Origin of the sequence: Streptomyces sp. NBC_01471 (assembly GCF_041438865.1) — a bacterium.
Taxonomy (GTDB): Bacteria; Actinomycetota; Actinomycetes; order Streptomycetales; family Streptomycetaceae; genus Streptomyces.
Genome location: NZ_CP109450.1, coordinates 6,676,571 through 6,732,091, shown reverse-complemented (window position 1 = coordinate 6,732,091; position 55,521 = coordinate 6,676,571). Strand labels below are relative to the sequence as shown.

The window sequence follows — 55,521 nt, the reverse complement described above, 5'->3', positions numbered from 1 at the left end:
CGATGACGATCACGACGTTGGGGTCGCGCCAGGTGTGGTCGGCGGCCTTGTCGGAGGTGAGGACGGTGACCTGCTCGCGGGTGGTGCCCAGTTCCTCACAGATGACGAAGGTGCGGTGGACCCCTTCGAGGAGCAGGGCGAGCTCCGCGGGGCCGGCGCCCGGCGCGGTGAGGACGGCGACCTTGGGGTGCGCCCGGCAGACGTTGACCGCGCGCCGGAGTGTCCGCGGGTGGGCGACGACGACCTCGGCGTCGTCCCACGGCATACCGGCACGGGCGAAGGCCGCGGCGACGGAGGAGACGGCGGGGACGACCTCGACCTCCAGGCCGTACTCCGGTGCGCGCAGGGTGCGGACGACCCCGTGGAAGCCGGGGTCGCCGTCGGCGAGCACCACGGCGCTGCCGCGGTGTCCGGCGATCCGGCGGGCGGCGAGGCTCACGCTGCCGAGCCGGATCCGCTCCGCGGCCGGCGGCACTTCGGGGAGTGCGAGGTGGTGGGCGGCCCCGGCCACCAGTGTGGCCGCGGAGAGAGCGGACCTGGCGGCTGCGGTCAGGGGCGAGCCGTCCCAGCCGATCACCGTGACCCGGTCGGCCATCGTCGTCAGTCTCCTGGTGTTGTCGCGCGGCGGGGTGCGGGCGTTCTGCCGGTGTCCGGGCGGCTGTTCCGCCCGGGACATGTGCTGGTGGGGCAGGGACGAACGGGGGCTGCGGGGCGGAACGGCGAGCACCCGCGAGGTTACCCGCTGCGGCCGGTGGCCGACGAGCGGGTCAGTTCCAGTCGTTGAAGGTGCCGTACCCGTTGGCGTCGGCCAGCTGGTCGGCGACCCCTTCCAGGTCCTCGGGGAGCAGGCTCCACACGATGAGGTCGGTGCGGATGTCGGTCCAGCCGCCGTCCGTGCCGTTCTCGGTCCGGGTGCGCGCTATCCAGGCGTTGCGCAGCACGCCCTCGCTGATGCAGCCGATCTTCTGCGCGACCTGCTGCGCCGCGGTGTTGTCCGCCGGGGTGCGCAGTTCGATGCGCTCGAACCGCTGGTCGCGGAAGAGCCACTGCGCGACGGCGAGGACCGACTCGGTGGCGTATCCCTCGCCGCGTGCCCAGGGGGCGGTGATGTAGCGGACCTCGGTGGCCATCGTGCGCCAGTTGGTGGCGCGCAGATGGACGGTGCCGACCAGCCGGTGGGTGAGGAACTCCGTGACGGCGAGGACGATCCCGCGCCCCGCGGTGCGCTCCGCGGGGGCGATCCTGCGTACCCAGCGCTCGCCGTCGATGTGCTGGTAGGGGTGGGGCGCCGTGGTCCAGGCGGTGACCGCCTCGTCGTTCATCATGTCCGCCAGCGGCGGGATGTCCGCCTCCTCGAAGGGGCGCAGCACCAGCCGGTCCGTGCTGATGGAGATGTCCGGGAAGGTGGTCGTCATGCGCTGCTCCATGGCCAGGGACCGACGTAAAGCCACAGCATGCAGCATGGGGACCGGGCGCCGCATGGCCGGGTGGCCGCGGGAGGCCCCGCGTACCACGTGAGGGTACGCGGGGCCCGCGCGGGCAGGAACCGTACGGGCGTCAGGGCTTGACGGCCCCGAACGCCGGGATGACGGCGCCCTGGTACTTGTCGTCGATGTACTTCTTCAACTGCGGGGAGTTGAGGAGCTTCGCCAGCTTCTCGACGCGCGGGTCCTTCTCACTGCCCTTCTTGACGACGAGGAGGTTCGCGTACGGGTTGCCGGCCGCCTTCTCCAGGGCGAGCGCGTCCTTGGCGGGCTTGAGCTTGGCGTCGAGCGCGTAGTTGCCGTTGATGACGGCGGCGTCGACGTCGTCCAGTGCGCGGGGCAGCGTCGCCGCCTCCAGCTCCTTGAACTTCAGGCCCTTGCTGTCCTTGATGTCGGAGAGCGAGGCCTCGCTGCCCACCCCGCTCTTGAGGGTGATCAGCCCGTTGTCCGCGAGGAGCTTGAGCGCGCGGCCCTCGTTGGTGGTGTCGTTGGGCACGGCCACGGTCTGCCCGGACTTGATGGACTTGAGGTCCTTGTCCTTCTTGGAGTACAGCCCCAGCGGCTCCAGGTGCACGCTGACGACGGGGACCAGGTCGGAGTGGTGCTTCTTGTTGTAGTCGTCGAGGTACGGCTTGTGCTGGAAGAAGTTGGCGTCGACCTGGCCGGTCTGGGTGGCCGTGTCGGGCAGGACGTAGTCCGTGAACTCCTTGACCTGGAGCTTGAGTCCGGCCTTGGCCGCCAGGTGGGTCTTCACGTAGTTGAGGATGTCGGCGTGCGGGACGGGCGAGGCCGCGACGACGAGCGGCTTGCTCGTGTCGGCCTTCGCGCCCTCGGGCTTGCTCGACGGGTCGGACGAGGTGCCGCAGGCGGTGAGGCCGATGGCCAGAGCGGCGACGGCGGCTGCGGACGCGGATATCTTGCGGGAGTTACGCACGAAAAGTGCCTCTTTCCGGTGGTTGGGTATGTCGCCCGGACAAGGAGTGCGGGCTGTGAGCGGAGGAGATGTCCTGTACGGAGGTACGCGTTCTATGAGGAGGTGCGCCCCCGGCGCGCCAGCAGGCGTACGGCTCCGTCGCCGATCAGCTGGATGACGGTGACGATCACGACCAGCACGATCACGGTCGCGATCATGAAGTTGTTCTCGAAGCGCTGGTATCCGTAGGTGATCGCCTTGGAGCCGAGCCCCTCACCGCCGACCGCACCGGCCATCGCCGAGTACCCGATGAGCACGATGACGGTGGTGGTGGCCGCGGAGATCAGGGACGGCAGCGCCTGCGGCAGCAGCACCTTCCTGACGATGGTCGGCACGCTGCCGCCCATCGACTGGACCGCCTCGACCAGCCCGTGGTCGACCTCGCGGACGGCCGTTTCCACGAGCCGGGCGAAGAAGGGGATGGCGCCGATCGCGAGCGGGACGATCATCGCGGTCGGGCCGATGAAGGTACCGACGACGAAGGTGGTGAAGGGGATCAGCGCGATCAGCAGGATGATGAAGGGAAGTGAGCGCCCGATGTTCACGATCACACCGACGACCTTGTTCACCGGGCGGTTCTGGAGCAGTCCGCCCTTGTCGGTGAGGACCAGGAGCACCCCGAGCGGCAGTCCGACGAGGACCGTCACGAGGGTGGCCCACAGGACCATGTAAAGGGTGTCGGTGGTGCCCTGGGAGAGCAGCGGCTGCATCTCGGACCAGTTCACTTGGCGTCCTCCTTGGCCAGTGCGGGGTGCTCGGCGCCTGCCACTTCGATCTGGAGGCCCTGTTCCCGGAGGAATCCGATCGGCACGACGTTCTCCTCGAAGGGGCCGGGCAGTTCGATCCGCATCCGGCCGATCTGGTTGCCGCCGACGGTGTCCATCGCGGCGCCCAGGATCGATATGTCGATGTTGTAGGTACGGGAGAGCTGGGAGATCACGGGGCGGCCCGCGCTGTCCCCGTGGAAGGTGACGTCGATGACCGTACGGTCGGTGCCCGGCAGCGGGCCGCCCACCGGAAACAGCTCGCGGGCGAGTTCGGAGCCGGGCGTCGCGAGGAGTTCGCCGACGGTTCCCGACTCGACGACCCTGCCGCTCCTCATCAGCGCGGCCGAGTCGCAGACGGTCTTGACGACGTCCATCTCGTGCGTGATGAGCAGCACGGTGAGCCCGAGCTGCTGGTTGAGGTCGCGCAGCAGCTGCAGGATCGAGCGGGTGGTCTCGGGGTCCAGTGCGGAGGTCGCCTCGTCGGAGAGCAGCACCTTCGGATCGCCGGCCAGTGCGCGGGCGATGCCGACACGCTGCTTCTGGCCGCCGGAGAGCTGCGCCGGGTAGGACTTGGCGCGGTCGGCGAGGCCGACGAGGTCGAGCAGTTCGAGTGCCTTGCGCGCACGGTCCCTGCCGCCGACCCCGAGGATCTCCAGCGGCAGTTCGACGTTGTCCTGCACGGTGCGCGAGGACAGCAGGTTGAAGTGCTGGAAGACCATGCCGATCCGGCTGCGGGCCGCGCGCAGCTCCCGGCCGGCGCGGCTGCCGCGGCCGGCGAGCGCGGTGAGGTCGGTGCCGTCCACGGTCACGGTGCCGGACGTGGGGCGTTCGAGGAGGTTGACGCAGCGGATGAGCGAGGACTTCCCGGCGCCGCTCTGACCGATGACGCCGAACACCTCCCCCTCGCGGACGTGCAGATCGACGCCGTCCAGGGCGGTGACCTCACGGCCGCGCGAGGCATAGACCTTCGTCAGGCCGGTGGTGGTGATCACAGAATTTCCGTCACTGTCGAGTGCGCGGCGCGGTGTCCGCCGGCACGGGGCATTCGTCTGGAAGCGCGGCACGGCCGTAACGGTGGTGACCGGGAGGCTTTCGTGCGCGTGGCCGGGCGGCTGCCGTGTCCGCACGGGTGCGGAGGCGGGCGGCCCGGCTCTCGGTCCCGCTTCGGGGCGCGGGCGGGGACCCTCAGAAGGCGCGCATTCGACACATACAACGAGCACCGGGCGTGCTGATCGCCTCGGTCGCAAGGGTGCGGCTGCTCGTCGTGGTCATGCGGCAAGTAAAGCAGAAGTGAGAACGGCCCGGGCACGCTTGTCCGTATAACGGACGGTCGTGGACGAGCTCCGCGACCGTCGGCCGCCGGTCCGTGGACCGGCTCCGGCCTGCGGCGACACCGCACGGAGCGGAGTGCGGGCGGTCCGGGCGGACGGGCGGACGGGGGTCCGCGCTGTGGCCAAGGCCACGAGCTTGATCGCCGCCGGGCGCCGGGGGCCGCGCGCGGCGGGCGGTCCGCGCCGTAATACCCTCGGCTCCATGCTTGTCGCCCTGACGGTCGCGGTCACTGTGGCCGCGCTCGCCCTCGCCGCCTGGTGCGGTTACGCCGCCTACCGGGACCAGCCCACGAAGGACTGGCACTTCATCGGTATGGCCGTCGTCTCGGTCCTGGCCCTGGCGCAGCTGGTGATCGGCATCGTGCAGCTGGCCCGGGGCGAGCGGCCCGAGCAGGGCAAGGCGATCTTCATCGCCTATCTGATCGGCGCCTTCGCCGCTGTGCCCGCCGCCGGGTTCCTCTCGCTGACCGAGCGGACCCGCTGGGGATCGGTGACGGTCGCCGCGGGCGCGGTGGTCCTGGCCGTGCTGGAAGTCCGGCTCTACGACATCTGGGGAAACTGACGATGACCACAGCTGAGGAGAAGCCCCGGTACGAGCTGGGCACCGGCCCCGGCCGGGTACTCGTCTGGTTCTACGGGGTGTTCACCGTCGCGGCCGCCTCCCGCTCGGTCGTCCAGATGATCATGGACTTCGGCAAGGCGCCGCTGGCCTACTCGCTCTCGGCCCTGGCGGCCCTGGTGTACGGCTTCATCACCTACTCGCTGGTGCGCGGCGGCGAGAAGGCCCGCCGGGCGGCGCTGGTGTGCTGCGCCGCCGAGCTGGTCTTCGTCCTCGTCGTCGGCACCTGGACGCTGGCCGCCCCCGGATCGTTCCCGGACGCCACGGTCTGGTCGGACTACGGGATGGGCTACCTCTTCATCCCGGTGATCCTCCCGGTGCTGGGGATGCTCTGGCTGCGCAGGGCCGCCCGGAACTGACGGCCCCGCGCACGGAGTTCCGGTCGCCCGGCGGCCCTCAGGCGCTCTGCACGTACGCGCGCGCCCCGGCCTCCTTCTCCAGCGTCACCACCGTGACCGCACCGCCGGTGGGCTCGGTCGACACCGCCACGTACCCGTGGCTGCGGTACAGCCGCAGATTGCCCTCGCTCCGGTGGCCGGTGAACAACTGGAAGCGCCTGGCGGCGGCATCCGCCGCGAACTTGGCCTCGATGGCGGTGAGCAGCCGTCCGCCGATGCCGTGCCGCTGCATCCTCGGGTGGACGATCAGCTTGGCTATCCGGGCCGTGCCCGATGCGTCCACCCCGCCGCGCACGGAGGCCACCACCTCGCCGCCCAGCCGTGCCACCAGCCCGTGGCCTTCGGCGAGTTCGGCCCGCAGCGCGTCGAGCGTCTGCGTGAGCGGCTCGATGGAGTAGTCGCCGTAGAGCTCTGCCTCGCTCTGGTAGCACAGGTACTGGAGTTTCAGAATCTGCTCGGCGTCCTGCGCGGTCGCCGCTGAGATGGTCACGCTCATGCCCATGTGCGCATGCCTCCCGCTCACCTGTTCACCGGATGTCTAACGCTCCTTTCCCCACCGGCCCCCGGCCGCAACCTCCGCCGTCAGCATTCTCCGCAGACATCCCAGACATCGGGAACGAACCGGCCCCAGACTCCCCTGTGACATACCCAACTCCCCGGCGATCTCGCGGTAGGTGGGGTCGGCGGGCGAGAGCATCGCGGCGAGCAGCCGGGGGCAGCGCCCCGGTGTCCGGCTCACGGCGGCCCGCACCGCGCGGCGCCGCTCGGCGGCGAGCACCGCGGACTCGGGGCGCGTTTCGGGGTCCGCGTACGGTTCGGCGGCGAACGGTACAGCGGCGTACGGCTCGGCTGCGTACGGCAGTTCCCGTCTGGCCTGCCGCCGCGCCCGGCGCGCCTCGGCCCGCACGGCGGAACGGACCCAGCGCCGCGGCTCGGCGGGGGTCTGCTCCAGCAGCCGCACCCAGACAGCCTGTTCGAGGTCGGCGGGGTCCATTCCGGCCGCGGCTGCTTCTGCTGCCGCCTCGGCCGCGAGCAGCGGGCTCAGTTCGGTGACGAGATCCATGCCGGGCGGGACGCGGCCGCCGCGGGGCTCGGTTGCCCCGGCGGCGGTATCTCACCCGTACGGGAAGGGCGGCGGCGTCAGCGGGCGCGGTGGTCGGCGGCCGCGAGCAGCGCCGTGTCCGCGTTGTCGGAGAAGACCCCGTCGATCCCCGTCGCGAAGTACGCCCGGAACGCACCGAAGGCGTCGCCGTAGGCGTTCGGGTCCGTACCGCGCCGGAAGTCCGCGGGCAGGAAGGTGTTCTCGTTGCGCATCGTGTACGGGTGGAGGAGCAGGCCCCGCGCGTGGGCGTCCCGCACCAGGGTGGTCGGCTCGGTGAGACGGCCGTCGCGGTCCTTCGGGATGACCGAGTCGAGCGTGGGCCCGATGCCCCGGGCGTAGGAGGCGATCCACTTCAGCCCCGCCGGGATCTGCAGGTCGGCCACCGTGCGCGGGTCGCCCGACTGTACGAAGTCCCAGGGCCGGCTCGCCGGATCGGCGAGCAGCACGATGCCCGGGGTGCCGGCGAGCCGGGCGAGGCGCTGGATGGAACCCGGCTCGAAGGACTGGACGAACTGCGGGGAATCGCGTCGGTCCCGGCCGTACTTGCGCAACAGCGCGACCAGGCGCTCCTCAAGGCCGAGGCCGAGCCCGCGGAAGTAGGTGGGGTGTTTGGTCTCGGTGTGGAGCCAGACCGGCCTGCCGCGCTTGCGGCCCTCCAGCTCCGCCCAGCGCAGCACCTCTTCGAAGGTGGGGACCGGCCAGCGGCCGTCATAGAGCGTGTTGTGCTGGCGGTTGGCCGGAATGCGCTCCTTGGCCCGGAGCGTCCTCAGCTCGGCGAGGGTGAAGTCCTCGGTGAACCAGCCGGTGATGGCGGTCCCGTCGACCGACTTCGTGGTCCGGCGGTCCGCGAACCGCGCGTGCGCGGAGACGTCCGTGGTCGCGGTGATGTCGTTCTCGTGGCGGCAGACGAGGTGCCCGTCCCTGGTGGGCACCACGTCCTGCTCGATGATGTCGGCACCGAGGTCGAGAGCGTGCCGGTACGAACCGAGCGTGTGCTCGGGGCGGTAGCCGGCCGTTCCGCGGTGACCGATGACCGTGGGCACGAGCAGGTCCTCGTACGAGCTGCCGCGGCCGCCGCCCGGCCCGCCGTGACCGGGGCCGGGCCCTTCGGCGTTCGCCGTTCCCGGGAGGCCCAGCGCGGCCGTACCCAGCACCGCCGCGCCGAGCAGTGTGCGCCGTCCGGGTCCTGTCTGTCCGCCGTGCGACATGGGCACTCCTCGCTGTGATGTCCCGCACCTGTCAACGCTGAAGGGCCCGATGGTAGGGAGTTGCGCCTAACGTGGAGTGAAACCGCGCAGAACACGGCTCGAACTCGCGTCTGCACCGCGCATCAATGGGGTGAACCCGATGTGCGCCGTGCCACGGCGCGCGAGTACCGTACCGACCTGCACATACTTCACCGTGGCCGCCCGGCCCCGATTCCGGAGGAACCGTTGTCCCGACTGGCGCTCATCAAGGCAGTGCTCGGACCGATCATGCGTCTGATGTTCCGCCCGCGGGTGGAAGGCGTCGAGAACATCCCCGGGACAGGTCCGGTCATCCTCGCCGGCAACCACCTGACGTTCATCGACTCGATGATCATGCCGATCTGCGTGCAGCGGCAGGTCTTCTTCATCGGCAAGGACGAGTACGTCACGGGCAAGGGGCTGAAGGGCCGTCTGATGGCCTGGTTCTTCACCGGTGTCGGGATGATCCCGGTGGACCGCGACGGCGGACGCGGCGGTGTCGCCGCCCTGATGACCGGCCGCCAGATCCTGGAGGACGGCAAGGCGTTCTCGATCTACCCGGAGGGGACCCGCTCCCCCGACGGACGGCTGTACCGCGGCCGTACGGGCATCGCACGGCTGACCCTGATGACGGGCGCACCCGTGGTGCCGTTCGCGATGATCGGTACGGACAAGATCCAGCCGAACGGCTCCGGTCTGCCGCGGCCCGGGAAGGTCACGGTCCGCTTCGGTGAGCCGATGGAGTTCTCGCGCTACGACGGCATGGACCGCGACCGCTACGTGCTGCGCGCGGTCACGGACTCGGTGATGGCCGAGGTCATGCGGCTCTCCGGCCAGGAGTACGTCGACATCTACGCCACGAAGGCGAAGGCCGCCTGACCCGGCACCACTGCATGTACGGCGGAGGGCCACCCGGATCGTCCCGGGTGGCCCTCCGCCGTACGTGCAGTGGCGAGCGGTGGCGTCAGACGTCGAGCTTCTGCCCCCTGAGCAGGAACCACGACGTCACCGCTGTGGCGAACAGGACGACGGAGCCGACTCCGGCCGCCGCCTGGAAACCGTGGGTGAAGGCCTCCTGGGCGGAGGAGAGCAGCGCGGCGCCCTGGTCGTGGGGCAGGGTCTTCGCCGCCTCGACGGCGCCGCCGAGCGACTCGTGGGCCGCTTCCGCCGCGCCCGCGGGAACCCCGTGCGGGATGGAGAAGCCCCGGTAGATGCCGGTGACCACCGAGCCGAGCAGGGCGATCCCCAGTGCCGTACCCAGTTCGTACGCGGTCTCGGACACGGCGGACGCCGCGCCCGCCTGGTCCTTGGGGACGCTGGAGAGAAGGACGTCGGAGGTCACGGTGAAGGCCAGACCCGCTCCGAGACCACCGAAGAACAGGGCCGCCCCCAGCGCCACCACACCGGTCGACGAGCTGACCCACACACAGCCCGCGAGGGCCACCGCGACCGCCGCCAGACCGCCGGCCACCGCGCTGCGCACCGACGCCCGGCGCGCCATGTATCCGGCCATCAGCCCGGTGGCGACCGCTCCCACTGCTGCCGGAAGTTCGATCAGACCGGCGGCCAGCGGGGAACGCCCCTGCACCAGCTGGAGGAACTGCGAGAGGAAGAAGACGAGTCCCGAGAGGCCGAGAATGGTCAGCAGATCGGCCAGGACCGCCCCGGAGAAGCCACGGTGGTGGAAGAGCCGCATGTCGAGCAGCGGCGATTCCAGGGTCAGCTGGCGACGGGCGAACCAGAGCAGGGCCAGCACGCCGACCACGGCGGACGCCAGGGTGTCCCAGTGGATGCCGTTGGCCGCCGCCTCCTTCACCGCGTACACCACTGCCATCACGCCGACCAGCGAGAGGCCCACACTGACCAGGTCCCACGGGCCGGGGTGCGGGTCGCGCGACTCGGGCAGCACCTTCACGCCGACCACCACGAGGACCAGCATCACCGGCAGGTTGATGAGGAAGACCGAGCCCCACCAGAAGTTCTCCAGCAGGAAACCGCCGACCACCGGACCGACCGCGGTACCGGCCGACGCGGCCGCGCCCCAGATCCCGACGGCGAGGCTGCGTTCCTTCGGGTCGTGGAAGATGTTGCGGATCAGCGCCAGGGTGGACGGCATCAGCGTGGCACCCGCGACGCCGAGCAGCGCCCTCGCGGCGATCATCATCTCGGGACTGTTCGCGTAGGCGTTCAGCACGGAGATCCCGCCGAAGGCGACAGCACCGGTGAGCAGCAGCTTCTTACGGCCGATCCGGTCGCCGAGGCTGCCCATGGAGACCAGCAGTCCGGCGATGACGAACGAGTAGATGTCGCCGATCCAGAGCAGCTGGGTGCCCGATGGTTTGAGGTCCTCGCTCAGGAAGGGGGTCGCCAGGCCGAGCACGGTCGCGTCGACGGCGACCAGCAGCACGGCGAGGACGAGCACGGCAAGGGCGAGCCAGCGGCTGGGACTGCGAGTGTCCTCGGAGCCGCTCGTCCGCCGGGTGGTACCGGTCATTGCTCCACGCTCCGTTGTGCGCCGCCGAGCAGCAACTCGGCGATCATGTAAGAGAAGTCATTGGCCGCGACCCGGCCGTCCTGTATTGCCCACGCGCAGGTGCCGATGAGCCCGTAGAGCGCCTCGGTCAGCCATGCGGGGGTGAGGTCGATCCGGAGTTCCCCGGCCTCCTGGCCGCGCCGGAAGAGGGCGGAGACGCGGGCGTCGAGCCGGGCCCAGCCCTCGTTCACCGCTTTGCCCTCGAAGAGTTCGTTCTCGGTGACGAGGAAGGCGAGCAGCCCGGCGGAGGGCCGGACTTCGTCGATGAAGCGCCGCAGTGCGTCCACGGCCGTTCCCTCGTCGGTCCTGGCCGCGTCGAGCGCCGCCTCGAACTCCGCGATGCCGAACTCCTCCAGGGCCCTGACCAGCGCGTCGCGGCCCGCGAAGTGCCGGTGGAGGGTGGCCCGGCCGATCCCGGCCGCCCTGGCGACCTCGTCCATGGTGGCGGTCGCCTTACGGGTGAGCAGGGTGGCCGCGGTGCGCAGCACCTGGTCCCGGTCGACAGTCATGAGACAACCATAACCACAATGAGACAGCTACGTCTCATCCATTTCGCCCAGTAGCATGGCCGCGAGACGCCGGTTCGACGGACTCCGACCGATCAAGGAGCGGTACGTGCGAGACATCGCCGTATTCAGCGGTAGCGCCCACCCCGAGCTGGCCGAGGAGGTCACCGCGCATCTGGGCGTTCCCCTGAGTCCGGTACGGGTCAACCGGTTCGCCAACGACTGCCTGGAGGTACAGCTCCAGGCCAACTGCCGTGAACGGGACGTCTTCCTGATCCAGCCCCTGGTCACCCCGGTGCAGGAGAACCTCGTCGAGCTGCTGCTGATGTGCGACGCGGCCCGTGGCGCGTCGGCCGGCCGGATCACCGTGGTGATGCCGCACTACGCCTACGCCCGTTCGGACAAGAAGGACGCGCCGCGGATCTCCATCGGGGGCCGGCTGGTGGCGGATCTGCTGGTGAACTCCGGGGCGAGCCGGGTGCTGGCGCTGACCCTGCACTCCCCCCAGGTGCACGGGTTCTTCTCGGTCCCGGTCGACCATCTGCACGCGCTGCGCGAGCTGGCCGAACACTTCCGCGGCTACGACGTCTCGCGTACCACGGTCGTCTCGCCGGACCTCGGCAATGCCAAGGAGGCGGCGGCCTTCGCGCGGATGCTGGGCGTACAGGTGGCGGCCGGCGCCAAGCAGCGCTTCGCCGACGACCGGGTGGCCATCAGCTCCGTCATCGGTGAGGTCGCGGGCCGCGACATCATCGTCCTGGACGACGAGATCGCCAAGGGCAGCACCGTACTGGAACTCCTCGACCGGCTCCGCGAGTTGGGAGCGCGGTCGATCCGGGTGGCCTGTACGCACGGGCTGTTCGCCTCGGGTGCGCTCAAGCGGCTTTCGGACCAGCCCGACGTGCTGGAGATCGTCTGCACGAACACCGTGCCGATACCGCCCGGTGAGCACACCGACAAGCTCACGGTCCTCTCCATCGCCCCGGCACTGGCCGAGGCGATGCGGCGGATCCACAACGGCGAATCGGTGAGCGCGCTCTTCGACCCGTCCTGAGAACCCGGGCCCCGGCCCGGCGCCGGGGCCCGGTTCGGGGCCGTCGTCAGCTCCAGGGCAGTTTCGCCCGCTGCTGCCAGTACGCGGCGGGCTCCTCGCGCAGCCCGGCCAGCCGCTCCAGCTGCTCGTCGCCGAGGTCGGCCACCGCCGCGTGCAGATTGGCCGACAGCTGTACGGCGGTGGCCGCCCCGGAGAGCACCACCGTCGCCCAGGGGCGGCGCAGGATCGCGGCCAGCGCGACGGCGTCGGGGGTCGTACCGGTCTCCTCGGCGATGTCGCGCAGCGGTGCCGGCGCTGCGCTGCCGGCCAGACGGCCGTTGGCCACCGCCTCCTTGACGATCACGGAGAGCCCCGCCTCGTGGGCCTCTGCCAGCGCCTCGCCCACCGAGGGGTCCAGCAGGTTGTAGGTGCTCTGCACCGAGCGGAAGAGCGGTGCGCCGTCGACCGTGACCGCGAGCGCCGCCCGGACGGTGTCCGCCTGGGCGGGGCCGCTCGTGGAGAACCCGACCGTCACGCCTTCCGCCGCGAGCGCGGCCAGCCGGGCGTGCAGCCCGGTGTCGGTCAGGGCCGGGCTGTCGGTGGTCAGGGAGTGGATCTGGTAGAGGTCCAGCCGCTCCCCCAGCAGCATGCCGGTCTCGGTGCGCTGCCGGTCGAAGGTGGCGACGCTGTGGTCCTTGACCTCGTGGACCTCGGCGTCGGTGCGCCAGTCCGCGGTGTAGGTGTAGCCCCACTTGCTGCCGATCACGACGTCCTGGACGGCGGGCCTGGCGTGCAGCCACTCGGCGAGGAACGCCTCGGCGCGGCCGTAGGAGCGGGCGACGTCGAAGTAGCGCACGCCCTGCGCGTAGGCGGCGTCCAGGAGTTCATGCGTACGGGCGAGCAGGTTCTCCGGGCTGCGGTCGGCGGGCAGGTCCTGGTCGCGGCCGAGGTTGATGTAGCCCGGCCTGCCTACGGCTGCCAGGCCGAGTCCGATGTGGGCCGTGGGGGTGGTCGCTGCCGTGAGGCGGGCGAAGGGCATCGGGGGCTCCCTGCGCGGGTCGGGGGATGCGGTCCCTGTCACCCCTACCCGCGATCGCGCACGACAGCGCCCGGCACCCGGGTGGAGGTGCCGGGCGCTGTCGGACCCGGTGGCGGTGCGGCTACTTCTTCGCCGCTGCCCAGGCGTGCTGGATGACCAGACTGGCCTTGACCTCGATGAGCTGTACGGCGACCGCCGACGGTGCGGTGCCGCCGCGGCCGCTGCGGGAGGCCAGCGCGCCGGGGACGTCGAGCACCGTACGGACCTCCGGCGTCAGATGCTCGGAGATCTTCGCGAACTGCTCGTCCGTGAGCTGGTCCAGCTCGATGCCGTGGCGCTCGCACTCCTTGACGCACTCACCGGCGACCTCGTGCGCGACCCGGAAGGGAACACCCTGCCTGACCAGCCACTCGGCGATGTCGGTGGCGAGCGAGAAGCCCGCCGGGGCCAGCTCCTCCAGCCGCTCGCGGTGGACGGTCAGCGTCGCCATCATGCCGGTGAAGGCGGGCAGCAGGACCTCCAGCTGGTCGCAGGAGTCGAAGACCGGCTCCTTGTCCTCCTGGAGGTCGCGGTTGTACGCGAGCGGCAGGGCCTTGAGGGTGGCCATCAGCCCCGTCAGATTGCCGATCAGCCGGCCGGACTTGCCGCGCGCCAGCTCCGCGATGTCCGGGTTCTTCTTCTGCGGCATGATCGACGAGCCGGTCGAGAAGGCGTCGTGGAGGGTGACGAAGGAGAACTCCTTCGTGTTCCAGATGATGATCTCCTCGGCGATCCGCGAGAGGTTGATGCCGATCATCGCCGTGATGAAGGCGAACTCGGCGACGAAGTCCCGCGAGGCGGTGCCGTCGATCGAGTTGCCGGCCGAGCCGCGCTCGAAGCCGAGGTCGGCGGCGACCGCTTCGGGGTCGAGCCCCAGCGAGGACCCGGCCAGCGCCCCCGACCCGTACGGCGAGACCGCGGTGCGCTCGTCCCACTGGCGCAGCCGCTCGGCGTCCCGGGACAGCGACTGGACGTGGGCCAGCACGTGGTGGGCGAAGAGCACGGGCTGAGCGTGCTGGAGGTGGGTGCGGCCGGGCATCGCCACGTCCGGGTGCGCCTCGGCGAGGCCGACCAGCGCGTCCTGGAGGTCGGCGATCAGACCGCCGATGGTCCGGGCGTGGTCGCGCAGGTACATCCGGAAGAGGGTCGCGATCTGGTCGTTGCGGGACCGGCCCGCCCGCAGCTTGCCGCCGAGGTCGGGGCCGACCCGCTCCAGGAGTCCGCGCTCCAGCGCGGTGTGGACGTCCTCGTCGGCGACCGTGCCGGTGAACGATCCGTCGGCGACGTCGGCCGCCAGCCGGTCGAGGCCGTCCTGCATCCGGGCCAGTTCGTCCGGCGTGAGCAGCCCGGCCGTGTGCAGCGCGCGGGCATGGGCGCGGGAGCCGGCGATGTCGTACGGTGCGAGCCGCCAGTCGAAGTGGACGGACGCGGACAGCTGGGCCAGCGCCTCGGCAGGACCGTCGGCGAAACGGCCGCCCCAGAGCCGGACGTCACCGGTGTTGCTGCTCACTGAGTTGCTCCTCGAGAGGGTCGGGATGCACGGCTTCCCCCAAGGCCCTGAGGGCCGGGGGGGGACCCCCTCCCCGCCGCGGAGGAGCGGGGAGGGGGACGCCGTACGAGTCGGTTCGGTCGGGTCGGGTCAGGCCAGGTCGCGCTTGGCCGCGATCTTCGCGGAGAGGCCGAAGATCTCGATGAAACCCTGTGCCTTGGACTGGTCGAAAGTATCGCCCGAGTCGTAGGTCGCCAGGTTGAAGTCGTACAGCGACTCACTGGACCTACGGCCGGTGACGGTGGCGCGGCCGCCGTGCAGCGTCATCCGGATGTCGCCCGTGACGTGCTGGTTGGCCTCGTTGATGAAGCCGTCCAGGGCCCGCTTGAGCGGGGAGAACCACAGGCCGTCGTAGACCATCTCGCCCCAGCGCTGCTCGACCTGCCGCTTGTAGCGGGCCAGTTCGCGCTCGACCGTGACGTTCTCCAGCTCCTGGTGGGCGGTGATCAGCGCGATGGCGCCGGGCGCCTCGTAGATCTCCCGGGACTTGATGCCGACGAGCCGGTCCTCGACCATGTCGATGCGGCCGATGCCCTGGGCGCCGGCCCGTTCGTTGAGCTGCTGGATCGCCTGCAGGACGGTGACGGGCCTGCCGTCGATGGCTACCGGGACGCCCTCCTTGAAGGAGATGACGGCCTCGTCGGCTTCGCGTGGCTCCGCCGGGTTCGCGGTGTACTCGTACACGTCCTCGATCGGCGCGTTCCAGATGTCCTCCAGGAACCCGGTCTCGACGGCGCGCCCGAAGACGTTCTGGTCGATGGAGTACGGGGACTTCCTGGACGTCGCGATCGGGAGGTTCTTCGCCTCGCAGAAGGCGATGGCCTTGTCGCGGGTCATCGCGTAGTCACGGACCGGCGCGATGCACGTGAGGTCGGGGCCGAGCGCGGTGATGCCGGCCTCGAAGCGGACCTGGTCGTTGCCCTTGCCGGTGCAGCCGTGGGCGACCGTGGTGGCGCCGTGCTTCCTGGCCGCGGCCACGAGGTGCTTGACGATGGCCGGCCGCGAGAGCGCGGAGACCAGCGGGTAGCGGTCCATGTAGAGCGCGTTGGCCCTGATCGCCGGGAGGCAGTACTCGTCGGCGAACTCGTCCCTGGCGTCGGCGACCTCGGCCTCGACCGCACCGCAGGCGAGGGCGCGCTTGCGGATGACGTCCAGGTCCTCGCCGCCCTGGCCGACGTCCACGGCGACAGCGATGACCTCGGCGCCCGTCTCCTCGGCGATCCAGCCGATGGCGACAGAGGTGTCCAGGCCTCCCGAGTAGGCGAGTACGACGCGCTCGGTCACGGGCTTCTCCTTACGGTGCGATCACTGATGGGCATAACTATGCAATCCTCCGTATGTTTTGTCAAAGCCGCCGGTGGATCCCGCGCCCGAACTGCGGGCCGGCCGGCCCCACCGGGCGAAAGCCCCTGCACCCCGGCGGCCCCGGCCGATAATTCCCGTATGGGAAAGACGTACGCGTGCATAGACGGACGGCTGAGGACCTTCATCGAGGAACAGCGCATCTTCTTCACGGCGACCGCCCCGCTCGACGGTGACGGGACCGTCAACCTCTCCCCCAAGGGAATCAGCGGCTCGTTCGCGGTCATCGACGAGCAGACCGTGGCCTACCTGGATTTCGCCGGGAGCAACGCGGAGACCATCGCCCACCTCAGGGAGAACGGCCGCATCACCCTGATGTGGTGCGCCTTCCAGGGGCCACCCAACATCGTGCGGGTGCACGGCCACGGCGAGCCGGTCTTCCGCGACGACCCGCGGTTCACCGGACTGCTCCGGCACTTCGCCGGGACCGATCACTCCCGGCACGGACTGCGGGCGATCATCGTGGTGACCGCCGAGCTGATCAGGGACACCTGCGGATTCGCGGTGCCCAACATGGCGTACGAGAACGACCGGACGCTGCACGCCCGGCGCTTCGAACGCGAGGACGACAGCAGCCTCGGCGCGTACTTCGAGAAGAAGGAACACATCGCGGCCAGCATCGACGGCCTTCCGGGACTGCCGCTTCCGCTGCCACCCCTGACCGACGCAGGCCAATCGAACGGGCCGGGGCTTCCCGGGAAACACGGGAACCGGTGAGGCGCCCGGAAAAGTTTTTGCTGTGAACCATGGACTGGAGGGGTGTGCTCCGCTTACGTTCTAGACATGCCTGGACAGGTTCATAAGCATCACCGCATCTCACGCATCCTCGCCGAGGAGATCCGCGCCGGTGTGCACGCCGACGGCAGCAAGCTGCCCGGTGAGCACACTCTGCGGGAGCGCTTCGGAGTCAGCCGCACCACCGTGCGGCAGGCGCTCAACGAGCTGGGCGAGCAGGGTCTGATCGCCACCCACGCCGGAATCGGCTCGTTCGTCACCTTCGACGGGACACCGCTGGACAACCGGCTCGGCTGGACCCAGGCCCTCGCCGACCGGGGCACCGAGCTGACCACCGAGGTGCTCCGGTTCGAGACCGTCTCCGATCAGCCGCTCGCCGCCGCACTCGGTCTGGCGACGGCCGGGTTCATCGCGCTGGACCGGGTCAGGCGGCTGCCCGACGGGCACGGCATCTCGCTGGAGCGCAGCCGGGTGCCCGCCGTCGGCGCACTCGCCGGGCTGGCCGAGCGCGGGCTGGAGAACGGTTCGCTGCAGAAGGCGCTCGTCGCGGCGGGCCGGATCGCCGACTCCGCCGAGGCCCGGATCTCGGTCTCCCCCATCGACGAGGCCGAAGCCAACGCACTGCGCCGCTCTCCCGGTGAGGCGTTCCTCCACCAGTCCCAGGTGTTCCGGGCCGCCGACGGCTCCGTCGTGGAGCAGGTCACCAGCCTGCTCGACCCGTCCCGGTTCCAGCTGCACGTCCGCACCACCGGCCGAGGAGGCCACGCATGACCGACCCGCACCTGCTCGACCGCGCCCTCGGCGCCTTCTACGGCCTCGCGCTCGGGGACGCCCTGGGCATGCCCACCCAGGTGATGTCCCGCGAGGACGTCGTACGGGTCTACGGCAGCATCACCGGCTTCGAGCCCGCACAGCACGACAACCCGGTCAGCGCCGGGATGCCCGCGGGCTCGGTCACCGACGACACCGACCAGGCCGTCATCGTGGGCCGGCTGCTCGTGGAGGGCGCCGGGCACATCGACCCGCTCCGCTTCGCCGCCGAGCTGCTCGCCTGGGAGAAGGAGATGAAGGCCAGGGGCTCCTTCGATCTGCTCGGTCCCTCCACCAAGGCGGCGCTCGACGCCGTCGCGGGCGGCGCGGACATCAAGGAGGCGGGCAGGACCGGCACCACCAACGGCGCCGCCATGCGCGTCACCCCCGTCGGTATCGCCTGCGCGGTGGAGCCGCTGCCCCGGTTCCTCGACCGGGTCGTGGAGTCCTGCCAGGTCACGCATGACACGAACGTGGGGATCGCGGGAGCGGCGGCCGTCGCGGCAGCGGTGAGCACCGGAGTCGCGGGAGGTACGCTGGACGACGCCTTCGCGGCGGCGGTCACCGCGGCCCGTGCCGGGTCCGCACGCGGCAACTGGATCGCCGGGGCGGACATCTCCGCCCGGATCTCCTGGGCCCGTGAGCTGGTGCGCGGGCTGGACGAGGCCGAAGCCCTCGACCGTATCGTCGCGCTCATCGGCACCAGCGTGGCCAGCCAGGAGTCCGTCCCCGCGGCCTTCGCCGTCCTCGCGCTGACCGGTGGCGACCCCTGGCGCAGCACCCTGCTCGCCGCCAACCTCGGCGGTGACAGCGACACCATCGGGGCCATCGCGGGCGCCGTCGCAGGGTCCGTGAGCGGGCTGGCGGGGCTGCCCCCCGACGCCGTACGCACGCTCAGGGCCGTCAACGGCCTCGCGCTGGAACCACTGACCGAGCGGCTGCTCGCGCTCCGCTGAGCCCCGGGCTCCCCCGTTTCACTACGCAGCCATTCCCACAACGCACCGTGCAAGGAGGTTCCGTCATGGCCGCTTCAACGAAGAACGATCGCGTCGGCACCGTGGAGACCCGGGGAATCGAACCGGTCCCCGACAGTGAACGCCATGGCCATGCGAGCCAGATGTTCTGGACCTGGTTCGCCGCCAATATCTCGCTCCTCGGGCTGCCCCTCGGTGCGACGCTCGTCGCCTTCCGCGGCCTGAACATCTGGCAGGCGGCGCTGGTCGCCGTCGTGGGTGCGTTCGGCTCGTTCGCGCTGGTCGGCGCGTTGAGCATCGCGGGCCAGAAGGGCGGAGCCCCCGCGCTCACGCTGTCCAGGGCGGTCTTCGGGCAGCGCGGCAACGCGGGTCCGACCCTGATCACCTGGCTGAGCCGGGTGGGCTGGGAGACGATCACGACGACCACCGCCGCGTACGCCCTGCTGGCTCTGCTCGGGGTCGCCTTCGGAGTGCACAAGAACACCGTCCTCACCGTGGTCTGCCTCCTGGTCTTCATCGCCTGCACCCTGCTGATCAGCGGTCTCGGCCACGCCACCATCATGTGGATCAACAAGTGGGCCACGGTGCTCTTCGGCGTGCTGAACCTGGTCGTGATGGGGTTCCTGGTCGCGACCGTCGACTGGTCCAAGGTGCTGCACGCTCCGTCCGGACCCACCAGCGGTGTCATCGCGGGGATCGGGTTCATCGCCGCGGGCACCGGTATCGGCTGGGCCAACGCCGGCGCGGACTACGCCCGCTACCTCCCGCGCTCGGTGCGGGGCTCCCGGCTGATCACCGCCTCCGCCTTCGGCGCCGGTATCCCGCTGGTACTGCTGATCTCGCTCGGCTCGCTGCTCACCGCGGGCGACCCGACCCTCGCCACGGCCTCGGACCCGGTCGCCGCCATCAACGCGATGCTGCCGTCCTGGATGGCGATCCCGTATCTGATCGCGGCGTTCGGCGGACTCCTGATGTCCAACCACCTCTCCACCTACTCGGCCGGCCTCACCATGATCACGCTGGGGCTGAAGGTGCCGCGGGCGGCGGCGGTGCTCGTCGACGTCGTCCTGATGTTCCTCGGCGGCATCTACTTCATGCTGATCGCCGGTGACTTCTACGGGCCCTTCTCCACCTTCCTGACCCTCCTGGCCGTGCCGATCTCGGCGTGGATCGGGGTGATCGCCGTGGACACGCTGCGCGGCCGTACGTACGACGAAACGGCCCTGATGGACACCACCCGCACCAGCGCCTACTGGTACACCGGCGGCTTCCGGCTGCCCGCCGTGCTCGCCTGGGTCGCCGCGATCGTGGCCGGGCTCCTCTTCACCGAGGCGTCCACCGGCAAGAACGACGTCTGGTTCTCCGGCCCGCTGGCCGGGAGCTGGTTCGGCACCAACGGACTGGGCTGGGCCGTCTCCATGGCGGTCGGCGCCGCCGTCCACCTGCTGGCCGGCCGCCGCTCCCCGGTGTCCGCCGCCCCCGAGCCCGCCCTTGAGGAGGCCGTCCGATGAACCCCCGCCCGCCCAACCCCCGTCTGGTACTCGCCGGAAACGTCATCGTCGATCTGGTGATCGAGATCCCCGCACTGCCCGAGCGGGGCGGCGACGTCATCGGCTCGCACGCGTCCCGGACGGCGGGCGGCGGGTTCAACACCCTGGTCGCGGCCCGCAGGCTGGGCACCGACGCGGTGTACGCGGGGCTGCACGGCACGGGCCCGCACGGCGATCTCGTACGGGAGGCGCTGGCCTCGGAGAGCGTACGGACCGTGCTGCCGGTCCGCGAGGACGGCGACACCGGCTTCTGCGTCGCGCTGGTGGACGCCGGGGGCGAGCGGACGTTCGTGACCAGCTTCGGGGTCGACGCCCGGCTGACCGCGGCCGAACTGGCCGTCGTGACAGGGCGGCTCAGGGACGGGGACATGGTCCAGCTGTCCGGGTACGGCCTGGTGATGCCGGTGAACGGCCCGCTGCTCTCCCGCTTCACCGCCGGGCTGCCGGCCGGGGTCACGGTCTGCTTCGACCCGGGCCCCCTCGTCGCCGACATCCCCGGGGAGATCCTCGGCCCGGTCCTGGCGCGGGCCGACTGGCTCAGCTGCAACGCCCGCGAGGGGCGGCTGCTGACCGGTCACGAGGATCCGCGACGGTCCGCCGCCGCGCTGCGGGAGCGGCTCGCATCCGGCGCCGGGGTGCTGGTGCGGGCCGACAAGGACGGCTGCTGGCTGGCCGCGCCCGGCGCGGAGGCGGTCCATGTGCCCGGCTTCCCGGTCGAGGCGGTCGACAGCAACGGCGCGGGCGACGCCCACGTCGGGGCGTTCCTCGCGCTGCTCGGCCTGGGGCTCGACCCGCTGTCTGCGGCGCGCGGCGCCAACGCGTCGGCGGCCTGCGCGGTGACCCGGCGCGGTCCGGCGACCGCACCCGGTATCGCGGAGCTGGTGGAGTTCCTCGGTTCCGACCCGCTCGCGGAGCGGCTGGCCGCACTGCCCGCACGATCGATGTAAAGACCACATAACGAGACGGGATTGCGGCGGAGTGCGCGAGCAGCGTTGCATCACTCAGGTGCAGAACGAACAAGTGATCCAGGAATCCACCGGTCCCGCCGGTATGACCGACCCCGCAGGCGCCACCGACCGGGCGGCCCGCCGCGCGGTCACGGTCTTCCCCGTACTCGTCCTGGTGGCGGGGGCGACAGGTCTCGCCACCCCGGGCACCTTCGCGGGGTGGAGCGTCTCCGTCCCGTATCTGCTGGGCGTGGTCATGTTCTGCATGGGACTGACCATGACCAAGGTGGACTTCCAGGGGGTGGCGAAACGGCCGTGGGCCGTGGGGCTCGGACTGGTCGCGCACTATGTGATCATGCCGGGACTCGGCTGGCTGATCGCCCATGTCCTCGGTCTCTCACCCCAGTTGGCGGCGGGAGTCATCCTGGTGGGCTGCGCGCCGAGCGGTACGGCGTCCAATGTCGTCACCTATCTGGCACGCGGCGACGTGGCGCTCTCGGTGTCGGTGGCCACCGTGTCGACGGTGCTCGCCCCGCTGGTCACCCCGCCGCTGACGCTGCTGCTCGCGGGCGCCTATCTGCCGGTCGACGCGGGCTCGATGATGACCGACATCCTCAAGACGGTGCTGCTGCCGGTGCTGGCCGGTCTGACGGTGCGGTTCCTGGCGGGCCGTTACGTGGACCGGGTGCTGGGCGCGCTGCCCTGGCTCTCCGCCGTCACCGTCGCGGTCATCGTCGCGGTCGTGGTCGGCGGGAGCGCGGCGGCGATCAAGTCGGCGGCGGCGATGGTGCTGCTGGCCGTGGTCCTCCACAACGGCCTCGGGCTGCTGCTCGGTTACGGAGCGGGCAGGGCTGCCGGTCTCGGGAAACCGGGGAGCCGGGCAATGGCCTTCGAGGTGGGCATGCAGAACTCGGGCCTGGCAGCTTCGCTGGCCACCGCCCACTTCAGCCCGCTGGCAGCGCTGCCCGCGGCGATCTTCTCGGTCTGGCACAACGTGTCCGGGGCCCTGGTCGCGGCCTGGATGTCGTACCGGTCCCGGAAGGCGGAGGCGGCCCCGGAGGCGGTTTAGTACCGCCCGGACGGAGCAGCACCGCGGGCGGTGCGCCCGGCCGCCGCGTACGGTCCGGAACATGCGCAGATTCCTGGTGGCAGGTTCGGTTCTGCTGGCCGTCGCGGGTTCCCTCGCGGCCCGGCCCGCCGGTGACCGTCCCCTGCCGGAACGGCTCGCCGACACCGGCGGCGGCTCCCAGCTGATCACCGCGGAGGCCCCGTCGCTGCACTCCACCACCGGCACGCTGAGCTGGTGGGACCTGCGCGGCGGACGGTGGCACAGGACCGGCACGGCCGCGGCCCGCTTCGGCGAGAAGGGGCTGGCCGACGGCGCGACGCGCCGACAGGGCACGGACACCACCCCCACCGGCATCTACGACCTGCCGTACGCCTTCGGGATCAAGGCGGCGCCCGCCGGGACCCGTTACCCCTACCGGGCGGTCAGGGGGAGTTCGTGGTGGTGCGAGGACAACGCGTCCCGTGCGTACAACCGCTGGGTGGACCCGCGTCCCGGGGACTGCCGGGCCAGTGACGCGGAGCGGCTGAGCGGCTATCCGACGCAGTACGCCCGGGCGCTGGTCGTCGGGTTCAACTACGCGCGTCCGGTGCGCGGGCGGGGCGCCGGGATCTTCCTGCACGTCAACGGCAGTGGCGCGACGGCCGGTTGTGTGTCCGTACCGGCGGCCGCGGTCGACCGCCTCCTCACCTGGGCCGAACCGGGGCGCCGTCCGCACATCGCGATCGGCACCCGGTCCGGGCCGACCGCCCTGACCCGTTACTGACGGAACGGGAGGAACCGACGGGACGGACGGCCGGGACCGGCACGCGGTCAGCGTGGGTTCTGCGCCAGTCGCAGCAGATGGTCGGCGAGCGCCTGCCCGCCCGCAGGGTCCCGGCTGATCAGCATCAGCGTGTCGTCCCCGGCGATCGTGCCGAGGATGTCGTGCAGTTCGGCCTGGTCGATGGCCGAGGCGAGGAACTGGGCGGCGCCCGGCGGCGTACGCAGCACCACCAGGTTGGCCGAGGCCTCCGCCGAGATCAGCAGCTCGGACGAGAGCCTGCGCATCCGCTCCTCCTTGGCGGACTCGCCGAGCGGGGCGTGCGGCGTGCGGTAGCCGCCCTCGCTGGGCACCGCGTAGATCAGCTCACCACCGGTGTTGCGGATCTTCACGGCGCCCAGCTCGTCGAGATCGCGGGAGAGCGTCGCCTGGGTGACGCTCAGCCCGTCGTCCGCGAGCAGCCTGGCGAGCTGGCTCTGCGAGCGCACCGGCTGCCGGTTGAGGATGTCCACGATCCGGCGGTGGCGGGCCGTCCGGGTCTGCGGGACGGACGGCCCGCCGTGCTCGGCGTCCTGCGTCTCGTGCTCGGTCTGCTGCGCCTCGGTCATCGTCGCCTCACTCTGCGGATCACTCTTCCCCGTTGGCCTGGTCGAGAACGCCGGGCAGCGCCCGGAGGAACGCGTCCACGTCGTCGTCACCGATGATCAGCGGCGGCATCAGCCGTACGACATCGGGGCCGGTCACGTTCACCAGGAAGCCTGCCTCCTGAGCCGCCTGCTGCACCTGGGGCGCGCGGGACTCGGTGAGCACGATACCCAGCAGCAGTCCGGCGCCGCGGACGTGGCCGACCAGGGGGTGTCCCAGCGCCTCGATCCCGGTGCGCAGCTTCTCGCCCGTGCCCTTCACCCGGTCGAGGATTCCGTCCGTGTGGATCGTGTCCAGCACGGCGAGCCCGGCGGCGCACGCCACCGGGTTGCCGCCGAAGGTGGAGCCGTGCTGACCGGGGTGCAGCAGCTCGGCGGCCGCCCCGAAGGCCACGGCCGCGCCCAGCGGGAGACCGCCGCCGAGACCCTTGGCGAGCGTGACGACATCGGGGTCGACCCCGTCGTGCGCCTGGTGCTCGAACCAGTGGCCGGTGCGCCCGATGCCCGTCTGCACCTCGTCGAGCACCAGCAGCGTGCCGGTGGCGCGGGTGATCTCCCGGGCGGCCCGGAGGTAGTCGGCGGGCGGGACGACGACGCCGTTCTCGCCCTGGATCGGTTCGATGATCACGAAGGCGGTGTTCTCCGTGACGACCGCGCGCAGCGCTTCCGCGTCGCCGTACGGGACGTGGGTGACCACACCGGGCAGCGGCTCGAAGCCGTTCTGCTTGCCGGGCTGCCCGGTGAGCGAGAGCGCGCCCATGGTCCGGCCGTGGAACGCGCCCTGGGTGGCGACCATGTGCGTACGCCCGGTGAGCCGGCCGATCTTGAAGACGGCCTCGTTGGCCTCGGCCCCGGAGTTGGCGAAGTACACCCGGCCGGGGCGGCCGAAGGCCTGGAGCAGCCGTTCGGCGAGCGCGACGGGCGGTTCGGCGATGAAGAGGTTGGAGACATGGCCGAGCGAGGCGATCTGCCGGGAGACGGCCTCGACGACCGCGGGGTGGGCGTGGCCGAGCGCGTTGACGGCGATGCCGCCGACGAAGTCGGTGTACGCGGTGCCTTCGGCGTCCCACACGGTGGCGCCCTCGCCGCGCACCAGGGAGAGCTTCGGCGTGCCGTAGTTGTCCATCAGAGCGCCCTGCCAGCGCTGTGCGAGTTCCTGGTTGCTCATGACTCCCCCTCAGTGGCGCCAGTGGTTTCTGTCCCGGTGTCCGGCACGACCATCGTGCCGATTCCCTCGTCGGTGAAGATCTCCAGCAGAATCGAGTGCTGGACCCGCCCGTCGATGACGCGGGCGGTGGTGACGCCGTTGCGTACGGCGAAGAGGCAGCCCTGCATCTTGGGCACCATGCCGCTGGCCAGCTCCGGGAGGAGCTTCTCCAGCTGCTTCGCGGTGAGCCTGCTGATGACGTCGTCGCTGTTCGGCCAGTCCTCGTAGAGGCCCTCCACGTCGGTGAGGACCATCAGTGTCTCGGCGTTCAGTGCGGCGGCCAGCGCGGCGGCCGCGGTGTCGGCGTTGACGTTGAAGACGTGGTTGTCCTCGGCGCTGCGGGCGATGGAGGAGACGACGGGAATGCGGCCGTCCTCCAGCAGCGCCTCGATCGCGCCGATGTCGATCCCGGTGATCTCGCCGACCCGGCCGATGTCGACCGCCTCGCCGTCGATCTGCGGGAAGTGCTGGACGGCGGTGATCGTGTTCGCGTCCTCGCCGGTCATACCGACCGCGAACGGGCCGTGCTGGTTGAGCAGCCCGACGAGTTCGCGCTGCACCTGGCCCGCGAGCACCATCCGTACGACGTCCATCGCCTCGGGCGTCGTCACCCGCAGCCCGGCCTTGAACTCACTGACCAGGCCGTGCCGGTCGAGCTGTGCGCTGATCTGCGGGCCGCCGCCGTGCACGACGACGGGCCTGAGACCGGCGTGCCGCAGGAAGACGACGTCCTGGGCGAAGGCGGCCTTGAGCTCCTCGTCGACCATGGCGTTGCCGCCGAACTTGATGACGACGGTCTTGCCGTGGTGGCGCGTCAGCCAGGGCAGCGCCTCGATGAGGGTCTGCGCCTTGGGGAGCGCGGTGTGCTTGCGGGCGCTCATGAGCTGTACGCGCTGTTCTCGTGGACGTAGTCGGCGGTCAGGTCGTTGGCCCAGATCACGGCCGACTCGCTGCCCGCCGCCAGGTCGGCGGTGATCTTCACCTCGCGGTACCTCATGTCGACGAGTTCGCGGTCCTCGCCGACGGAGCCCTTCTTGCAGACCCAGACACCGTTGATGGCGACGTTGAGCTCGTCGGGCTCGAAGGCGGCGGATGTGGTGCCGATCGCGGAGAGCACCCGGCCCCAGTTGGGGTCCTCGCCGTGGATGGCGCACTTCAGGAGGTTGTTACGGGCGATGGAGCGGCCCACCTCGACGGCGTCGTCCTCGGTCGCGGCGTTGACGACCTCGATGCGGATGTCCTTGCTGGCGCCCTCGGCGTCGCCGATCAGCTGGCGGGCCAGGTCGGCGCAGACCGTACGGACGGCCTCGGCGAACTCCTCGTCGCCGGGCACCGCTGCGGAGGCACCGGAGGCGAGCAGCAGCACGGTGTCGTTGGTGGACATGCAGCCGTCGGAGTCGACCCGGTCGAAGGTCGTACGGGTGGCGGCCCGGAGCGCCCGGTCCAGGACCGGGCTGTCCAGGTCGGCGTCGGTGGTGAGCACGACGAGCATGGTGGCGAGACCCGGGGCGAGCATGCCCGCGCCCTTGGCCATCCCGCCGACGCTCCAGCCGTCCCCGCCGGCGACGGCGGTCTTGTGGACGGTGTCGGTGGTCTTGATGGCGATGGCGGCCTTCTCGCCGCCGTGCGGGGAGAGTTCGGCGGCGGCCCGCTCGATGCCGGGCAGCAGCTTGTCCATGGGCAGCGGCAGACCGATGAGCCCGGTCGACGCGACCGCGACCTCACCCGCGTTGCCGCCGAGGACCTCGGCGGCCTTCTCGGCGGTGGCGTGGGTGTCCTGGAAGCCCCTGGGTCCGGTGCAGGCGTTGGCGCCACCGGAGTTGAGGACCACGGCTCCGACGGTGCCGCCCTTGAGTACCTGCTCGGACCAGAGGACCGGCGCGGCCTTGACGCGGTTGGAGGTGAAGACGCCCGCGGCGGCCAGCCGGGGCCCGGCGTTGACCACGAGGGCCAGGTCGGGTCCGCCGCTCTCCTTGATTCCGGCGGCGATGCCCGCTGCCGTGAATCCCTTCGCTGCCGTGACGCTCACTGCATCTCCTCGTTCGCCCCGCCGCTGTGGCGGCTCGTGTCACTGCCGGCCGCGCGGCGCGTCGGCGCGGCCCCGGTCTGCTGGCGCCGTCCGGCGGTTGCCCGCCCGACGGCCGTGCGTGCGCCGCTCACGGCGCCACCCCGATGGTGGAAAGCCCTCGGTCCTCGGGGAGTCCGAGCGCGATGTTCATGCTCTGCAGGGCGCCGCCCGCGGTGCCCTTGGTGAGGTTGTCGATGGCGCTGATGGCGACGATCCGGCCGGCGGCGGCGTCGTACGCGACCTGGATCTGCACCGCGTTGGAGCCGTACACGGAACCGGTCGACGGCCACAGCCCCTCCGGCAGCAGCTCCGTGAACGGCTCGTCCGCGAGGGCCTTCTCGTACGCCGCACGGACCGTCCCGGCGCTCACACCGGGCTTCGCCTTCGCGGTGCAGGTGGCCAGGATCCCGCGGGGCATGGGAGCGAGGGTCGGCGTGAAGGAGACCGTGACCGGCTCGCCGGCCGCCGCGCTCAGGTTCTGGATCATCTCGGGCGTGTGCCGGTGTCCCCCGCCGACGCCGTACGGCGACATCGAGCCCATCACCTCGGAGCCGAGCAGGTGCGGCTTGGCCGCCTTGCCGGCGCCGGACGTACCGGAGGCGGCGACGACCACCGCTTCGGGCTCGGCGAGACCGGCCGCGTACGCCGGGAAGAGCGCGAGGGACACCGCTGTCGGGTAGCAGCCCGGTACGGCGATCCGCTTCGCCCCGGAGAGGGCGCTGCGCCCGCGGGGCAGCTCGGGCAGCCCGTACGGCCAGGTCCCCGCGTGCGGGGAGCCGTAGAACCGTTCCCAGTCCCCGGCGTCTTTCAGCCGGAAGTCGGCGCCCATGTCGACGACGAGGACGTCGTCACCGAGCTGCTCGGCGACGGCGGCGGACTGCCCGTGCGGCAGCGCGAGAAAGACGACGTCGTGACCGGCGAGGACGTCCGCGGTGGTCGGCTGGAGCACACGCCCGGCCAGCGGCCGCAGATGCGGCTGCAGGGCGCCGAGCGCCTGGCCCGCGTTGGAGTTGCCGGTGAGCGCACCGATCTCGACATCCGGGTGGCCGAGCAGCAGACGGAGGAGTTCCCCGCCGGCGTATCCGCTTGCTCCTGCCACCGCTGCACGTACCGCCATCGAAATCCTCCTCGTCGAAGGCATGACTATACGCAAGGCTGCACTTTTATGCAAAGGGGGGCTTTTGGCGAAGGGGACACGGCTCTGCTTGACCTTGACACGGTGACAGGGCCTTCACTGCTCACCAAGGAGGTGGTCCAGATGGCGATCACAACACAGGACACCGATGCGGTACGAGCGCTCCGGGGACTGGAGGACGACCGTCCGTCCGTGCGGCTGCGGGCCGCTCTGGCAGCCGGCACGACGCCGGACCCGCGCTTCGTCGACAAGCTCGTCGAACGATGCGCGATCGAGCCCGAGTTCCTCGTCCGCGACATGCTGACCTGGGCGCTCACCCGCCACCCGGTGTTCATGACGCTTCCCGGGCTGCTCCGCGAAGTCCGCTCGGAGCGTGCGCAGGCGCGGAGCCAGGCGCTGCATACGCTGTCCAAGATCGGGGACCGGCAGGCGTGGCCGGCCATCACACGGACGCTCCTCTCGGACGCCGACGACGAGGTGGCGCGGAGCGCCTGGCGGGCCGCGGTCGTGCTCGTACCGGAAGGGGAGGAGTCCGCGCTTGCCACGGTGCTGGCGACGCAGCTCGGGCGCGGCGGGCGGGAGACGCGGCGCAGTCTCAGCCGGGCGCTGGTCGCGCTGGGTGAAGTGGTGCTGCCGGCTCTGCGTGCCGCGACGACGGCCCCCGGCCCGGATGTACGTGCGCACGCGCTCGCCACAGAACGGCTGCTGCGTGACCCGGACGCCGGTTTCGAGTGCGCGGTCGAGGAGGCGAAGCGCGTCGTGGCCCTGGGCGGGTCCGGCCGGGAGGGACGGTAGGACGTGTTGATCGGTGAGGTGGCCCGGCGGTCCGGGGTCAGCGCCCGGATGCTCCGGCATTACGAGTCGCTCGGTCTGGTGCGTCCATCGGGCCGTACCGGCTCCGGCTATCGCGAGTACTCCGGGCAGGACATCCGGCGGATCTTCCACATCGAGAGCCTGCGGTCGCTGGGTCTGTCGCTCCGTGAGATCGGGCGCGCGCTCGACGAGCCCGGCTTCACGCCCTCGGCGCTCGTCGGCGACCTCGTCCGTCAGGCCCGCGAACGCATCGCGGCCGAGACCGAGTTGCTCACGCGGCTGCGCCGGATCGACGCCGCGGAACCCACCGGCTGGGAGGACGTCCTCCAGGTCGTCGCGCTCCTCAAGGCGCTGGGGTCGAAGAGCGCCGACACGCGCCAGCGCGCGGCCCTCTCCTCGGCCGACGAGGTTCCGGTGCCGGTCGAGGCACTGGTCGAGGCGGCCCTGAGCGAGACGGAGCCGAACGTCGCCGGGGCCCTTCGATGGGCGCTGGCCCGATCGGGCGACGGCGGCCCCGCACTCCTGGCGGAGGGTCTCGGCTCACCGGTGGCCGCCGTGCGGGAACGTGCCGTACAGGCCCTCGCCGAGCTGCCCGCCGGTGAGGCCACCGCACACCTGCGGGATGCTCTGGCGAGCCCCGACGCCGTGGTCCGCGGGTACGCCGCTCTGGCGCTCGGGACACGGGGGATGGCCGACGCGGTCCCGACGCTCATGGGCATGATCGTGGAGGGAAGGAACGACACCGATGCGGCCGATGCGCTGAGCGTGCTGGCGAGCGACCCGGCGACGGCGGATCAGATCGCGACCGGGCTCGTCGACCGCCTCGCCCACGGCACTGCCGAAGCATCTGCACGCGGGCGGCTGACCCAGGCGCTGGCGGGCATCCCGGGCACGAGGGCGTCAGGCGCCCTGGTGGAGCTGTCGCACGACGCTGACCGCGCCGTCGCGCTGACCGCGGCGTACCTTCTTCACCTGCGCGACGCACGGTGACGGATCCCTCCCGGTGCGCCGGCTCCGTACGCAGCCCTTACTGAAGAGGCCCTGCTGAGGGCGGAACGGACAGGGATTCAGGCCGCCGGCCCGTGCACGGGTGAGGACGACGGCGCGCCGGTCCATCGGTGCAGGGCGGCTTCGAGGCCGGTGACGGCGGCGGTGTCGGGGGTGTCGGTGGCCCAGACGACCACCCCGTCCGGCCGTACCAGCACCCCGGCCGGCGCCGCGTGGTCGTCGGTCACACTGCGCACTCGCCCGGCCCGGCCCGCGGCGAGGCGGGCGAACGTCCCGTCGGGAGTGCGGTCGAGCAGCAGGAACCCGCCGCCGTGACCGTGGTCGACCAGACGGGAGCCGTCCCTCAGCCAGAGGTCGGGGACGAACCGTCCGATGAGCGGATGGTCTCCGGGCAGGTCGATGTGCTGCGTGACACCGGAGATCTTCTTGACCGCGTAGGTCGTGCCCGCCCGGGTGCTCAGCAGATCGGCGACGACCTCCCGGAGCGCGGCCGACTTGGCGTCCCCGCGCATCACCCCGACCTGGGCCCGCGTCCAGTCCAGCACCCAGGCGCCCAGGGGACGGCGCTCGGCGTCGTAGGTGTCGAGCAGCCCTTCGGGTGCCCACCCGGTGACCACGGCACCGAGCTTCCAGCCGAGGTTCATCGCGTCGCCGACCCCGAGGTTGAGCCCCTGACCGCCGAACGGCGGGTGCACATGCGCGGCGTCGCCTGCCAGCAGCACCCGGCCCGAGCAATAGGCCGCGGCCTGGCGGGCGTTGTCGGTCCAGCAGGTCGCGGCCCCGCGCAGCCCGGTCAGCGTGACGCCGGTGCCCGAGACCCGGCGCAGACTGGTCTGCAGCTCCTCAAGGGTGACCGGCGCCATGGGTGTCCCCCCGCGCGGGCGACGCCGGGCGTGGGGGAGGCCGTCGGGCGGGCCGTCGAACTCCAGGGTGACCACCCGCCCGGGCTGTGGCCCGTAGCGGTACACGCCCTCGGGTGACCACGCCCATCCGTTCACGAGCATCGAGGGGTCGGCGATGTCGGCGACGGCCAGGTATCCGGTGAATTCGGGGTCGGTGCCGGGGAAGCCGATGCCCGCGAGGCGGCGCACGGTGCTGTGCCCGCCGTCGCACCCGACCAGCCACCCGGTCCGCAACGGGCCGGCCGTGGTACCGACGAGCACACCGTCGCCGGTGTCCTCCAGCGCGGTGACCTCCACCCCGCGACGCACCCGTACACCGAGTCGCGCGACGTGCTCGGCGAGCAGGGCCTCCAGCTCACGCTGCGGCACCATCTGCGCTCCGGCGACCGCGGTGTGCGCGGCGAGGTCGGGATCGGACTCGTCCACGAGGTCGGCTGCGAGGACCATTCCGGCGAAATGCCCGGTGAACCGCGCGGTGCGCGGTCGTCCGCCGCCACCGGACGGTTGCTCGTCGGCAACGCGAGCGAACGACCCCACTCGCTCAAGCACCTCTCGCTGCACCTGTTCGGCGGCCGGCAGCAGGCCGCGGCGGTCGAGCGCCTCGGCCGTCGGCACGTTGATCGCCATGGCCTTCGTCGCCTCGTCCGGCTCGGCCCGTCGCTCGAGTACCTGCACCGTCGCCCCGGAGAGCGCCAGCTCGGCGGCGAGCACGAGGCCCACCGGCCCGGCCCCGACCACGGTCACATCCACGTTCGTGCCCACATTCATGTCCACGTTCACGTTCTGGTTCGCATTCATTGTCACGAACACTGTTCTACATACGAACACTGTTCGCGTCAAGCTATGATGACCGGGTGAACCCGAGAGAGCGACGCGCGGCGCGTCACCAGCCGCCGAACCCCGAGGCGCGGACCGGCCCGAGGCCACGGCGCCGCAAGGCCCCGATCACCGTGGAGCAGGTCATCGACACCGCGCTGCACGTCATCGCCACCGAGGGCTACGAGGCACTGACCATGCGCCGGCTGGCCGGCGCGCTCGACACCGGACCTGCCTCGCTCTACGCCCACGTGGTCAACAAGGCCGACCTCGACGAACTGCTCATCGCGCGGCTGTGCGCCGGTCTCCTGCTGCCCGAGCCCGAGCCCGCGGCCTGGCGGGAGCAGATCAGCGGTGTCTGCACCCAGGTGCGCGACCAGTACCTGAAATACCCCGGTATCTCACGTGCCGCGCTGGCGATGGCCCCCACAGACCTGGAGACCGTGCGCGTCAGCGAAGGAATGCTCGCCATCCTGATCGCCGGCGGCGTCGCCCCGCAGGCCGCCGTCTGGGCCGTCGACGCTCTCCTGCTGTACGTGGCCGGCTACTGCCTGGAGATCTCGATCCTGAAGCAGCGCAAGGTCCACGACGAGGGGGACTGGGTCGTCGACACCGGCGAGCTCCGGGACCGACTGGCCGCGCTGCCTGCCGAGACCTTCCCTCACACCACCCGCTACGCGGCGGAGCTCACCGCCGGCGAGGGCCACGACCGGTTCGACTTCACCGTCGCCCTGATGATCGACGGCCTCGCCCACCGCTAGGAGCGTTACCCCACAGGGGGCGGCTCCTTCGAGGTGCCCCCTGCGGCGCGCGGACGGCTGAGTGGTTGCGGGACGAAGGTTGAGTACGAGTACTCATGATCGGGCCGGCCCGCTCGGCACAGGATTGCTTCGAGCCGATCCGATCCACGAGGAGTGCACCATGCGCGAGCCCATTCGTCCCCGTACGGCCTCGGCCGGCAACCGCTACGGCCGCTCCGTGTCGGTTCTTGTGCTGACCGCAGCGTCGATGGCCTTCGCCCTCACGGGCTGCTCACAGGAGGACGCGATCTGCGGCGGCGGTGAGTATCCGGTGCTGAACGTGGGATCCACCGGCAGTGCCTGCGCCTCCAAGGGCCACGAACCGCCGAAGGGCTACACCCGCTACCCGAAGGGCAAGGTGCCCGAACACGTCGGCGACACGTGGGACACCTACTGGCAGAGCCACACCGTCGACAGGAGCGGAAAGATCATCAAGGCGCCGAAGGGCTGAGCCAGGAGCACGGGATCGCCACCTCCGCCCAGCCCCCGCCTCCCGGCCGCAGCCCTCCGCAGGCCGGCCCACGACCATCCGCGGAGACCGCGACGTCCCGGAAGTCCGCCGGCCAGGTCGCCGTCAGGCGCCCACGTAGGCCGCGAGGTGCTCGCCGGTGAGGGTGGAGCGGTCGGCGACCAGATCGGCGGGGGTGCCTTCGAAGACGATCCGGCCGCCGTCGTGGCCCGCGCCGGGGCCGAGGTCGATGATCCAGTCGGCGTGGGCCATCACCGCCTGGTGGTGCTCGACCACGATGACCGACTTGCCCGAGTCCACGAGCCGGTCGAGGAGGCCGAGCAGCTGCTCGACGTCCGCGAGGTGGAGTCCGGCGGTCGGCTCGTCCAGTACGTAGACACCGCCCTTGTCGGCCATGTGCGTGGCCAGCTTGAGCCGCTGCCGCTCGCCGCCGGACAGCGTGGTGAGCGGCTGGCCGAGGCTGAGGTAACCGAGCCCGACATCGACGAGCCGGCCGAGGACGGCGTGCGCCGCCGGAGTGCGTGCCTCGCCCTCGCCGAAGAACTCCTCGGCCCGGGCCACCGACATCGCGAGCACTTCGCTGATGTCACGGCCGCCGAGGTGGTGGTCGAGCACCGACGCCTCGAACCGCTTCCCCTCACACACCTCGCAGGTGGTGGCGACGCCGGCCATCATCGCCAGGTCGGTGTAGATCACGCCCGCACCGTTGCAGTTGGGGCAGGCACCCTCGGAGTTGGCGCTGAACAGCGCCGGCTTCACGCCGTTGGCCTTCGCGAACGCCTTGCGGATCGGGTCGAGCAGTCCGGTGTACGTCGCCGGGTTGCTCCGCCGGGAGCCGCGGATCGCGTCCTGGCCGACCGACACCACCCCCTCGTCGGCGTGGATCGAGCCGTGCACGAGCGAACTCTTGCCGGAGCCCGCGACGCCGGTGACCACGGCCAGTACCCCGAGCGGGATGTCGACGTCGACGTCGCGCAGGTTGTGCGCCGTCGCGCCGCGGATCTCCAGCGTGCCGGTGGGCGTCCGCACCTTCTCCTTGAGCGCGGACCGGTCGCCGAGATGGCGGCCGGTGAGTGTGGAGCCGGCCCGCAGCCCCTCGACGGTGCCCTCGAAGCAGACGGTGCCGCCCTCGGTCCCGGCGCCCGGCCCGAGGTCGACCACATGGTCGGCGATCGCGATCGTCTCCGGCTTGTGCTCCACGACGAGCACCGTGTTGCCGTTGTCCCGCAGCCGCAGCAGCAGGTCGTTCATCCGCTGGATGTCGTGGGGGTGCAGGCCGATGGTGGGCTCGTCGAAGACGTAGGTGACGTCGGTGAGCGACGAGCCGAGATGGCGGATCAGCTTGACGCGCTGCGCCTCGCCGCCCGACAGCGAGCCGGACGGCCGGTCGAGCGAGAGGTAGCCGAGGCCGATCTCCACGAACGAGTCGAGGGTCTGCCGCAGTTTCGCCAGGAGCGGCGCCACCGAGGGGTCGTCGACGCCGCGGACCCACTCGGCCAGGTCGGAGATCTGCATCGCGCACGCGTCGGCGATGCCGGTCCCGCCGATCCGCGAGGACCGGGCCGCCTCGGCGAGCCGCGTGCCGTCGCACTCGGGACAGACGGTGAAGGTGACCGCCCGGTCCACGAACGCCCGGATGTGCGGCTGCATCGCGTCCCGGTCCTTGGAGAGCATCGACTTCTGGACCCGGAGGATCAGTCCCTCGTAGGTCATGTTGATGCCCTCGATCTTCATCCTGGTCGGCTCGCGGTGGAGGAAGTCGTGCAGCTCCTTCTTGGTGTACTTGCGGATCGGCTTGTCCGGGTCGTAGAAGCCCGATCCGCTGTAGAGCCGGTAGTTCCAGCCGCCCTGCTTGTAGCCGGGCACGGTGAGCGCGCCCTCGGAGAGCGACTTGGAGTCGTCGAAGAGCTGGGTGAGGTCGAGGTCGGTGACCGTGCCACGCCCCTCGCACCGCGGGCACATGCCGCCGGTGACGCTGAAGCTGCGCCGCTCCTTCACGGTCTTCCCGCCGCGCTCCATCGTGACCGCGCCCGCTCCGCTGACCGAGGCGACGTTGAAGGAGAAGGCCTGGGGCGACCCGATGTGCGGCTTTCCGAGCCGGCTGAAGAGGATGCGCAGCATCGCGTTGGCGTCGGTGGCGGTGCCGACCGTGGAACGCGGGTCGGAGCCGATGCGCTGCTGGTCGACGATGATCGCGGTGGTGAGCCCGTCGAGTACGTCGGCATCGGGCCGCCCCAGCGTCGGCATGAAGCCCTGGACGAAGGCGCTGTAGGTCTCGTTGATCAGCCGCTGCGACTCCGCGGCGATCGTGCCGAAGACCAGAGAGCTCTTGCCCGAGCCGGAGACGCCGGTGAACACCGTCAGCCGGCGCTTCGGGATCTCGACGCTGATGTCCTTGAGGTTGTTCACCCGTACGCCGTGCACGCGGATCAGGCCGTGGCTGTCGGCAACGTGCGGCGCAGACGGCTGTGCGCCCGTCCTCCTGGCCATGCTTATCGTGTCTCCATCTGTCGGGCGGGGCCGCCTTCACGGTCTCCCCGCCGGGTCACCCGGCTCGGCCGGACCCGCCCCGGCCGGGTCGGGCGGTCATTCTCCTGCGTGGCGGAAGAGGGACACTCACGGGTCCTGGAGGAGGCCGAGGACATTGCCGTCGGGGTCGGTGACCGTGGCCACCAGACGGCCCCCGCCGACGTCGTGCGCGGGCTCCTTCACGACGGCACCCGCGGCGGTCACCTCGGCGAGCTTCGCCTCGATGTCCGGCACCTGCCAGTAGGCCACCGGCGCGGTCATCCCCTGCTGCGCACCGCCCGGAACCAGCCCGATGTGCTGCCCGGCGACCTCGAAGCCGACGTAGTAGGACTCGTCGGCAAGCGGCGGTACGCCGAGGAGAGCGCTGTAGACCGGCTTGGCAGCCGCCAGGTCGGAGACGGGGTGCAGCACGGTTTTGATTCCCTGGTTCGCCGAGTCGGTCATGGTCGCTCCTGAAGTCGTGGGCCGCATTCGCCCGGTGCGTGGATGCTGACGTCCATGCTGGTCACGCTAGTGCGGCTCACCGGGCCGTGCTTCTCGATTCCTGACCGGTTCCCGGGCGGCTCATGATCCCGCCGGGCCGGCCGGTCGCCCCGGCCGGGCCCCGTCACAGCGGGGTGAGCGAGGCTGACACCGTTACTACCGACCGGTAGGGTCGGGGCCCCGAGGAACGGAGCCACCATGGCCCGCACATTCTCAGTGTCCGGCGACATCGTCGTCGACGCCGCACCGTCGGCGGTGTACGACCAGGTCAGCAACCCCGCCCTGATGGGGCGGTGGAGTCCGGAGAACCTGGGCGCGACCCTGCGTGAGACGGGCAGGACGGCGTTCGTCGGCATGGTCTTCGACGGGCACAACAAGCGCGGGGCCTTCCGCTGGACGACGCGCTGCACGGTGACCGCGGCAGACCCCGGCGAGCGGTTCGCCTTCCGGGTGCACGCCATCGGGATCAGGCAGCCGCGGCTGCCGGGGCCCATCGCCACCTGGGAGTACCGCTTCGAGAGCGCCGGTACGGGCACGAAGGTCACCGAGACCTGGACGGACGACCGGCGCGCGTGGCCGGACTTCGCGGCCAACGCCTTCGACCGGATCGCGACCCGCGGGCACGTCTTCGCGGTGTTCCAGCAGAAGAACATCCGGACCACGCTGCGCAATCTCAAGGCGGCCGTGGAGGCACCGGCCGCGTGACCGGGCGGCGGCCGGTCGTGGCGCCGCCCGCCCGGAGCGCCGGGCGGGCGTATGTGATCCGATGGGACCGACTGCCCTGTTGTCCAGCCCTGGAGAGAGGCGTCCGGCATGTCCCAGGAACCGTTCCGCAAGCCTGATCTGACGTCCAGGCCCTTCCGGCTGACGACCGGGCGCACCCTGGCCGCCGCCCCCGGGGTCCTCTATCTGGCCTGGACCGAACAGTTCGACCGGTGGTTCGCGGCCCCCGGTTCGGTACGGATGACGCCCGAGGAGAGCGCGCCGTTCTTCTTCGAGACGGAGTACGCGCCCGAGCCGGGTGGCCCGGTGGCACGGCATCCGCACTACGGCCGGTTCCTGCGACTGGAGCGGGACCGCCTCGTCGAGCTGACCTGGGTCACGGGTGCGGGCGGCGCCGAGGGCGCCGAGACGGTCGTCACCGTCGAACTCGCGCCGGAGGGGGACGGCACGCGCCTTACGCTCACCCATGCGGGCTTCGCCTCCGAGGAAGCCCCGCGACCGCACCGCCGACGCCTGGCCCCTGGTCCTCGAACAGCTCGACCGGCAGACCGCACCGGCGGGCTGAGACCACGCCACGGGACGGGCGGCCGGCTCAGCCGCGGACAGCTGTCTCCAGGCGCAGGCTCCAGCGGCCCGGCAGACCGGTCAGGGTCACCGTGGAGAGCGGCGGCACATCGACATTCCAGTACGTCGACGGCGGCGCCTTGAGCGCGTAGACCAGGGCGGCCCGCACGACGGACGGTTCGGCGACCGCGACGATGGACCCGTCGCACGGAGGCCGGGTCTCCAGCCAGTTCCCTATCCGCGAGATGAAGCCCAGCAGTGATTCGCCGCCGTGCGGGGCCGAGCGTGGGTCGGCGAGCCAGACGTCGACCGCCGCGGGTTCGCGTGCCGTCACCTCCGCCAGGGTGAGCCCGCGCCACCGCCCCATGTCGCAGTCACTCAGAGCGGGTTGGAGCAGCGGAGCGAAGCCGAGCGCATCGCCGGTGGCCCGGCTGCGTGCGGTGGGCGAGCAGTAGCGCAGCTCGGCCGCGGCCAGCGGGACGAGGAAGCCCGCCGAGAGCTGCACCTCGTGCCAGCCTGCGTGGTCGAGTGGCCGGTCGTCGTCGAAGCGCTCGGCGAGCCGGGAGGAACTGCGTGCGGCGGCGACCAGCGTGACGCGAACGCTCATGGCCGCGATCGTGCGACTGAAACCCTGCCGGGTCAAGGGGTGGCGGAGAACCCGCAGCAGCCCGCGCCGCCTCAGCCGAGCGCCTCGTCGCACGCCGTGCGCAGCCTCCGCACCCCTTCGGCGATCTCGCCCTGCCCCGCCACCCCGGCGAAACTCAGCCGCAGGTGCGGAGCGGGCGGTTCGGCGGAGAAGTAGGGGCGGCCCGGCGCGACCGCGACGCCCGCGCGGAGGGCCGCCGAGACCACCGCCGCCTCGTCCGAGCCGTCGGGCAGCCGCAGCCAGAGGTGGTAGCCGCCGCTGGGGACGTACGGGAGGTCCAGCTCGGGGAGACTGCCGCGGAGCGCGGTGGCGAGGGTGTCCCTGCGATCTCTCAACTGCCCTGAAACAGAACGGAGATGACGGTTCCACGCGGGCGATCCGACCAGTTCGACGGTGGCCTCCTGGAGCGGGCGCGGGACGAAGAAGCTGTCGACGACCTGGATCGAGCGCAGCCGTTCGAACACCGGCCCGCGAGCGGCCAGCACCCCCACCCGCAGGCTGGGCGAGGTCGCCTTGGTGAGCGAGCAGACATGCACGACCACACCGTCGTGGTCGTCGGTGGCCAGCGGCCTCGGCAGAGGCCCCGCGTCCTCGTGGACGAGCCTGCGGACGAAGTCGTCCTCGATGACGAACGCCCCCGCCTCCCGGGCGATGCGCAGCACCTCCGGGCGGCGGGCGTCGCTGAGTACCGCGCCGGTCGGATTCTGGAACAGCGGCTGGCAGACGAAGACCCGGGAACCGGTGGCGCGGAACGCGTCGGCGAGCAGTCCGGGGCGTACGCCGTCGGGATCCACCGGGACCGGCACCGGACGCAGCCCTGCCGCGCGGGCGACGGCCAGCATGCCGGGATAGGTCGGGGATTCGACGAGTACGGAGGCGCCGGGCGGAGCGAGCGCGCGCAGGGCCGTACTGAGGGCGCTCTGGCCGCCCGCGGTGACCAGGACGTCGGCCGCGGTGACAGGTCCGCCGATCCCCCGTGCGAACCACTCGCGCAGCTCGGGAATCCCGTCGACGGGGGGCCTCCCCCAGGCACCGGGCCTGCGGCCTGCCCGGGCGAGGGCGGCGGCCATGGCCTGTTCCGGCTGGAGCGAGGCGTGCAGATAGCCGCCGTTGAACTCGATGACGCCCGGCGGCGGCGCGGCGAGTGTGACCAGCACCCCAGACGCGTCCACCGCGCGGGGAGCCGCGTCCGTGGCGCCGTCGGCGCTGAGCGCGATCTCCTGCCAGGAGGTGTCGCCGGGTGCGGGGGTGTCCCTGCGGGGCCGCGCCCGGAACGCTCCGGCGCCCGGACGGGTCACGACGAGCCCCTCGGCGGCGAGCTGGGCGAGCGCCCTGGAAACGGTGACCGGGCTGACCCGGTAGGTCTCGACCATGGCCCGGCTCGACGGCAGCTTTCCATCAACCGGATAGCGGTTGAGCTCCCTTTTAAGGGAGTTCACCAGTTCGGCCACACTGCTACGCTCGTACATGACAGTACAGAGTAGCGCTACCGACCATTCACCGATAGCAGTCGGGGACAGCAGAGGCGACCGCGCCGCAGGCGGGAACGGCCACGCGGGCCGCACCGGGACCCTGCTCGCCGGACTCGGCGTGGTCTCCTTCTCACTGACGTTCCCCGCGACCGCCTGGGGCCTTGAGGGCTTCGGGCCCTGGTCGCTCGTCTCCGTGCGCTGCGTCCTCGCCGCGCTGTTGGCGGGCGGCGCCCTGCTCGCCGCGCGGGCCCCCGTCCCCGAGCGGCGCCACTGGGCCGGTCTCGCCGTGGTGGCCGCCGGGGTGGTCCTGGGCTTCCCGCTGCTGACCACGCTCGCGCTGCAGACCTCGACGACCTCGCACGCCGCTGTGGTGGTGGGGCTGCTGCCGCTCACCACGGCCGCCTTCTCCGCCCTGCGGACCGGGTCACGGCCGTCTCGCTCCTTCTGGGCCGCCGCCGTGGCCGGGGCGGCCGTGGTGATCGCGTTCACCGTGCAGCAGTCCGGCGGCGCGCTGTCCACGGGTGACATGTATCTCTTCGCCGCTCTGCTGATCTGCGCCGCGGGCTACACGGAGGGCGGGCGGCTGGCCCGTGAGATGCCCGGCTGGCGGGTGATCGGCTGGGCACTGGTCCTCTGCCTGCCACTGGCCGTGCCCGCCGGCGCCGTGGCACTGGCGATCGAACCCGTGCACCTCAACGGTCACAGCATCGCCGGAGTGCTCTGGGTGGCGGCGGGTTCCCAGTTCCTCGGGCTGGTGGTCTGGTATCGCGGCATGGCGGAGATCGGCGTGGCCAGGGCCAGCCAGCTCCAGCTCGCACAGCCGCTGCTGACCCTCGTCTGGTCGGTGCTGCTGCTGGGCGAGCACCTTCCGGTGGCCGCTCCGGTCGCCGCTGTCGCGGTCCTCGTGTGCATCGCGGTCACGCAGCGTTCCAGGACGAGATGAGAGGAAATGTCGTGGTTGTGCAGTAAGCGGTTGTTAACCCGGCGCCCCGGCCACCGGCAGGTCGGAGGTAACGTCTGGGGGCCGGGCGGGCGCCGGAACCATACGGGGTACTCGCCCGCGACGATCTGCGAAAGGCTGGATGTGACCGACATCGAACGCGTCGGAGTGGTGGGCTGTGGCCAGATGGGCGCGGGAATCGCGGAGGTCTGCGCCCGCAGCGGCCTTGAGGTGATGGTCGCCGAGACCACTGGCGAGGCTCTGGAAATCGGCCGCACCCGGCTCCAAAACTCTCTCTCGAAGGCCGCCGAGCGCGGCAAGATCACCGAGGAGGAGCGCGACGCGACGCTCGGCCGGCTGAGCTTCACGACCGACCTCGGGGAGTTCGCCGACCGCGACCTCGTCATCGAGGCCGTCGTGGAGAACGAGCAGGTGAAGACGGAGATCTTCCAGGTGCTCGACCAGGTGGTGACCCGGCCGGACGCGATCCTCGCCTCCAACACCTCCTCGATCCCGCTGGTGAAGCTGGCCGTCGCGACCTCCCGGCCCGACCAGGTCATGGGGATCCACTTCTTCAACCCCGCGCCCGTGCAGCAGCTCGTCGAGCTGATCCCGGCGCTGACCACATCCGAGGAGACGGTCAAGCGTTCCGAGGCGCTGGTGCAGGACATACTCGGCAAGCACGCGATCCGGGCGCAGGACCGCTCGGGCTTCGTGGTCAACGCCCTGCTCATCCCGTATCTGCTCTCCGCGATCCGGATGTTCGAGTCCGGCATCGCGAGCCGTGAGGACATCGACAACGGCATGGAGATGGGCTGCGCCCACCCCATGGGCCCCCTGAAGCTCGCCGACCTGATCGGTCTCGACACCGTGGCGTCCGTCGCGGACTCGATGTACGCCGAGTTCAAGGAGCCGCTGTACGCCGCTCCCCCGCTGCTCCAGCGCATGGTCGACGCGGGACGGCTGGGCCGCAAGACCGGCTCGGGTTTCTACCCGTACACCTGAGCTGTCCGTACCGGTGGTCCGGGTGGAGTGTGCGGGCGCGCGGCGGTGGCGCCCCGTCCCGCACACTCCGCCGCGGCCCGGCTCAGAGTGCGGACCGTGCGGTACGGACCGGGTCCGGCCTGCACAGCGTTCTGCTGCGGTCGTTGCGCAGGACGAGCAGCGCCACATCGTCGGTGATACGGCCGCCGGTGTGCCGCAACAGCGCGCCGTGCACCCGCTGGATCACCCGGGCAGGCGCCGCAACGCCTTCGGCGGCCGCGTCGGACAGCGCCTCCTCCAGCCGGAAGAACCGGAGGTCCGAGTCCCGCGCGTCGGTGGCCCCGTCGGTGTGCAGGAACAGCGCGTCACCGGGGAGCAGGCGGCCGCACCAGTGCGCCTCGACGGCCGCCGGCAGCGGGAACGTCCCCAGCGGGGGCAGCGGCTCGCCCCCACGGAGCAGTTCGGCCGCCTTCCCCAGCCGGTAGGGCCACGGGTGCCCGCAGTTGACCGCGGTCATCCCGCCCGCTCCGTCGATCTCCAGAAGCAGTACGGTCACGAACTCCTCGGCCGAGGGATGGCCGGGCTCGGTACCGCCCGCCGCCGGGTGCTCCTGCCGTGAGCGCTCCCGCAGGTGCCGTTCCAGCGCCCGTTCCAGTCTCCTTGCCACGTCCGGAAGTTCGGGCTCGTCGTGCGCGGCCTCGCGGAAGCTGCCCAGGACGGCGGCCACCGCGCCGATGGCCGCCAGCCCGTGACCACGTACGTCACCGATCACCAGCCGCACCCCGTGCACGGTGGCCAGCGCCTCGTAGAGGTCCCCGCCGACCACCGCCCCCGGGGAGGCGGAGAGCTGGCTCGCGGCGACGGTGAGACCGTCGATCCGCGCGGGCAACGGCCTGAGCAGCACCCGCTGGGCGGCGTACGCTATGGCGCGCGCCTGCCTCAACTCCCGCACCGGGCCCAGCCGGACACCTGCGAGCACACAGCCGGCCAGGGAGAGCAGGACGGCGCTGAAGGCCAGCCGGACGGTGATGCTGTCGTCGCCGGCCGGCGAGCGGACCAGCTCCCAGCCGACCACGACGGCCAGCCCGAGCGCGGGGATGCCGAAGACGACCGCGCCCCGCCATCCCCTGGTACGGATCATGCCGCCGCCCCTCATTTCCCGGTCGGTCTTATGATCGGGCGGGTCGATTCTGTAGGCGGTGCGCACCCGTTGGCGTACATCAGCAGTGCTTCTCACCCGAACGAGTGAGGGACGCGCCCGGAGATCCGGACACGCCCCTCAGTGTTCCCGTACGCGGAACAGCGGCTACGCGCCGCGCAGCACCGCCCCGGTGCGCTCCGCGGCGAGCGCGACGGCGGTGTCCCGCGCGGCGGTCGCCTCGTCGACGGTCAGCGTGCGGTCGGCCGCGCGGAAGCGCAGCGCGTACGCCAGGGACTTCTTGCCCTCGCCGATCTGCTCACCGGTGAAGACGTCGAACAGCCGCAGCGATTCGAGGAGTTCACCGGCGCCCTCGCGCAGCGCCGCCTCGACGTCCACGGCCGGTACCCCGGCCGGAACGACGAGGGCGACGTCCTGGGTCGCCACCGGGAAGGAGGAGATCCGGGGCGCGACGAGCGTGGTCGCGGCCCGCTCCAGCACATCGAGCTCCAGCTCCATGGCGCAGCTGCGCTCGGGGAGGTGGAACGCCTTGATCACGCGCGGGTGCAGCTCACCGGCGTGCCCGGCGAGGACTTCCGCGCCGTCCACCATGACGTACAGCCCGGCGCAGCGGCCGGGGTGCCACGGCTCGTTCCGGTCGGCGCGGACGATCAGCTCCACACCGGCCTCGCGGGCGACGGTACGGGCCGCCTCGACGGCGTCCGCCCAGTCGGCCGGGCGGCCCTTGCCCCACCAGCCGGCCTGCTCGCGCGCACCGGCCAGGACGGCCGCGACCCGGCGCGGCTGGCGCGGCAGCGCGGCGGTGATTCCGGCGATCTCCTCGTCGGTGGGCCTGCGGTCGACGGGCAGCCGCGCGGGCACCCGCTCCTCGCCCGTCGGCCGGAAGACCAGACCGGTCTCGAAGAGCGCCAGGTCGTGCGAGCCGCGTCCGGTGTTGCGCCGCAGCGCGCCGAGCAGCCCCGGCAGCAGCGTGGTGCGCAGCGCGGGCTCCTCGTCGGAGAGCGGGTTGACCAGCTTGACCGTGGCGCGGCGCGGGTCGTCGGCGGCCAGCCCGAGCTGGTCGAACGCGGCGTCGCCGGTGAACGGGTAGTTCAGCGCCTCGACGAAACCGGCACCGGCCAGCGCGCGGCCGACCCTGCGGTGCAGCCGCTGCCGCTCGGTGAGCCCGCGGCCCGCCGGGGGCCTCGGCAGCGTCGACGGGAGGTTCTCGTACCCCTCCAGACGGATGACCTCTTCGGCCAGGTCGTTCGGGTAGGCGAGGTCGGGTCGCCAGGACGGCACGGTGACGACGAGATCGTCCTGCCCGTAGACGTCGCAGCCGACCTGCTGGAGGCGGCGTACGACGGTCTCCCGGCCGTACGCGACACCCGCCACCTTGTCCGGGTGGTCGGCGGGCATCTGGAGGGTGCGCGGCGCCGACGGCGCGACGACCTCGGTGACCCCGGCCTCGGCGGTGCCGCCCGCGAGCAGTACCAGGAGGTCGACGGTCCGCTGGGCGGCCGCCGAAGCCGCCTCCGGGTCGACACCCCGCTCGAAGCGCTTGGACGCCTCGGACGCCAGCTTGTGGCGGCGTGCGGTGCGCGAGATGGAGAGCGCGTCGAAGTGCGCGGCCTCGATGACGACGTCGGTCGTGCCGCGGAGCTGTCCGGTCTCCGGGTCGGTGGTGACGTCGGCGATCTCGGTGTTGGCCCCGCCCATCACACCGGCGAGACCGATGGGGCCGCGGTCGTCGGTGATGACCAGGTCACCGGCGTCGAGCACCCGGGCGGCGCCGTCGAGCGTGGTGAACTTCTCGCCGGCCACGGCCCTGCGTACGCCGATCGGCCCGTCGATCCGGGTGCGGTCGTAGGCGTGCAGCGGCTGGCCGAGCTCCAGCATCACGTAGTTGGTGATGTCGACGGCGAGCGAGACCGGCCGCATACCGGCCTTCTGCAGACGGCGCTGGAGCCAGATCGGCGTCCGGGCCTCCAGGTCGAGGCCGGTGACCGTGCGGGCGGTGAAGCGGTCGCAGCCGCGCGGGTCGGCGATCTTCACCGGGTAGCCGAAGGCGTTGGGCGGTGCCACGTCGAGCAGCGCCGGGTCGCTCAGCGGCAGCCCGTAGGCGGTGGCGGTCTCCCGGGCGACCCCGCGGATCGACAGCGCGTAACCGCGGTCGGGGGTGACGGCGATGTCCAGCACCTCGTCGACCAGTTCGAGCAGCGCGATGGCGTCGGTACCCGGCTCATGCCCGGGGGGCAGCACGATGATGCCGTGCGTGCCGTCGTCACCCATGCCCAGCTCGTCGCCGGAGCAGATCATGCCGTGCGAGGTCCTGCCGTACGTCTTGCGCGCGGCGATGGCGAAGTCGCCGGGCAGCACCGCGCCGGGCAGGACGACGACGACCTTGTCGCCGACGGCGAAGTTCCGGGCGCCGCAGACGATCTCCTGCGGCGCACCGGTGCCGTTGGCGGTGCCGACGTCGACCGTGCAGAAGCGGATGGGCTTCTTGAAGCCCTCCAGCTCCTCGATGGTCAGTACCTCTCCGACGACCAGGGGGCCCTTGAGGCCCGCGCCGGTCTGCTCGACGGTCTCGACCTCCAGGCCGACGCCGATCAGCTTGGCCTGTACGTCACGGCCGGTCTCGGTGGCGGGGAGATCGACGTACTCCCGCAGCCAGGAAAGCGGGACCCGCATCAGATCTCCATCCCGAACGGCCGGGTGAACCGGATGTCACCCTCGACCATGTCTCGCATGTCTTCGACGTTGTGGCGGAACATCAGCATCCGTTCGATGCCGAACCCGAAGGCGAATCCGCTGTACTTCTGGGGGTCCACACCGCAGGCGGTGAGCACCTTGGGGTTGACCATCCCGCAGCCGCCCAGCTCGATCCAGCCCTCGCTGGAGCAGGTGCGGCAGGGGCGGTCGGGGTTGCCCACCGAGGCGCCGCGGCAGACGTAGCACTGCATGTCCATCTCGGCGGACGGCTCGGTGAACGGGAAGTAGTTCGGGCGCAGCCGGGTCGTCATGTCCTGGCCGAAGAGTGCCTGCACCATGTGGTCCAGGGTGCCCTTGAGGTCGGCCATGGTGAGGCCCTCGTCCACGGCGAGCAGCTCGATCTGGTGGAAGACCGGCGTGTGGGTGGCGTCCAGCTCGTCGGTGCGGTAGACCCGCCCCGGGCAGACGACGTAGACGGGCGGCTCGCGGTCGAGCAGGGTGCGGGCCTGGACGGGCGAGGTGTGCGTCCGCAGCACGACACCGGACTCGTCGCCCTCCGTGCCCTCGGGGCCCTGGACGAAGAACGTGTCCTGCATCTGCCGGGCCGGGTGGTCGGGCGTGAAGTTGAGGGCGTCGAAGTTGAACCACTCCGCCTCGACCTCGGGGCCCTCGGCGATCTCGTAGCCCATGGCCACGAAGATGTCCGAGACCCGCTCCATGAAGGTGGTCAGCGGGTGGCGGGCGCCGGCCGGGGTGCGGTCGTAGGGCAGTGTGACGTCCACCGCCTCCTCGACCAGGACCCGCTCGTCGCGCTCGGTCTCCAGCTCCGCCTGGCGGGCCGCGAGTGCCTTGTTCACGGCGCCGCGCGCCATGCCCACGCGCTTGCCCGCGTCGGCCTTGGCCTGCGGCGGCAGCGCGCCGATCTCGCGGTTGGCGAGCGCCAGCGGTGAGGTACCGCCGGTGTGGGCCGTCTTGGCGTGTGCGAGCGCGTCGAGGTCGCCCGCAGCGGCGAAGGCGGCGAGCGCCTCGCTCCGCATCCGCTCGATCTCTTCCGGTTTCAGTGCCTCGACCTCAACAGGGTCGTACGACTTGTTCGGTGCCGACATCTCTTCCCGTACTTCCGATTTCTGGCTGAGGCGACCTGCTCGCCGACAGCGACGTCAAGGACGCAAACGTGCCAAAGGTCGATTCTAGAGGCCGCATGGGGTCGAAGAAGCCCGCAGGTCCTCAGGCACACCCGTCGCCCGCCGCCACGCTTGCGCGACGCTTCGCGACATTTCCTATTTCAGGTACGCCGGAGCCCCCACGGGCAGGATAAATCGGAACTCCGCGCCGCCGCCCGCCCCGCGGCCGACGGTGATCGTCCCGCCGTGCGCCTCGACGATGCCCTTGACGATGTACAGGCCGAGCCCGGTGCCGCCGCGTTTGCTGCCCCGCCAGAAGCGGGTGAAGACGCGGCTCATCGACTCCTCGGGGATGCCGGGGCCCTCGTCGGTCACCGTGACGCCCGTCCCCTTCTCGTCGTTCTTCGCGGCGGCTGCCGCCACCTCGATGGTGACGGTTCCCTCACCGTGGCGCACGGCGTTTTCCAGCAGATTGCCGAGGATCTGGTCGATCTTGTCCGGGTCGGCCCAGAGATCGGGCAGCGGCTGTTGGATCCGGACCAGGAACCGGTCGGGGTCCTGGCCGGACGCGGTGTGTGCCTGGATGTGCCGGTCGACGGCCGCGCCGATGTCGACGGGCTGGCGGCGCAGTTCCAGGCGGCCCGAGTCGATGCGCGAAATGTCGAGGAGCTCGGCGATCAGCCGGGTGACCCGGTTGGCGTCGGCGTCGACGGTCTCCAGCATGAGCCGCTTCTGTGCGTCGGTGAAGCGCTCCCACTTCGCGAGCAGGGTCGCGGTGAATCCTTTGACCGAGGTCAGCGGGGAGCGCAGCTCGTGCGCGACGGTGGCTATCAGCTCGGCGTGGCTGCGCTCGGTGCGGCGGCGCGCCTCGGTGCCCCGGAGCGAGACGACCACCCGCCGGACGGGCCCGGTGGGGTGCTCCCGTATGTACCGCGCGGAGACCAGCACCTCGCGCCCGCCCGGCAGCAGCAGATTGCGCTCGGGCTGGCCGTAGCGGATGGCGAGCCCCCCGTACGGGTCGGTCAGGGTCCACCAGCGGCGGCCCTTGAGGTCCTCCAGGGGCAATGCCCGCTCCAGCGGGAGGCCCAGTGCGGCGGCGCGCGGTACGGCGGTGATCCGTGCGGCGGCGGTGTTGAAGCAGACGATCCGGCCGTGCTCGTCGGCGACGACCAGACCGTCGGGGAGTTCGTCGGGGTCGACCCCGGATCCGGTGACACCGGCGGACCCGCCGGTTCCGTTCAGCACCGGTCCGTGTCCGTGCGATGACGCACCGCCCGATGAGACAGCCATCCCCGTATCCCACCTCTCCGGATAGCGCAGTGGGCCCCCGAACTCGTCACCCTACTAGGTGGAGGTCACGGAGCGGCACCCTCCGGAAGCACGCTGCGCACGGGCGGAGGCGTAGAGGCAGACCGCGGCGGCCGTCGCGAGGTTGAGGCTCTCGGCCCGGCCGTGGATGGGGACACGGACCACGGCGTCGGCGAGGGCCCGGGTCTCCTCGGGGAGCCCCCAGGCCTCGTTGCCGAACACCCAGGCGCTCGGACCCCCCATGGTGCCCGCGTCGAGCTCGGCGTCGAGGTCGGCCTCGCCCGCGCCGTCGGCGGCGAGGATCCGTACCCCGGCGGCCTTCAGTCCGGCGACGGCCCGCTCGACGGGGACGCCGATCGCGACCGGCAGGTGGAAGTGCGAACCGACCGACGCGCGCACGGACTTGGGGTTGTACAGGTCGACGGAGGCGTCGGTGAGGACGACCGCGTCGGCGCCCGCGGCATCGGCGCAGCGCAGCACCGTGCCGGCGTTGCCGGGGTCGCGGACATGCGCGAGCACGGCCACCAGCCGGGGCCGCGCCGCGAGGATCTCGTCGAACGGCGAGTCCAGGAAGCGGCAGACTCCGACGAGGCCCTGCGGGGTGATGGTCTGGGAGAGCTCGGCGAGCACGTCGTCGCCCGCCAGGTGGATGCGCGCCCCGGCGTCCCGTGCCGCGGCGACGACGGTCCCGTACCGCTCGGCGGCCTCCACGGTGGTGAACAGTTCCACGAGCGTCGGCTCGCCGCCGACCCGGTGCTGCACGGCCTCGCGCACGGCCTGCGGCCCCTCGGCGATGAACCGCCGTTCCTTGGTGCGGAAGTTGCGCCGGGCGAGCCGCTTCGCGGCGGCGACGCGCGGGGAGCGCGGGGAGATCAGCTCGGCGGGGGTGCCCATGGTCGGCGTTTCACCTTACTCACGTGACTCACGTACGGAACTGCGTCATGTCCGGGTGCTGCGCCCGGTCCGGACACCGGTCTGTGGAACACAGCGGACCCGCAGGCGGCTTCCACCTGCGGGTCCTGCCGGTTGGGCTCCGGTCGAAGAGCGTGCCTGGATCAGGCAGCGGTCTTCGGCGCGTTGACGTCGCTCGGGAGCGCCTTCTGCGCGACCTCGACCAGCGCGGCGAACGCGTTGGTGTCGTTGACGGCCAGCTCGGCGAGGATCTTGCGGTCCACCTCGATGTTGGCGGCCTTCAGACCCTGGATGAGGCGGTTGTACGTCATGCCGTTCTCGCGGGCAGCGGCGTTGATGCGCTGGATCCACAGCTGACGGAAGTCGCCCTTGCGCTTCTTGCGGTCGTTGTAGTTGTAGACCAGGGAGTGGGTGACCTGCTCCTTGGCCTTGCGGTACAGGCGCGAACGCTGACCGCGGTAGCCCTTGGCCGCTTCGAGAATTGCCCGGCGCTTCTTGTGGGCGTTGACTGCCCGCTTGACGCGTGCCACTTGTTGACTCCTTGTAGCGGGGCCGTGGGTGAACTCACACGGCCCGGAAACGAATTGGTCCCGGTCCCGACATCGCGCCCCCGGTGGTCGCCGGGGGCCGCGACATCACTTGCCGAGAAGCTTCTTGATCTTCTTGGCGTCGGCCGGGGCCACCACGACGGTGCCGGTCAGCGAACGCGTCTTCTTGGACGACTTGTGCTCCAGCAGGTGGCGCTTGCCGGCGCGCTCACGGAGCACCTTGCCGGAGCCGGTGATCTTGAAGCGCTTGCTGGAGCCGCTGTGCGTCTTGTTCTTCGGCATCGCGCCGTACTCTCCTCGTCAGTGGCGCTCCCCCGGTGCGGGCACCGGAGACCGGGAGCGTCAGATCGTTGGTATGTGTTCCGGGCGGAACCCCGGGGCCGCCTGGCTGGTGGCCCGTCCGGTCACGCGTCGGAGGTGGTCTCGGCCGGTGCTTCGGCCTCTGCCTCGGCCGGAGCCTCGGCGACCTCGTCCGCGGACTCGTCGGTCGCGTAGCCCTGGCGCTCCGCCTTGCGGGCGGCCTGGGCCTCGCGCGCCTCGGCCATGGCCTCGGTCTTCTTCTTGTGCGGGCCAAGCACCATGATCATGTTTCGGCCGTCCTGCTTCGGGTTCGACTCGATGAACCCGAGGTCCTCGACGTCCGAAGCGAGACGCTGCAGCAGCCGGAAACCCAGTTCGGGACGGGACTGCTCGCGACCGCGGAACATGATCGTGATCTTGACCTTGTCGCCCTGCTTGAGGAAGCGCACGACGTGACCCTTTTTGGTGTCGTAGTCGTGCGGGTCGATCTTCGGCCGGAGCTTCATCTCCTTGATGACCGTGTGCGCCTGGTTCTTGCGCGCCTCACGGGCCTTCATGGCCGACTCGTACTTGAACTTCCCGTAATCCATGAGCTTGCACACGGGCGGACGGGCGGTCGCCGCGACCTCGACCAGGTCGAGGTCGTACTCCTGTGCCAGTTCCAGGGCCTTCGCGAGCGGGACAATGCCCACCTGCTCACCACTGGGTCCGACAAGTCGCACCTCGGGAACGCGAATCCGGTCGTTGATGCGGGGCTCGGCGCTGATGGATCCTCCTCGGTAGCACCACACGGCTCTCTGGCAGACAGCCGCGTAACGTCTGTTTAGACAGACCAACCGAACCTGGAACATGAAAAACGCCCCGGACGGGACACAGGCGGGAGCTCCTCACATACCGGAGCACCGCCGCGTCAACCGCGGGGCGCACATCGGGTGGCTTCCATCGTCCGTACGGAACGATGGGCGCCGCCTGACCGGTGACCCGCCGTCCCGGAGGACAGTCAGGTGGGAGATCGGAGCCTCCACTTGTGGGCCGGGCACACAGGTGTCCGGCCGGTCGTTACACAAGGTTAGCACCCCGGACCCGGTGCGGCGAACCGGTCGCGACGGCCTCCGCGCGGGGGCCCGGGGACCACCGCATATCGTGTGCGTCATGAGCGACGCGACCCCTTCCCCCGCCCCCGAAGAAGAAGCCCCCGGCTTCGACTCCATGACCCGTGACATCGCGGACGTCCCCGCGGTCGAGGTGATCACGACGGTCGCGGTGCACCTGATGAGCTCGGCCGCCGTCAACCTGGGCCTGGCCGAGGACGGCGAGAAGCACAAGGACCTGGACGAGGCCCGGAAGCTGATCCAGGCGCTGGCCGGCCTGATCACGGCGAGCGCCACGGAGATCAGCTCCTTCCACGCGGCTCCGCTGCGCGACGGCCTGAAGTCGCTCCAGCTGGCGTTCCGCGAGGCGTCCGCCGTGCCCGACGAGCCGGGCGAGGGGCCCGGCGAGAAGTTCACCGGGCCGGTCTACGGCTGACCCCGGCAGACACGGCGGCGTGCCCGGTCCACCGCCCCTGCCGGGCGGGGACCGGGCACAGCCGTGAAGGGCGCCGGGCGCCTCAGACGCTGGCGTCCGCGGGGGCCAGGCCCACCGGGTGCGTGAAGCGGTGCGCGTAGGCCGCGATGGCCCCGCCGACCAGCGGCGCCACGATGAAGAGCCACAGCTGCGAGAGTGCGGCGCCGCCGGCGAAGAGGGCCGGGCCGAGGCTCCGCGCCGGGTTCACCGAGGTACCGGTCAGCGGGATGCCGATGAGGTGGACCGTGGCGAGCGCCAGGCCGATGGGCAGGCCGTCGAAGCCCACGACGGCCACCTTGTGGGTCACGGCCAGGACGACGAAGACGAAGACGAAGGTCAGCACCACCTCGACCAGGAAGGCTCCGCCCAGGTTGATGTGCACGGCCGAGCGGCTGTCGTACCCGTTGCTGCCGAACAGCCCGTCGGTCTTGATTCCCGGCACCTGCTTGGCGAGCAGGAAGAGGAGTGCGGAGCCGACGATGCCGCCGAGGAACTGCGCGATCCAGTACTCCACCGCCCGGCGCAGATCGATGCGCCCGGCCAGCAGCATGCCCAGCGTCACGGCCGGGTTGATGTGGCAGCCGGAGATCGCGCCGAGCGAGTAGGCCAGCGCCAGCATGGTGAAGCCGAAGGCGAGCGCGATGCCGAAGGCACCGATGTACTCGCTGGCCAGCACCACGGATCCCACCGCGATGAACACCAGCAGCAGAGTCCCCAGGAACTCCGCGGCTATCCTCCGCGTCTCCGTCGTCTCCATAGCTCACACCTCACGAAGATTGTCGGATTTCTCCGCAATTATTCGTCGGAAGAGCCCGGACTGCCTCTCGGGGCTCCGCGGCCAGGGTTCAGCGCGCGAAGAGCGGGGTGTTCGGAGCCGGCGCCCCGGCGGGCAGCAGGGCCAGGTCGAGACCCTGCACCAGCCGGGCCCTGAGCACCTCGTGGGCGGCCAGCCCGGCGGCGACGGCAGTGGCGGCCGACCGGTCCGCCCCCGGGGCGAGGACCAGCGCCAGGGTGCCGTCGGCGCTCCCCGGTCCGAGGTGGGCGCGGAGCACGCCGGGGTGTGCGGCGACCACGTCGCGTACCGCCTCCAGCACGGCCGGGTCGTCCAGCGGGTCGGCGCTGGTGCGCCCCTCCGCCAGCGCGAGCAGCGCGGCGCCCTTCAGCTCGTACGGAACCGGGCCCGCCAGGTCGAGTACGAGCGTGTCGGCGCGCTCATGGGCGGCGGCCTGGAGCGCCTGGTGCAGTGGTACGGCGACCGGCCGGGCCTGCGGGTCCCAGCAGGCCAGCGCCGCGGTCGACGTGAAGGCGGGGAGCGCCCTGCGGTCGCCGGCCTGGAGCGTCGGGACCGCCATGTCGCTTGACTTCTCGCGGCGCAGCCCGTCCTCGCCCGTCTCGGCCTCCCCCAGGATCGCGACGACCGGCACCAGCAGCCGGGCGTCCTTGAGGGCTTCGAGCACCTTCGGCTCGGCCGCCCTGTCCTGCGACCAGGCGGCGAGTGCCGCGGTCAGCCGGGGGTCGGCGGTGCCGTCGTCGTCGGAGAATCCGGGGTCCGGAATGTTCTTGAGCGCCACGGTACCGAGCCTAGCCGCCGGGCAGCCGGGTCCGGCTGCGGGGCCGGGCTCCCCGGCCGTATCGTCTGCTTCGCCGTCCGCCGCCGCGGCGGCGGACGTGAGCGAGCAGGCGGGAGGCCGAAGTGGAACCGGACGCGGCACTGGCCCGTGCGCTGCGGCCCGTCGCGGGGGACGCCTCGCTGTCGGTCGCGGTGCTCGACACGGCGACCGGCGCCACCGCCGCGTACGGGAGCGGCAGTTACGACTCGGCCAGCATCGTGAAGGTGGGCATCCTCGCGACGCTGCTGCTGCGGGCGCAGGACGCCGGACGCGGTCTCGGTGCTTCGGAGCGGGCTCTCGCGGCGGCGATGATCGGGCACAGCGACAACGCGTCGGCCACCGCACTGTGGAAGGCGATCGGCGGTGCGCCCGGGTTCGACTCCGGTGTCCGGAGGCTGGGGCTCACCCGTACCCGGGGTGGCGCCAACGGCGAGTGGGGCCTGACCCGCACCACCGCCGGGGACCAACTGGCCTTGCTACGAGCGGTGTTCGGCACTGATTCCGAGCTGGACGCGGCCTCGCGCGGCTGCCTCACCGCGCTGATGGCGAAGGTGGTGCCCGGTCAGGCGTGGGGCGTCTCGGCGGCGGGGAGCGGCTGGGCGCTGAAGAACGGCTGGCTCCCGCGCGGCGCCGGCGCCCGCTGGACCGTCAACAGCATCGGGCGGGTGACCGCGCGGGGCCGCGGCCGGCTGATCGCCGTGCTCTCCGCAGGTCACGCCACCCTTCCGGCCGGGATCGCGGTCACCGAGGCGGCGGCGCGGGCCGCTGTCGGAGCGACCGGCGGAACCGGCTGAGACCGGCGCCGCGCGGACTCCTCGGTCCGCCGCGCCACAGCACCAGGGCGCCGGCCAGCAGCAGCACCCCCGCGCCGCCCGCGAGCGGGACGACCCAGACACCGGCCCCGTCGCCGCTCGACTCCGCGTCGGGACCCGGCCCGAAGTACGTCCTCCCGTACCCGGCCGCCTCCGTACGGATCCGCGCCGGGGCGAGCTTCGCCGCCGCCGCGAGAGCTGCCGCCGGGTCGACCATGCCGTATCCGCGGGAGTCGTCGCGGCCGCCCTGCGGAGCGTCGCGTGCGGTGTCCATGAGCAGCTTCTTGATCTGCGCCGGAGTGAGGTCCGGGTACGCGGCCCGGACCAGCGCGACCGCGCCGGAGACGAAGGCGGAGGCCGCGCTGGTGCCCCAGCCCTCGTAGTACTTGCGGTCGGGGTCGGCGATCACGACGTCGACGCCCGGGGCGCTGACGGTCGCGTACCAGCGGCGGGTGGAGAAGGAGGCGTGGGTGCCGTACCGGTCGACGGCGGTCACCGCGATCACCCCGGGGTAGGCGGCCGGGTAGGAGATGTGGTCTCCGTCCTCGCCTCCGTTGCCCGCCGACGCGACGACGACGGAGCCCTTGGAGAGGGCGTACTGGACGGCGGCGTCCTGGCCCGGCTCCGGGCGGGCGGACGCGCTGTCGTCGCCGAGGGACAGGTTGATGACGTCGGCGTGGTGGTCGGCCGCCCAGCGGATCCCGGTCGCGAGGGCGCCGCCCCGCGACGCACGGGCCTTCTTGATGGCCGGATCGCCGCCTTCGAGGATCACCCGGACCGGCAGGATGTGCGCCTCGGGTGCGATGCCCAGGACTCCGTCCGCGTGGCCGGGTCCGTGACCGTGTCCGGCGATGATGCCGGCCATCGCGGTACCGTGCCGGGCCCAGGACCGGTCGCCGCGCTTCGCGCCGAAGCCGATCAGGTCCTTGCCCGGCAGCACCTGTCCGGCGAGGTCGGGGTTGGCGCTGTCGACTCCGGTGTCGAGCACGGCGACCGTGATGCCCCGGCCCTTGGTCGTACGCCACGCCTGCTGGGTGTGCATGGCGTCGAGTTCCCACTGCTGGGCGCGGATGGAATCGGCACCGGCGGGCACGGCGGGCAGCACGGTGAAGGCCGCGGCGGCCAGCACGGCCGTGAGTACGGTCGGTCCCCGGCGTCTCATCACTGCTTCTCCGTGGCGGCGACGTTCTTGCGCAGGGCCCGCTCGACGCGCTCCTCGATGCCCTTGGCCTCGTGGCCCAGCCCGGCCTGCGCCGCGGCGGTCGTCTGCGACTCCTCCATGGCGACGGCGGCGGGCTGCGGATCGGTGACCGTGCGCCCGTCGGCGAACCCCGAGACCGCGTACATGACGACGGGGGCGTCCGTCAGGATGCTCACCGTCCAGCTCGCCCGCTGCCGGTCGCCGAAGGAGGCGGCGGGCGTGGACTTCACCGGGTAGGCGCCGGGCATCAGATCGGTGCGCCGGTCGAGCCCCTCGGCCGCGAACCTCCGGTGCAGGGCGGTCATCTCGGCGGGACCGGCCTCCGTGAAGACCATCCCGACCGTGGTCACGCTGCTGCTGGTGGCATCGGTGTACGTCGCGCGCACCAGCCTGGTGCAGCCCACCGGTTGGAGCGCCCGCAGCAGCATGGGGTCGAGCCGGCCCGTGCACCTGCTGTCCGGTGCGACGCCCACCCTGGTCCAGGTGCGGTCGGCGCCGCCGGGGCCCGCGCCGGTGCCCTTGAGCGTCGGGGGGAAGAGGGTGTCGACGGGGGCGCTGTGCCACAGGCCGCGGGCGGCGGTGAACCCGTCGCGGGGGCCGGCCGCGGCGCTGTCTCCGCTGAGCATGCTCCCGGCGGCCGCGCCGCCGATCAGTCCGAGCCCGAGCACCACGCACGCCGCTGCGGCCACGGCCCTCGCGGGGTGCCGGCCCGGAACGGGCCGCAGCCGGGTGGTGGTCTCCACCGGGGTCTCGGCCGCATGCGGCCGCGGAGGGGCCACCGGGCTTCCCGCGCCGGGCCGCGGGGTGAGACCGACAGCGCCGACCGGCCTGCGGCGGGCCGGCGGAGGCCCCGGAGGAAGGGGCGGCATCGCGCGCGGTGCGGCGGCGGGCCGGGGCGGGAAGCCGGGCGGCGGGGGAACGGACGCACCGGCCGGAGAGCCGGGCGGTGAACCGGCGTGCGTGCCGGGCGACTCGGGAGATGCGGGGGACGCGGCAGTTGCCGGGGGCGCGGGAGATTCTTCGACGACGGGGCGCAGCCGCGCGGTCGTCCCGGTGCTCGCCCCGGCGGTGGGCTCCCCCGTGCCGGTCCGCGCGGGCGGCGGTTCCTTCGGACGGGGCGGGAAGGACGGGAAGGGGGCACGTCGCGCCTCGGTACTCATCCGCCCCCCTGTGCGTCCGCCCGAATTCGCCTTCCTGGCGGGTCCGTCGGCCACTCTACGGGCTGGCACCGGACCTGCGGGAACCGGACGGTACGCACGGGGCATCTGCCCAGAACAT

The 55,521-nt window shown here is 71.6% G+C and carries 56 protein-coding genes and 1 pseudogene (1 of these 57 running past the window's edge); 21 read left to right on the top strand and 36 right to left on the bottom strand.

Annotated features, from left to right (window positions below; translation table 11 throughout):
- From cbiE to OG285_RS30175, 5 genes are all read right to left on the bottom strand, one after another.
- Window positions 1-595: the 5' portion of a precorrin-6y C5,15-methyltransferase (decarboxylating) subunit CbiE gene (cbiE, locus tag OG285_RS30195; protein WP_356829842.1), read on the bottom strand. 581 nt of this gene lie to the left of the window's left edge; 595 of the gene's 1,176 nt are visible here — the first part of the coding sequence; its start codon is at window positions 593-595; its stop codon lies off the left edge, out of view.
- A gap of 172 nt (window positions 596-767) precedes the next feature.
- Complete coding sequence (locus OG285_RS30190; RefSeq protein WP_356829424.1) at window positions 768-1,415, bottom strand: GNAT family N-acetyltransferase; 648 nt, start codon at window positions 1,413-1,415, stop codon at window positions 768-770.
- Window positions 1,416-1,557: 142 nt separating this feature from the next.
- Window positions 1,558-2,418 (bottom strand): MetQ/NlpA family ABC transporter substrate-binding protein, encoded by an 861-nt coding sequence (locus OG285_RS30185; protein ID WP_371792747.1) that lies wholly within the window; start codon window positions 2,416-2,418, stop codon window positions 1,558-1,560.
- 92 nt (window positions 2,419-2,510) lie between these two features.
- Window positions 2,511-3,182 (bottom strand): methionine ABC transporter permease, encoded by a 672-nt coding sequence (locus OG285_RS30180; protein WP_356829427.1) that lies wholly within the window; start codon window positions 3,180-3,182, stop codon window positions 2,511-2,513.
- Window positions 3,179-4,216, bottom strand: coding sequence for a methionine ABC transporter ATP-binding protein (locus OG285_RS30175; protein ID WP_371792746.1), 1,038 nt, complete (start codon window positions 4,214-4,216; stop codon window positions 3,179-3,181). The genes OG285_RS30180 and OG285_RS30175 overlap by 4 nt, the downstream gene beginning before the upstream one ends.
- Window positions 4,217-4,757: 541 nt before the next feature.
- Between OG285_RS30175 and OG285_RS30170 the strand changes: the two genes are divergently transcribed.
- Both OG285_RS30170 and OG285_RS30165 read left to right on the top strand, forming a co-directional pair.
- Entirely contained in the window at window positions 4,758-5,117 is a 360-nt protein-coding gene (locus OG285_RS30170) for a hypothetical protein (protein ID WP_164267495.1), read from the top strand.
- 2 nt (window positions 5,118-5,119) lie between these two features.
- Complete coding sequence (locus OG285_RS30165; RefSeq protein ID WP_356829432.1) at window positions 5,120-5,533, top strand: hypothetical protein; 414 nt, start codon at window positions 5,120-5,122, stop codon at window positions 5,531-5,533.
- A 37-nt stretch (window positions 5,534-5,570) separates the two neighbouring features.
- On the opposite strand, the gene OG285_RS30160 is transcribed toward OG285_RS30165, so the two are convergent.
- The 3 genes from OG285_RS30160 to OG285_RS30150 form a co-directional block, all read right to left on the bottom strand.
- The gene (locus tag OG285_RS30160; protein ID WP_371793652.1) at window positions 5,571-6,074 is read right to left on the bottom strand and encodes a GNAT family N-acetyltransferase; all 504 of its coding nucleotides are present in this window, start codon (window positions 6,072-6,074) and stop codon (window positions 5,571-5,573) included.
- Window positions 6,075-6,110: 36 nt separating this feature from the next.
- Window positions 6,111-6,635 (bottom strand): sigma-70 family RNA polymerase sigma factor, encoded by a 525-nt coding sequence (locus OG285_RS30155; RefSeq protein WP_356829436.1) that lies wholly within the window; start codon window positions 6,633-6,635, stop codon window positions 6,111-6,113.
- 77 nt (window positions 6,636-6,712) lie between these two features.
- Complete coding sequence (locus tag OG285_RS30150) at window positions 6,713-7,882, bottom strand: glycerophosphodiester phosphodiesterase (protein ID WP_371792745.1); 1,170 nt, start codon at window positions 7,880-7,882, stop codon at window positions 6,713-6,715.
- 225 nt (window positions 7,883-8,107) lie between these two features.
- On the opposite strand from OG285_RS30150, the gene OG285_RS30145 reads away from it, so the two are divergent.
- On the top strand, window positions 8,108-8,779 hold the full coding sequence (locus tag OG285_RS30145) for a lysophospholipid acyltransferase family protein (protein WP_356829440.1): 672 nt from the start codon (window positions 8,108-8,110) through the stop codon (window positions 8,777-8,779).
- A gap of 85 nt (window positions 8,780-8,864) precedes the next feature.
- Here OG285_RS30145 and OG285_RS30140 read toward each other — a convergent pair whose 3' ends face one another.
- Window positions 8,865-10,394 carry an MFS transporter gene (locus OG285_RS30140; protein WP_356829442.1) on the bottom strand — a complete coding sequence of 510 codons (1,530 nt, stop codon included), beginning with the start codon at window positions 10,392-10,394 and terminating at the stop codon, window positions 8,865-8,867.
- Window positions 10,391-10,942: a helix-turn-helix domain-containing protein gene (locus OG285_RS30135; protein ID WP_356829444.1), complete on the bottom strand. Its 552-nt coding sequence runs from the start codon at window positions 10,940-10,942 to the stop codon at window positions 10,391-10,393. The genes OG285_RS30140 and OG285_RS30135 overlap by 4 nt, the downstream gene beginning before the upstream one ends.
- A gap of 106 nt (window positions 10,943-11,048) precedes the next feature.
- On the opposite strand from OG285_RS30135, the gene OG285_RS30130 reads away from it, so the two are divergent.
- Complete coding sequence (locus tag OG285_RS30130) at window positions 11,049-11,993, top strand: ribose-phosphate pyrophosphokinase (RefSeq protein ID WP_356829446.1); 945 nt, start codon at window positions 11,049-11,051, stop codon at window positions 11,991-11,993.
- A gap of 46 nt (window positions 11,994-12,039) precedes the next feature.
- Here OG285_RS30130 and OG285_RS30125 read toward each other — a convergent pair whose 3' ends face one another.
- The 3 genes from OG285_RS30125 to OG285_RS30115 form a co-directional block, all read right to left on the bottom strand.
- Window positions 12,040-13,011: an aldo/keto reductase gene (locus tag OG285_RS30125; RefSeq protein ID WP_371792744.1), complete on the bottom strand. Its 972-nt coding sequence runs from the start codon at window positions 13,009-13,011 to the stop codon at window positions 12,040-12,042.
- Between the two features lie 121 nt (window positions 13,012-13,132).
- A complete protein-coding gene (argH, locus tag OG285_RS30120; RefSeq protein WP_356829450.1) occupies window positions 13,133-14,560 on the bottom strand; it encodes an argininosuccinate lyase in 1,428 nt (475 codons plus the stop codon).
- A 129-nt stretch (window positions 14,561-14,689) separates the two neighbouring features.
- Window positions 14,690-15,883: an argininosuccinate synthase gene (locus tag OG285_RS30115; RefSeq protein ID WP_371792743.1), complete on the bottom strand. Its 1,194-nt coding sequence runs from the start codon at window positions 15,881-15,883 to the stop codon at window positions 14,690-14,692.
- A gap of 159 nt (window positions 15,884-16,042) precedes the next feature.
- On the opposite strand from OG285_RS30115, the gene OG285_RS30110 reads away from it, so the two are divergent.
- The 7 genes from OG285_RS30110 to OG285_RS30080 all read left to right on the top strand — a co-directional run bounded on the left by OG285_RS30110 (window position 16,043) and on the right by OG285_RS30080 (window position 22,809).
- On the top strand, window positions 16,043-16,678 hold the full coding sequence (locus OG285_RS30110) for a pyridoxamine 5'-phosphate oxidase family protein (RefSeq protein WP_371792742.1): 636 nt from the start codon (window positions 16,043-16,045) through the stop codon (window positions 16,676-16,678).
- A 66-nt stretch (window positions 16,679-16,744) separates the two neighbouring features.
- A complete protein-coding gene (locus OG285_RS30105; protein ID WP_356829454.1) occupies window positions 16,745-17,467 on the top strand; it encodes a GntR family transcriptional regulator in 723 nt (240 codons plus the stop codon).
- A complete protein-coding gene (locus OG285_RS30100) occupies window positions 17,464-18,462 on the top strand; it encodes an ADP-ribosylglycohydrolase family protein (protein ID WP_371792741.1) in 999 nt (332 codons plus the stop codon). Before OG285_RS30105 ends, OG285_RS30100 begins: the two co-directional genes overlap by 4 nt.
- Before the next feature lie 65 nt (window positions 18,463-18,527).
- Window positions 18,528-19,991, top strand: a complete 1,464-nt coding sequence (locus OG285_RS30095; RefSeq protein ID WP_356829458.1) for a cytosine permease — start codon at window positions 18,528-18,530, stop codon at window positions 19,989-19,991.
- Window positions 19,988-20,977, top strand: a complete 990-nt coding sequence (locus tag OG285_RS30090; protein ID WP_371792740.1) for a PfkB family carbohydrate kinase — start codon at window positions 19,988-19,990, stop codon at window positions 20,975-20,977. Before OG285_RS30095 ends, OG285_RS30090 begins: the two co-directional genes overlap by 4 nt.
- 103 nt (window positions 20,978-21,080) lie before the next feature.
- Window positions 21,081-22,046, top strand: coding sequence for a bile acid:sodium symporter family protein (locus tag OG285_RS30085; RefSeq protein WP_356829844.1), 966 nt, complete (start codon window positions 21,081-21,083; stop codon window positions 22,044-22,046).
- A gap of 61 nt (window positions 22,047-22,107) precedes the next feature.
- Window positions 22,108-22,809 (top strand): L,D-transpeptidase family protein, encoded by a 702-nt coding sequence (locus OG285_RS30080; RefSeq protein ID WP_356829462.1) that lies wholly within the window; start codon window positions 22,108-22,110, stop codon window positions 22,807-22,809.
- 47 nt (window positions 22,810-22,856) lie between these two features.
- Here the strand turns inward: OG285_RS30080 and OG285_RS30075 are convergent, their stop codons facing one another.
- From OG285_RS30075 to argC, 6 genes are read right to left on the bottom strand one after another with little or no spacing between them, the layout of a single operon-like run.
- On the bottom strand, window positions 22,857-23,414 hold the full coding sequence (locus OG285_RS30075) for an arginine repressor (RefSeq protein ID WP_356829464.1): 558 nt from the start codon (window positions 23,412-23,414) through the stop codon (window positions 22,857-22,859).
- 19 nt (window positions 23,415-23,433) lie between these two features.
- Window positions 23,434-24,618, bottom strand: a complete 1,185-nt coding sequence (locus OG285_RS30070) for an acetylornithine transaminase (RefSeq protein WP_356829466.1) — start codon at window positions 24,616-24,618, stop codon at window positions 23,434-23,436.
- On the bottom strand, window positions 24,615-25,538 hold the full coding sequence (gene argB, locus OG285_RS30065) for an acetylglutamate kinase (RefSeq protein WP_356829468.1): 924 nt from the start codon (window positions 25,536-25,538) through the stop codon (window positions 24,615-24,617). Before argB ends, OG285_RS30070 begins: the two co-directional genes overlap by 4 nt.
- Complete coding sequence (gene argJ / locus OG285_RS30060) at window positions 25,535-26,686, bottom strand: bifunctional glutamate N-acetyltransferase/amino-acid acetyltransferase ArgJ (protein WP_371792739.1); 1,152 nt, start codon at window positions 26,684-26,686, stop codon at window positions 25,535-25,537. Before argJ ends, argB begins: the two co-directional genes overlap by 4 nt.
- Window positions 26,683-26,817 (bottom strand): hypothetical protein, encoded by a 135-nt coding sequence (locus OG285_RS30055; protein WP_356829472.1) that lies wholly within the window; start codon window positions 26,815-26,817, stop codon window positions 26,683-26,685. Before OG285_RS30055 ends, argJ begins: the two co-directional genes overlap by 4 nt.
- Window positions 26,814-27,842, bottom strand: a complete 1,029-nt coding sequence (gene argC / locus OG285_RS30050) for an N-acetyl-gamma-glutamyl-phosphate reductase (RefSeq protein ID WP_371792738.1) — start codon at window positions 27,840-27,842, stop codon at window positions 26,814-26,816. Before argC ends, OG285_RS30055 begins: the two co-directional genes overlap by 4 nt.
- A gap of 141 nt (window positions 27,843-27,983) precedes the next feature.
- Here argC and OG285_RS30045 point away from each other — a divergent pair, with 141 nt between their 5' ends.
- Window positions 27,984-28,655 carry a HEAT repeat domain-containing protein gene (locus OG285_RS30045; protein ID WP_371792737.1) on the top strand — a complete coding sequence of 224 codons (672 nt, stop codon included), beginning with the start codon at window positions 27,984-27,986 and terminating at the stop codon, window positions 28,653-28,655.
- Window positions 28,656-28,658: 3 nt separating this feature from the next.
- A complete protein-coding gene (locus OG285_RS30040; protein WP_371792736.1) occupies window positions 28,659-29,663 on the top strand; it encodes a MerR family transcriptional regulator in 1,005 nt (334 codons plus the stop codon).
- Between the two features lie 77 nt (window positions 29,664-29,740).
- Here the strand turns inward: OG285_RS30040 and OG285_RS30035 are convergent, their stop codons facing one another.
- Complete coding sequence (locus OG285_RS30035; protein WP_371793651.1) at window positions 29,741-31,381, bottom strand: FAD-dependent oxidoreductase; 1,641 nt, start codon at window positions 31,379-31,381, stop codon at window positions 29,741-29,743.
- Window positions 31,382-31,437: 56 nt separating this feature from the next.
- On the opposite strand from OG285_RS30035, the gene OG285_RS30030 reads away from it, so the two are divergent.
- Window positions 31,438-32,160, top strand: a complete 723-nt coding sequence (locus OG285_RS30030; protein WP_356829480.1) for a TetR/AcrR family transcriptional regulator — start codon at window positions 31,438-31,440, stop codon at window positions 32,158-32,160.
- Window positions 32,161-32,320: 160 nt separating this feature from the next.
- On the top strand, window positions 32,321-32,650 hold the full coding sequence (locus OG285_RS30025; RefSeq protein ID WP_356829482.1) for an SCO0607 family lipoprotein: 330 nt from the start codon (window positions 32,321-32,323) through the stop codon (window positions 32,648-32,650).
- 123 nt (window positions 32,651-32,773) lie between these two features.
- Here OG285_RS30025 and OG285_RS30020 read toward each other — a convergent pair whose 3' ends face one another.
- Window positions 32,774-35,158, bottom strand: a complete 2,385-nt coding sequence (locus OG285_RS30020) for an excinuclease ABC subunit UvrA (RefSeq protein ID WP_356829484.1) — start codon at window positions 35,156-35,158, stop codon at window positions 32,774-32,776.
- 126 nt (window positions 35,159-35,284) lie between these two features.
- Entirely contained in the window at window positions 35,285-35,641 is a 357-nt protein-coding gene (locus OG285_RS30015) for a VOC family protein (RefSeq protein WP_371792735.1), read from the bottom strand.
- Window positions 35,642-35,878: 237 nt separating this feature from the next.
- Between OG285_RS30015 and OG285_RS30010 the strand changes: the two genes are divergently transcribed.
- Together OG285_RS30010 and OG285_RS30005 are read left to right on the top strand one after the other, a co-directional pair.
- Window positions 35,879-36,385: an SRPBCC family protein gene (locus OG285_RS30010; protein WP_356829488.1), complete on the top strand. Its 507-nt coding sequence runs from the start codon at window positions 35,879-35,881 to the stop codon at window positions 36,383-36,385.
- 108 nt (window positions 36,386-36,493) lie between these two features.
- A pseudogene (locus tag OG285_RS30005) lies at window positions 36,494-36,841 on the top strand (SRPBCC domain-containing protein); the annotation flags it as partial.
- 154 nt (window positions 36,842-36,995) lie between these two features.
- Here the strand turns inward: OG285_RS30005 and OG285_RS30000 are convergent.
- Window positions 36,996-37,574, bottom strand: a complete 579-nt coding sequence (locus tag OG285_RS30000; RefSeq protein WP_371792734.1) for a histidine phosphatase family protein — start codon at window positions 37,572-37,574, stop codon at window positions 36,996-36,998.
- A 71-nt stretch (window positions 37,575-37,645) separates the two neighbouring features.
- Window positions 37,646-39,082: a PLP-dependent aminotransferase family protein gene (locus OG285_RS29995; protein ID WP_371792733.1), complete on the bottom strand. Its 1,437-nt coding sequence runs from the start codon at window positions 39,080-39,082 to the stop codon at window positions 37,646-37,648.
- Between OG285_RS29995 and OG285_RS29990 the strand changes: the two genes are divergently transcribed.
- Window positions 39,081-40,028: a DMT family transporter gene (locus OG285_RS29990; protein ID WP_371792732.1), complete on the top strand. Its 948-nt coding sequence runs from the start codon at window positions 39,081-39,083 to the stop codon at window positions 40,026-40,028. The genes OG285_RS29995 and OG285_RS29990 overlap by 2 nt on opposite strands.
- Before the next feature lie 141 nt (window positions 40,029-40,169).
- Window positions 40,170-41,030, top strand: coding sequence for a 3-hydroxybutyryl-CoA dehydrogenase (locus tag OG285_RS29985; protein ID WP_371792731.1), 861 nt, complete (start codon window positions 40,170-40,172; stop codon window positions 41,028-41,030).
- An 82-nt stretch (window positions 41,031-41,112) separates the two neighbouring features.
- Here the strand turns inward: OG285_RS29985 and OG285_RS29980 are convergent, their stop codons facing one another.
- From OG285_RS29980 to infC, 8 genes are all read right to left on the bottom strand, one after another.
- On the bottom strand, window positions 41,113-42,150 hold the full coding sequence (locus OG285_RS29980; protein WP_371792730.1) for a PP2C family protein-serine/threonine phosphatase: 1,038 nt from the start codon (window positions 42,148-42,150) through the stop codon (window positions 41,113-41,115).
- A 165-nt stretch (window positions 42,151-42,315) separates the two neighbouring features.
- Window positions 42,316-44,841: a phenylalanine--tRNA ligase subunit beta gene (gene pheT, locus OG285_RS29975; RefSeq protein ID WP_371792729.1), complete on the bottom strand. Its 2,526-nt coding sequence runs from the start codon at window positions 44,839-44,841 to the stop codon at window positions 42,316-42,318.
- Window positions 44,841-45,968, bottom strand: a complete 1,128-nt coding sequence (gene pheS / locus OG285_RS29970) for a phenylalanine--tRNA ligase subunit alpha (protein WP_371792728.1) — start codon at window positions 45,966-45,968, stop codon at window positions 44,841-44,843. The genes pheT and pheS overlap by 1 nt, the downstream gene beginning before the upstream one ends.
- 174 nt (window positions 45,969-46,142) lie before the next feature.
- Complete coding sequence (locus OG285_RS29965; protein WP_371792727.1) at window positions 46,143-47,276, bottom strand: ATP-binding protein; 1,134 nt, start codon at window positions 47,274-47,276, stop codon at window positions 46,143-46,145.
- A gap of 54 nt (window positions 47,277-47,330) precedes the next feature.
- Complete coding sequence (locus OG285_RS29960; protein ID WP_371792726.1) at window positions 47,331-48,188, bottom strand: TrmH family RNA methyltransferase; 858 nt, start codon at window positions 48,186-48,188, stop codon at window positions 47,331-47,333.
- Between the two features lie 161 nt (window positions 48,189-48,349).
- Window positions 48,350-48,736 (bottom strand): 50S ribosomal protein L20, encoded by a 387-nt coding sequence (gene rplT, locus OG285_RS29955; RefSeq protein WP_266858771.1) that lies wholly within the window; start codon window positions 48,734-48,736, stop codon window positions 48,350-48,352.
- 105 nt (window positions 48,737-48,841) lie between these two features.
- On the bottom strand, window positions 48,842-49,036 hold the full coding sequence (gene rpmI, locus OG285_RS29950) for a 50S ribosomal protein L35 (RefSeq protein WP_164266672.1): 195 nt from the start codon (window positions 49,034-49,036) through the stop codon (window positions 48,842-48,844).
- A gap of 122 nt (window positions 49,037-49,158) precedes the next feature.
- Window positions 49,159-49,845 carry a translation initiation factor IF-3 gene (infC, locus tag OG285_RS29945; RefSeq protein WP_356829511.1) on the bottom strand — a complete coding sequence of 229 codons (687 nt, stop codon included), beginning with the start codon at window positions 49,843-49,845 and terminating at the stop codon, window positions 49,159-49,161.
- A 361-nt stretch (window positions 49,846-50,206) separates the two neighbouring features.
- Between infC and OG285_RS29940 the strand changes: the two genes are divergently transcribed.
- Window positions 50,207-50,581, top strand: a complete 375-nt coding sequence (locus OG285_RS29940) for a DUF1844 domain-containing protein (RefSeq protein ID WP_356829513.1) — start codon at window positions 50,207-50,209, stop codon at window positions 50,579-50,581.
- Window positions 50,582-50,663: 82 nt separating this feature from the next.
- On the opposite strand, the gene OG285_RS29935 is transcribed toward OG285_RS29940, so the two are convergent.
- The gene (locus OG285_RS29935; RefSeq protein ID WP_356829515.1) at window positions 50,664-51,377 is read right to left on the bottom strand and encodes an MIP family channel protein; all 714 of its coding nucleotides are present in this window, start codon (window positions 51,375-51,377) and stop codon (window positions 50,664-50,666) included.
- Between the two features lie 88 nt (window positions 51,378-51,465).
- Entirely contained in the window at window positions 51,466-52,191 is a 726-nt protein-coding gene (locus OG285_RS29930) for an SseB family protein (RefSeq protein ID WP_371792725.1), read from the bottom strand.
- Between the two features lie 122 nt (window positions 52,192-52,313).
- Here OG285_RS29930 and OG285_RS29925 point away from each other — a divergent pair, with 122 nt between their 5' ends.
- Complete coding sequence (locus OG285_RS29925; protein ID WP_356829519.1) at window positions 52,314-53,024, top strand: serine hydrolase; 711 nt, start codon at window positions 52,314-52,316, stop codon at window positions 53,022-53,024.
- On the opposite strand, the gene mycP is transcribed toward OG285_RS29925, so the two are convergent.
- A complete protein-coding gene (gene mycP, locus OG285_RS29920; RefSeq protein WP_371792724.1) occupies window positions 52,972-54,204 on the bottom strand; it encodes a type VII secretion-associated serine protease mycosin in 1,233 nt (410 codons plus the stop codon). The genes OG285_RS29925 and mycP overlap by 53 nt on opposite strands.
- Entirely contained in the window at window positions 54,204-55,022 is an 819-nt protein-coding gene (locus tag OG285_RS29915; RefSeq protein WP_371792723.1) for a hypothetical protein, read from the bottom strand. The genes mycP and OG285_RS29915 overlap by 1 nt, the downstream gene beginning before the upstream one ends.
- Window positions 55,023-55,521 lie beyond the last annotated feature (499 nt).

Coding starts and splice junctions, on each gene's coding strand:
- OG285_RS30190 (WP_356829424.1), bottom strand. CDS start 1,415: ATGACGACCACCTTCCCGGACATCTCCATCAGCACGGACCGGCTGGTG.
- OG285_RS30170 (WP_164267495.1), top strand. CDS start 4,758: ATGCTTGTCGCCCTGACGGTCGCGGTCACTGTGGCCGCGCTCGCCCTC.
- OG285_RS30165 (WP_356829432.1), top strand. CDS start 5,120: ATGACCACAGCTGAGGAGAAGCCCCGGTACGAGCTGGGCACCGGCCCC.
- OG285_RS30160 (WP_371793652.1), bottom strand. CDS start 6,074: ATGGGCATGAGCGTGACCATCTCAGCGGCGACCGCGCAGGACGCCGAG.
- OG285_RS30155 (WP_356829436.1), bottom strand. CDS start 6,635: ATGGATCTCGTCACCGAACTGAGCCCGCTGCTCGCGGCCGAGGCGGCA.
- OG285_RS30150 (WP_371792745.1), bottom strand. CDS start 7,882: ATGTCGCACGGCGGACAGACAGGACCCGGACGGCGCACACTGCTCGGC.
- OG285_RS30140 (WP_356829442.1), bottom strand. CDS start 10,394: ATGACCGGTACCACCCGGCGGACGAGCGGCTCCGAGGACACTCGCAGT.
- OG285_RS30135 (WP_356829444.1), bottom strand. CDS start 10,942: ATGACTGTCGACCGGGACCAGGTGCTGCGCACCGCGGCCACCCTGCTC.
- OG285_RS30125 (WP_371792744.1), bottom strand. CDS start 13,011: ATGCCCTTCGCCCGCCTCACGGCAGCGACCACCCCCACGGCCCACATC.
- OG285_RS30110 (WP_371792742.1), top strand. CDS start 16,043: ATGGGAAAGACGTACGCGTGCATAGACGGACGGCTGAGGACCTTCATC.
- OG285_RS30105 (WP_356829454.1), top strand. CDS start 16,745: ATGCCTGGACAGGTTCATAAGCATCACCGCATCTCACGCATCCTCGCC.
- OG285_RS30100 (WP_371792741.1), top strand. CDS start 17,464: ATGACCGACCCGCACCTGCTCGACCGCGCCCTCGGCGCCTTCTACGGC.
- OG285_RS30095 (WP_356829458.1), top strand. CDS start 18,528: ATGGCCGCTTCAACGAAGAACGATCGCGTCGGCACCGTGGAGACCCGG.
- OG285_RS30090 (WP_371792740.1), top strand. CDS start 19,988: ATGAACCCCCGCCCGCCCAACCCCCGTCTGGTACTCGCCGGAAACGTC.
- OG285_RS30085 (WP_356829844.1), top strand. CDS start 21,081: ATGACCGACCCCGCAGGCGCCACCGACCGGGCGGCCCGCCGCGCGGTC.
- OG285_RS30080 (WP_356829462.1), top strand. CDS start 22,108: ATGCGCAGATTCCTGGTGGCAGGTTCGGTTCTGCTGGCCGTCGCGGGT.
- OG285_RS30075 (WP_356829464.1), bottom strand. CDS start 23,414: ATGACCGAGGCGCAGCAGACCGAGCACGAGACGCAGGACGCCGAGCAC.
- OG285_RS30070 (WP_356829466.1), bottom strand. CDS start 24,618: ATGAGCAACCAGGAACTCGCACAGCGCTGGCAGGGCGCTCTGATGGAC.
- argB (WP_356829468.1), bottom strand. CDS start 25,538: ATGAGCGCCCGCAAGCACACCGCGCTCCCCAAGGCGCAGACCCTCATC.
- argC (WP_371792738.1), bottom strand. CDS start 27,842: ATGGCGGTACGTGCAGCGGTGGCAGGAGCAAGCGGATACGCCGGCGGG.
- OG285_RS30045 (WP_371792737.1), top strand. CDS start 27,984: ATGGCGATCACAACACAGGACACCGATGCGGTACGAGCGCTCCGGGGA.
- OG285_RS30035 (WP_371793651.1), bottom strand. CDS start 31,381: ATGAATGCGAACCAGAACGTGAACGTGGACATGAATGTGGGCACGAAC.
- OG285_RS30025 (WP_356829482.1), top strand. CDS start 32,321: ATGCGCGAGCCCATTCGTCCCCGTACGGCCTCGGCCGGCAACCGCTAC.
- OG285_RS30020 (WP_356829484.1), bottom strand. CDS start 35,158: ATGGCCAGGAGGACGGGCGCACAGCCGTCTGCGCCGCACGTTGCCGAC.
- OG285_RS30015 (WP_371792735.1), bottom strand. CDS start 35,641: ATGACCGACTCGGCGAACCAGGGAATCAAAACCGTGCTGCACCCCGTC.
- OG285_RS30010 (WP_356829488.1), top strand. CDS start 35,879: ATGGCCCGCACATTCTCAGTGTCCGGCGACATCGTCGTCGACGCCGCA.
- OG285_RS30000 (WP_371792734.1), bottom strand. CDS start 37,574: ATGAGCGTTCGCGTCACGCTGGTCGCCGCCGCACGCAGTTCCTCCCGG.
- OG285_RS29990 (WP_371792732.1), top strand. CDS start 39,081: ATGACAGTACAGAGTAGCGCTACCGACCATTCACCGATAGCAGTCGGG.
- OG285_RS29995 (WP_371792733.1), bottom strand. CDS start 39,082: ATGTACGAGCGTAGCAGTGTGGCCGAACTGGTGAACTCCCTTAAAAGG.
- OG285_RS29980 (WP_371792730.1), bottom strand. CDS start 42,150: ATGATCCGTACCAGGGGATGGCGGGGCGCGGTCGTCTTCGGCATCCCC.
- pheT (WP_371792729.1), bottom strand. CDS start 44,841: ATGCGGGTCCCGCTTTCCTGGCTGCGGGAGTACGTCGATCTCCCCGCC.
- pheS (WP_371792728.1), bottom strand. CDS start 45,968: ATGTCGGCACCGAACAAGTCGTACGACCCTGTTGAGGTCGAGGCACTG.
- OG285_RS29965 (WP_371792727.1), bottom strand. CDS start 47,276: ATGGCTGTCTCATCGGGCGGTGCGTCATCGCACGGACACGGACCGGTG.
- OG285_RS29960 (WP_371792726.1), bottom strand. CDS start 48,188: ATGGGCACCCCCGCCGAGCTGATCTCCCCGCGCTCCCCGCGCGTCGCC.
- rpmI (WP_164266672.1), bottom strand. CDS start 49,036: ATGCCGAAGAACAAGACGCACAGCGGCTCCAGCAAGCGCTTCAAGATC.
- OG285_RS29940 (WP_356829513.1), top strand. CDS start 50,207: ATGAGCGACGCGACCCCTTCCCCCGCCCCCGAAGAAGAAGCCCCCGGC.
- OG285_RS29935 (WP_356829515.1), bottom strand. CDS start 51,377: ATGGAGACGACGGAGACGCGGAGGATAGCCGCGGAGTTCCTGGGGACT.
- mycP (WP_371792724.1), bottom strand. CDS start 54,204: ATGAGACGCCGGGGACCGACCGTACTCACGGCCGTGCTGGCCGCCGCG.